Raw genomic sequence first — 57,671 nt, 5'->3', positions numbered from 1 at the left:
GATTATTTACACATTTTCCACCTGATTGGTGGAAAGCAAGCCAACTAGTACAGACTACGCACACTGTAACCGCCAGCTTTTGGGTAGCCCTATGGACTTTTTGCTGCAACAGACCCTCAACGCCTTGCAATGGGGCAGCTTTTACGCCCTGATTGCCCTGGGCTACACCCTGGTTTACGGGGTGCTGCGCCTCATCAACTTCGCCCACGGCGATATTTTTATGGTTGGGGCCTACATTTCGTTCTTTGTTGCCACATACCTGATTTCGTCCGACGGGCTTGGCCTTTCGCAGCCAATGACCCTGTGGCTGACCATTGTGCTCACCATGGGCCTTACAGCACTTGTGGGCGTTACGCTTGAACGCATCGCCTACCGCCCCCTGCGCCGCAAGGGCGCACACAGGCTGTATGTGGTTATTACAGCCCTTATGTGCGGCCTTATCCTTGAAAACGGCAACCTCGCACTGCTGGGCGCAACAAAGCGTAAGCTTCCTGAACTAATCGACAAAACGGTATATTCCATTGGCCCGCTGGTGATAACCAACCTCAAGGTATGGGTTATCATAGCGGCTGTGCTGGTCTTTCTGTTTTTGCAGACCATTGTCACACGCACCAAAGTGGGCATGGCCATGCGGGCCGTATCGTGGGACCGCTTTGCCCTGCCACTCATGGGCATTCCGCTCGACAGCGTCATTGTGGTCACGTTTGTGCTGGGCTCCGGCATCGCCGGGCTTGGTGGCATGCTGTTTGCCATGTGCTACCCCAACCTTGAGCCATACATGGGCGCCATGATCGGCTGGAAGGCCTTTATCGCCGCTGTTGTGGGCGGCATTGGCGACATACGCGGCGCATTTGTGGGCGGCTTTTTGCTGGCCTTTGTAGAGATTATGGTGGTGGCCTTTTTGCCATCCACCTATATGGACCTGTTCTCCTTTACAATTTTGCTGCTCATCCTGTGGGTGCGGCCCACGGGCATTTTCGGCATGCCGCAAACGACCAAAATCTAGCCGGAGTGTCAGATGCTGCCTCTTTTTGTTCAAACGGTTCTTGCCATACTGGGCGTGCTCTGCTTCGGCTATGCCATCAAACGTGTTATCCAGCAGAAAAAGCTCGACTGTCTCCTCTTTCTGCTGGGCGGTCTGGTGCTTGTTTTTGCCGAATACTTTTCGTGGATTGACGGCTACTGGCTCTCGGTCATCAAGTTCATGGGCCTCAACATCATATTCGCCACAAGCCTGAACCTTGTGAACGGCTACATGGGCGAATTTTCATGTGGTCATGCGGGCTTCATGTGCGTGGGCGCCTATGTGGGCGGGCTTATTTCCATCATTCTGTTTACCAAAAACAAGATGATGGGTGCCCCTCTGCTGCCGCCCGAGCTGGCCCCCCTGCTCTTTCCTTTTGTGCTTGCAGCAGCGGGTGGCGTGGCCTCGCTTTTTGGCTTGCTGGTGGCCCTGCCCTCGTTCAAAACGCGCGACGACTATCTGGCCATCATCACCATCGCGGCCAACTACATCATCATTTCGCTCATCATCAACATTGACTTTGTGGGTGGCCCGCGCGGCCTCACGGGCATGCGCAGCGTTGTGCGCGCCATGGAAAGCGTGGCCGAAATACCCTGGATGATGATCTGGATGCTGCTGGGTGTGATGATCACAACCATGATGCTGCACCGCCTGGTCAACAGCACTCTGGGCAAGGGTATTCCCGCCGTATGCCAGAATGAGGTTGCCGCAGAAATCATGAGCGTCAACACCAAGCGGGTTAAGCTTGTGGCCTTTATGGTTTCGGCGGGTATTGCCGGTGTGGCGGGCGCGCTGTACGCCCACATGTTCAGCTCCATCTACGCCAACAGCTTCGGCATCATGAAATCTACCGAGGCCATGGTCATGGTGTATCTGGGCGGCATGGGCTCGCTCTCTGGCTCTGTGCTGGCGGCCGTGCTCTTTACCCTGCTTATCGAACTTTTGCGTTTTGCCCTTCCGGCCATGAGCGATGTGGCGCACATGCTGCCCTTTGTGCCCGATTCGTTCAATATCAGCCAGGAATGGAAGTGGGTTATCATCCCGCTGATTCTTATCCTGCTCATGCAGTTCAGGCCTGAAGGCCTGCTGGGCAACCGGGAACTGACCGACGTGTTCCCCAAACTGAAACGGCTGGTCAGCTTCGGCAAGCAAGACTAGAGCAACAATCGCATGCTCTGTGGCAAGGGTTTGCAGGCAGACCTTGCCGGGCTTTTGAACCGATTGCTCCAGCGCGGCTGGCCCCAGGGCGACATGCCCTGAAAGCGCCAATGATACAGAGACAACCAGAACGAGTGGGGGCTGACCTTGGCACTGCTTGAAATGAAAGAAGTCACGCAACGCTTCGGCGGGCTGATTGCGCTAACGGATTTTTCCATCGCCGTTGAAGACCACACCCTTGTGGGCCTCATTGGCCCCAACGGCGCTGGCAAGACTACGGTATTCAATCTGGCTTCGGGCTTTTACCACGCCACCGAGGGGCAGATCATCTTTAACGGCCAGGCATATGATACGCGCCTTGAGCCGCATCAGGTTACGGCCATGGGCATGGCACGCACCTTTCAGAACATCCGCCTGTGGAACGACATGACGGTGCTCGACAACATCTGCGTGTCGCAATACCACCGGCTGGGCTACGGGCTGCTGGACGCATGGCTCAACAACGGGCGCTATAGCCGCGAAGAAAAGCGTGTGCGCCAGAAGGCCTTAAAGATTCTCGAAATCATGGAACTGGCAGATGTGGCCAACGAGTTTCCCAAAAACCTGCCCTACGGTCTGCAGCGCCGCGTGGAACTGGCCCGTGCCCTTTCCACCGACCCCAAGCTGCTGCTGCTCGACGAACCCGCCGCTGGTCTGAACTCTTCAGACGTGGACGGACTCATCAAGCACATCCGCTGGATCTTTGACGAATTCAAGATCGCCATCTGGATGATCGAGCACCAGATGAAGGTGGTCATGTCGCTGTGCCAGCACATTACCGTTGTTGAGTTCGGCAAGACCATTGCCAAGGGTACGCCGCAGGAAATTCAGTCCAACCCCGATGTCATCAAGGCCTACTTGGGCGACGAGAACGTGTGATGCTACTGGAAGTTGAAAATCTCTACGCCGGCTATGGCAAGATTGAAGCCCTTCACGGCATTTCGTTTCACGTGAACAAGGGCGAAATTGTTACCCTTATCGGGGCTAACGGCGCGGGCAAGTCTACCACGCTCAAGGCCGTCATGCGCCTGACCCCGCCGGAATCGCCCACTGTCATCAGTGGCGACATCCGCTTTAACGGCGAATCCATCCTGAAAACCGAGCCCCATCACGTGGTGGCCCGCCTCAAGATGGACCTTGTGCCCGAGGGCCGCCACATTTTCGGCAACCTTACGGTGAGCGAAAATCTCAAGCTGGCCACCTGGACGCGCAAGGACAACAATATCCAGAAAGACGTGGACAAGGTTTTTGAGCTTTTTCCGCGCCTCAAGGAACGCATGCACCAGCGCAGCGACACGCTCTCTGGCGGCGAACAGCAGATGCTGGCCGTGGGACGCGCGCTCATGACCAATTGCTCGGTGCTGCTATTGGACGAACCCTCCATGGGTCTTTCACCCCTGCTCATGTACGACATGTTCCGCACGCTCAAGCAGCTCAACAGCGAGGGCCTGACCGTGGTTGTGGTGGAACAGAATGCCCGTCTGGCCCTTCAGGTAGCCGACCGTGGCTACGTGCTCGATACCGGAGCCATCGTGGCTGAAGGCACCGCCGCAGAGCTGGCCGATACGCCAGAAATCAAGGCCGCCTATCTGGGCGCATAGCCCGCAAAGGGCTTGCTCCCCAAGACAAGATGCAGAAAAGCCCCCGTTGCAAAGCGGGGGCTTTTTACGTTGAAAAAACGCAGCCTGAGGAATTGCGCCCCTGCGTTATTTGCCCGCAGTAACCATGGCCGCACCAATCTTGCGGGCCTCTTCCAGATCCTTGGGGAACTGGACTGCCCGATGGGCGGCTTTTTCCGATTCCGAAAAACGCTCGCACTCATATTTGCTGTAGTCGTCAAACTGGTAGGTATTGCAGGCGTGCAGCACCTGCGGCTCCCCAAACAGGCGGCCCGCAAACATTTCCATGCCCTGCAGGTTCTGGCGGTAGCCGTACTGCTCCATCAGGGTGCTGTCCACATTCATGGTGTAAACAAAGGCCGTGGGCATGCGCTTGGGAGCCAGGGAGCTGTAATTCTCGTCGTACACAAAGTAGGCAAACATCAGGCGTTCAAAAAAGCTGCGCAGCTTGCCGGTAATATTGCCAAAGTAGATGGGGCTGCCAAAAATGACACCATCGGCCTGCGCAAGTTTTTCCAGCACAGGGGTCAGGTCATCCTTGACCGCGCAGTGGCCGTAGCTCTTGCCGCCTTTCCGCTTGCAGGAAAAACAGCTCACACAGCCGTTGTAGTTCAGGTCGTACAGGTGGATCATTTCGGTTTCGACAGGTTCGGCACAGGGCGCGGCTGCGGCTCCTTCCAGCGCAGCCTGCAACAGCTGGGCTGTATTGTGCTTTTTCCTCGGGCCACCATTTATTGCGTAAATTTTCATAATTTTCTCCTTGGTAAGACTGATGTGTTGTCAGGTACCGCTTGACCATGGTGTATACCTGCTCTAAGAATATTTTCGCAAGTACGCATATTTTTCTTCCCTACTTTTTGTGAGCAACCAATGTCAAAATCTTCCGCACCATCCACCGGCGGCCTGTACGACGACAAGACCCAATGCCCCATCCTGCATGTTTTCAGGCGCATCGGCGGCAAGTGGAAACTGCCTATCCTGTGGCATCTGGCTGATCAGGAAACAGTGCGCTACAACGAACTCAAACGCAGTGTGCGGGGTGTCACCAACATGATGCTGACCAAGTGCCTGCGCGAGCTGGAAGATTTCGGACTGGTTATCCGCAAACAGTACAACGAAGTCCCCCCACGGGTGGAATACTCCCTCACCGAGCGCGGCAAAAAGTTGCTCCCGGCCCTGGGAGAACTGTACGCCTGGGGTCGGGAGCAACTAGATTTTGAAAAAGATGCCGGCATACTTGATGCCGCAGGCTGCGCCTGTCAGTCTGGCGCTGCTCAGCCTTTTGACTGAACCGGTGGCTGCCTTTTCTGCTGGGCAGTTCCACCGCTTTGCCGGTTTTCAGCCACGATGCCGCTGATTATCAGCACCCCGCCCAACAGGGTGGCAAGGGTCATCTGCTCACCCAGCAGAGCCGCGCCAAAAAGCACTGCCGACAATGGATTGAGGGCAATAAACACACTGGCCCGGGCCACGCCGATCTGCTGTATGCCGTCGTAATACCAGATATAGGCTACGGCAGAGCCGATCACCCCAAGGTAGAACAGGCTTGCGATCTCGGTCAGGCTAAAGCGCCATACCGCGCCCATGTGCAGCTCACCTGTGGCAGCTGCGTAGAGCACCAGCATGACCGTACCGGCGTAAATGGAATAGGTAACAGTGTGCAGAGGCCCCAACTGACGCACCACATTTTTGCAAAATACACTGTAGGCGCTCCAGCTCAGCACGCAGCCGCCAATGAGCGCCTCGCCCGGCCAGCCGCGCCCTCCTGCCGCACCCTGCGGGTCGCCCCCGCCCACAACCAGAGCCACACCGCAAAAACACAGCACAATACCCAGCACCTTGAGCGTGGTTACACGCTCCCTGTAAAACAGATAGGCGATGAGGGTCATGACTGCGGGGTTAAGGGCCACAATCAGGGCCGCCCGCGAGGCGCTGATGTACTGTAACCCGCTGAAAAAGAAAAAGCTGTACGAAAAAATGCCGCAAAAACCCAGCAGGGTTACCACCAGCGTCTGACGGAGGTTTACCCGCCTGAACCCCTTGCCCGAAAGCAGCAAAAACAGGCTCAGGGCCGCCGAGGCCAGCACAAATCGCAGGCAGGCCGAGAACATGGGCGCTACCCCGGCAAGACTTCTGCCCGCGATAAATGTTCCACCCCAGGCCACTGCCACCAAAGCCAGCCGCACATAAACAGAAGCGTCTCTTGTAGCTGCAATCATTGCCATTATTCTGCTGCCTTGATTCGTGATGTATGCGGCGGCTCTTAAATGGTAAAAGCCACGCCATTGCCCCTGCGGGCGTACTGTCATACACTTACGCCCATGTTTATTCATAGTGAAATGAGTAAAAACTCATGGTAACACCACAATGACCCTCACCCAGCTTGAAATATTTTCTGCCGTAGCGGATTGCCGGGGTTTTACGGCGGCGGCCCTGCGACTGGGCATCTCGCAGTCTGGTGTATCACACGCCATTGAGGCTCTGGAGCAGGAATTTGGCGTCAGCCTGCTGCGCCGCGGCAAAAACCCGGAGCTTACCGATGTGGGCGCACGCCTGCTGCGTCAGGCACAGGCCATGCTGGGGCTGGCTGAATCCATGCGGCAAGAGGCCTCTGCCGCACGCGGCATGAAACGCGGCACGCTGCGCATCGGATCCTTTGGGCCTACGGCTTCGCTGCGCCTGCTGCCCCCGGTGCTTGAAAAATACCGCGCGGCCTTTCCCGGCATTGAAATTCATGTGGATGAAGGCCCCGACGGCGAGGTGACTCAATGGCTGGCGGATTACCGCGTGGATGTGGGCTTTGTGACCCTGCCCAACGAGCGCTTTGACACCTTTTCTCTCATGCAGGATCAGCTGGTAGCTCTGCTGCCCACGGCGCACCCGCTGTCAGGCAAGCGCTCTGTAACGCTTGCAGACCTTTGCGCCAGCCCCTTTGCCATGACAAGGGCCGGGTCAGAGGACATCATCGAACGCCTGTTCCATGCGGCGGGTTTACAGCCCGATATCCAATGCCGTTCGTTGCAGCTTGTGAGCACCATCGCCGCCGTGGCACGGGGTGACGCCGTAAGCATTGTGGCAGAATCGGCCCTGCCGCCGGAGACCACACACTCTTACGTCAAAAAGCCCCTGCGCCCCGCCGCGGTGCGCAAGGTTGCCCTGGCCGTGCCTGATACAGGCCGCATGTCGCCCGCCACCAGGGAATTCATACGCATTGCCCAGCAGGTCTTTGCCACACAAGCAGCACACGGGGTCAAAGCAAGAGAAAAATTGCCTACTGCACGGCAACAGGTGTAGGCTGAGACACACACAAATTTTACCATTGGGTACGCTCGGTTTCTCACTTCGGTTTCGCACAACAGAGGGGGCTTCGCATGCATGTTCTCATTCTGGGCGGCACTGGCTTTGTGGGGCGGTATGTTGCCGCTGCGCTGATGCGCGAGGGCCATGAGGTAAGCGTGGTTTCACGCAGTGCGGGCAAGGGGGGCAACGGCCCCAGACGCGTGGTGTGGAATGGTTGGGACGGCGCTGCGCTGGCAGGCATGCTGGACGGCATAGATGCCATCATAAACCTGCAGGGCGAAAATATCGGCGGGGGCCGCTGGACGGACGAACGCAAGCAGGCCATCGTCAACAGCCGCGTTGAAACCGGACGAGCGCTGTGTGTTGCCCTGCGCATGCGCAGGGAACAGTCACAAACCCTGCCAGCCACTCTTTTGCAGGCTTCTGCCAGCGGCTACTACGGCCTGTGGCAGGAAAACGCGCCCCCCTGCGACGAGGAGGCCCCCTCGGGCAAGGGCTTTCTGGCAGATACCTGCCGCCAGTGGGAACAAAGCACCGTACCTGCTGAAGCTCTGGGCGTGCGCCGCTGCGTGCTGCGATTTGCACCCGTGCTGGGCAAAAAGGCCGATGGCACGCCCGGCGGGTTTATCGAACGCATGTTGCCGCCTTTCCGCATGCGTGTGGGTGGGCCGCTGGGCTCGGGCCGCCAGCCATTTTGCTGGACCCACCTTGAGGACATTGCCAGGGTCGCATCCATGCTGCTGCAACGCATAGATCTTGCGGGCGCATTCAACATCTGCGCGCCGCGCACCCCCAGCATGAGCGAATTTACCCGCACCCTCGGCAAGGTGTGCGGCAGCCCCTCGTGGCTGCCAGTACCGGCCACTGTGCTGCGCCTTATGCTGGGGCAGATGGCTGAAGAACTGCTGCTGTCAGGGCAAAATCCCAAACCTCTGCGCCTGCAGGCCGCTGGCTACGCTTTTCGCCAGCCAGATCTGGAGGCTGCCCTGCGCAGCGTTTTGAGCTAGCCGCCCTTGCGCTAGAACGTCAGCTGCTTCTGGGTGTTCCACAGCGTTCTGTAGCCGAAATACAGCGAACAGAAGCAGCACAGGCACACGCAGGCGCAAATGGCCACCATGATGGTGATCTGGTACAGAATGGCCGTGGTGGGGGCCGTGCCGGAAAGTATCTGACCTGTCATCATGCCGGGCAGAACCACTATGCCCATACCCAGCATGGAGTTGAGGGTGGGCACAAGGGCTGTTTCCAGCGCCTGGCACACAAAGGGAAAGAGCACTTTCTCCGGCGTAGCGCCGATGTTCAGCAGTGCTTCTACGCGCGCCCGCTGGCCTTCAAGCCCGTTCCAGAACGACTTGAGCCCCAGCGAGACGCCGGTAAGCGCGTTGCCCATGAGCATGCCGCTGATAGGTATGAGGTATTGCGGGTCAAACAGGCTTTGCCCCACAATACAGGTAACGAAAAATACAATGATGCCCAGGCCGCAACAGGCAATGGCAACAGACACGATTACCCGAAACCGAGGGTTGAGCCTTTTGTTGCGCGAGAGCACCAGATAGATGGTAAAAAACACCAGTATGGTCAGATAGCCCATGGTGAGCAGCGGATGCGGATGCTCAAACAGAAAGGTCAGCGCATAGCCTGCGGCAATGAGCTGCAGGGTCATGCGTGCGCTGGCCAGCACCAGCAGTTTGGTCTGGTTGATGCGGCATTTTTTCATGATGCCGAGCACCACCAGCAGAAGCACATAGACGAGCAAAAACGAACCTAACTGAATCTGGGCTACTCCGTTCATGGCTATTCCACCTCTGCCTTCAGGCTGATGACATTTTCTGCGTGCCGCTCAGTGAGAGCCGGATCATGGCTTACGGCCACCACGGTCATGCCGCGCTGACGGCAAAAGGTCAGTACCTGCTGCATGAACCGCTCGGCGGTTTCCTGATCAAGGGCCGAGGTGGGCTCGTCGAGCATGAGCACCTTGGGCAAAAATGACAGACAGATGGCAAGAAACACCCTCTGGCGCTCGCCGCCAGAAAGGTGCACACAGGGCGCGTCGAGCGGAAAATTGGCGCAGCACAGGCGCAGAAAATTCTGTTTGTCTTCGGCCGAGAGGGGTGCGCTTTCACGGGCCTCGCAATAGGCGTCAAAATTTTCGCCCACAGTGCGATCAAAGAGAAATACAGACTGCCCGGCCAGCAAAACCTCTCGCCGCAGGGCGATGCTGTCGATCTCGTCCATATTCTGGCCGTGGTACAGCACCGAGCCCTGGGTGGGCGCGATGGTCTTGTTGAACAGCCGCAGCAGCGTGCTTTTGCCGCTACCGCTGGGGCCGCTGATAAAGGTGGCCTTGCCGCCTTCTATGCTCAGATCGTTATAGCGTATCTGGCCGTAGGCCAGGCCGCGTGTCTGTATACAGGACATGTTTACTCCTGATTGCTGACAAGTTCTGCCTTTGCTGGCTTGCGCCATCCTACAGAGGCTTGCGGTCAGGTCAACAGCCCATTGCCCCTGCACGCCGCCGTGTGTAAAATTTTTTGCGTTGTCGCGGCAAACATTAGGCATTGAACTTGGCGATCTTGAGGCAGATTTTTTCAATTACATTGCCACCAGCGGCTATCTGGGGCTGCTGAGGCATTGTGCATTGCCGTGTATAAGGCTATGGTACGCTACCAAGTAATTTTTTATGTACAGGAACAGCATGTCCCCATCGTTCGAAGATTTCAATTTGTCCCCGGAATTGTTGCAGGCCGTCAAGGATATGGGCTTTGAAGAGCCCTCTCCCATTCAGGTTCTTGCCGTACCCTTTCTGCTGACTGGCCGCGACGCGGTGGGTCAGGCCCAGACCGGCACCGGCAAAACAGCCGCCTTCGGCATGCCCATTCTGGAAAAGCTCACCCCCGCGAGGGAGGTGCAGGCGCTGGTGCTTTGCCCCACGCGCGAGCTGGCCATTCAGGTTGCCGAAGAACTCAGCAAGCTTGCAGCCCGCAAACGCGGCGTGGCCATTCTGCCCATTTACGGCGGTCAGGCCATTGAACGCCAGCTGCGCGCCCTTGAACGCGGCGTGCAGGTGGTGGTTGGCACCCCTGGCCGCGTGATGGATCACCTGCAACGTGGAACCCTGCGCCTCCACGGCGCGACCACTGTTGTGCTCGACGAAGCAGACGAAATGCTCGATATGGGCTTTCGCGAAGATATAGAAGCCATTCTGGAACAGATGCCCGCCGATTGCCAGCGCGTGCTCTTTTCTGCCACCATGCCCCCGGCCATTCTGCAGCTGAGCAAGCGCTTTTTGCGCGACCCGGAAATGCTGGCCATTGCGCAAAAAACCCTCACCGTGCCCGCCATCGAGCAGGTCTATTACGAAGTGCGCCCGCACCAGAAAATGGACGCACTGTGCCGTGTGCTGGACGCACAGGGTTTTCGCAAGGCTCTTGTGTTCTGCTCTACCAAGCGCAGCGTGGACGAAGTAACCGCCCACCTGCAACAGCGCGGCTACCAGAGCGACGGCCTGCACGGCGATCTTGCCCAGTCGCAGCGCGACAGGGTCATGCAGCGCTTTCGTGGTGAAGGGCTTGATATTCTCATCGCCACCGACGTGGCCGCGCGCGGCATTGACGTGGACGATGTGGACGCCGTGGTCAACTACGACATTCCTCACGACGCCGAGCGCTATGTGCACCGCATTGGCCGCACGGGCCGCGCTGGCCGTGTGGGCAAGGCCTTTACCTTTGTGACCCTGCGCGAACAGCACAAGTTGCGCGACATCATTCGCCACACCAAGGCCCGCATCCAGCAGGAGCGCCTGCCCTCGCTGCGTGATGTGGCCAACATCCGCACCTCGCGGCTGCTGGACGAAGTGCGCGCCACACTGGCCGCCGGTGCCCTTGAAAGCTGCATGCAGATGGTTGAAGACTTTTTGTCCGAGCAGTTTGCCGACGATGTGATCACCAGCCGCGACGTGGCCGCCGCCCTGCTCAAGCTGCTGATGCAGCGCGATTTTGGCGATGCCACCAACGTGCCCGAGGTTGATCCGCTGGCCGACGCGCCCCGCCGCCCCAGCCGTGATGGTTTCCGTCAGGGCGACCGCGACGGCTTCCGCCAAGGTGACCGCGATGGCCGCCCGCGCCGCAACGACGCCCCCATGACGCGCCTGCACATCAATGTGGGCCATGCGCACAAGGTTTCGCCCGGCGAAATGGTAGGCGCTATCACCGGCGAATGCGGTATTGCTGGCCGCAGCATCGGTGCCATCAGCATTCAGAAGCACTTCAGCCTGGTGGAAGTGCAGAGCGACCTTGCCGACGACGTGCTGGCCGTGCTCAACCGGGGTGTGTTTATCGCCGGGACCCGCATTGCCGCCAAGCAGGACACGGGCGGTGGCTCGTACCAGCGTAAAAGCTTTGGCCCTGGCGCACGCGCGCCCCGTGGCCCCCGCCCCGGCTACCCCGCACGCAATCAGCGTGATGGAGCTGGCAACGGCGGCAACGGTGGCGGCAAGCGCTATTCGCACCCAGACAAATGGGGCAGAAAACCGCGTGGCGCTGAAGACGACAGGGATTAATCTTTGTTGCTAGCAAAGACGGCCCGTTGGCTCATGGAGCTGACGGGCCGTTTCATTTACATACAATTGATTCCGCACGGGGCACTGAGCACAGGCCAAGAAAAAGGGCTTATGACAAACGTCATAAGCCCTTAAAATATATGGTGGGTCGTGCGGGGATCGAACCTGCGACTCTCTGCTTAAAAGGCAGATACTCTACCTACTGAGTTAACGACCCGTAGAGACGCGGAATATAGCGACAGCCTAGGCGGCTGTCAAGCGCGTCATGCGGCAAAATGCCGCTCAAACCTCAATTTTTTCAAAAAAGCGCTATGCGCCCTTCTTTTCCTGCTTGGCCCAGGTGTCACGCAGGGTCGTGGTACGGCTGAAAACCGCCAGCGTAGCGGTGCTGTCCTTGTCCTTGCAGAAGTAGCCAAGGCGTTCAAACTGCATCTTGTCGCCAACCTTGAAGCTCGCCAGGGCCGGTTCCAGCTTGGCCTCGACCTTTTTGAGCGATTCAGGGTTGAGGTTATCCAGAAACGTCTGGCCTTCGGCTGCGGCATTGGGGTTTTCCACCGCAAAAAGCTGTTCGTACAGCCGCACCTCGGCGGGGATGGCGTGCGCCGCCGAAACCCAGTGGATGGTACCCTTAACCTTGCGGCCATCGGGGCTTTGCCCGCCCTTGCTTTCGGGATCATACACGCAGCGCAGTTCAACAACATTGCCCGCGTCGTCCAGCACGGCCTCGCGGCAGGTGATGAAATAGGCGTAGCGCAGGCGTACTTCTGCGCCGGGGGCAAGCCTGTGATACTTTTTGGGCGGCTCAAGGCGGAAGTCGTCGCGCTCGATATACAGCTCGCGCGAGAAGGGAACCTTGCGGCTGCCGTAGGAGGCATCTTCCGGGTGGTAGGGCATGTCAAACTCTTCCACCTGCCCTTCGGGGTAGTTTTCAATAACCACCTTGATGGGATCAAGCACGGCCATCACACGCGGTGTGTGGTCGTTGAGATACTCGCGCACGCAGAATTCGAGCATGGAGTATTCAACGGTGGAATCGGCGCGGGCAAGACCGATGCGCGAGCAAAATTCGCGCAGGGCTTCGGGCGGGATACCACGACGGCGCATACCGCTGAGGGTGGGCATGCGGGGATCGTCCCAACCGGTCACGTGGCCTTCTTTAACAAGCTGGATGAGCTTGCGCTTGGAGAGCACAGTGTAGGTTACATTGAGACGCGCAAATTCGATCTGCTGCGGGCGGTACGCGCCCAGGGTTTCGAGCACCCAGTCGTACAGCTCACGGTTGTTGATGAATTCGAGCGTGCAGAGCGAATGGGTGATGCCCTCAATGGAATCGGACAGGCAGTGGGTGTAGTCGTACATGGGGTAGATGCACCACTTGTTGCCCGTGCGGTGGTGTTCCGCATGACGGATGCGGTACAGGGTGGGGTCGCGCATGACCACATTGGGAGAGGTCATGTCTATCTTGGCGCGCAGCACCTTTTCACCATCGCCAAATTCACCCGCGCGCATGCGGCGGAACAGGTCGAGATTTTCCTCCACACTGCGGTTGCGCCAGGGGCTTTCCTTACCGGGCTGAGTGAGCGTGCCGCGGTATTCGCGTATTTCTTCTGCCGAAAGGTCGTCCACATAGGCTTTGCCCATGGAGATGAGCTGCTCGGCATAGGCATAGAGCTTCTCGAAATAGTCAGAAGCGTAAAATTCGCGGTCGTCCCACACGCCGCCAAGCCAGTGAACGTCTTCGCGGATGGAATCAACGTATTCGGTTTCTTCCTTGGTGGGGTTGGTATCGTCAAAGCGCAGATTGCACAGCCCGCCAAATTCTTTGGCAACGCCAAAATTGAGGCAGATGGATTTGGCATGCCCCAGATGCAGGTAGCCGTTGGGCTCAGGTGGAAAACGCGTGTGCACGCGGTTGCCAAAGCGGCCCGTGGCATTGTCTTCGGTAATGCGGGTACGGATGAAGTCCATGCCAACTTTACCGGTTTCGCCGGTGGCTGCGGATTCTTCAGCCTGGGGGGCGGCGGGCATCTTGTCATTTTCGGGGGCCATAATGCGCTCCAATAGTTCCATTTAATGAGAAGTCCATAAAATTACGCCAAGCAGCGCCCACGGTCAATGAGTGGATGCGCATGCGGTCTGCATGACTTACAGCATCATTTTCCACTGAGTGGAAGAACATTCTTGACAGGTGCTTCTGTCTGGGCTAGCTTGCACTTCTGCATTCCGGTCCGTCATTTGACTGGCCTTATGCTGCGGAGAGGTGTCCGAGCCGGCCGAAGGAGCTCGCCTGCTAAGCGAGTATACGGGCTTAAACCTGTATCGAGAGTTCAAATCTCTCCCTCTCCGCCACATACGCAAGTAAAACGGCGAGTTACTGTAAAAAGTAACTCGCCGTTTTTGCGTCTAAATGGGGCAAAATTCGGGGTGGTGCGGGGTGGCGTACATACCGCCATACATACTTTTGGGTAGCTACCGGCTGAACAGTGCCCGCGTATCAACCGTGATAAAACGATCCCGGGTTGCGATGGGTCTCATTCCATGCTCTGGCCCAGTCCAGAAAATCCTGAGCACTCATAGGCCTTGCAATGCCATACCCTTGGGCCAGTGAACACCCCAGCTTCAGCAGGCTCTCACCGTGTTCGGCTGTTTCGACGCCTTCGGCGATTACCTGACGGTAAAATGCCTTTGCGAGCCCCACCACGCCAACCACAATCGCGAAATCGTTGGGGTCTTCAAGCATGCCGCGCACAAAACTTTGGTCAATCTTGATTACGGCGGCGGGCAGACGCTTGAGATAGGTGAGCGAGGAATAGCCCGTCCCGAAATCATCCAGCGAAAATCCCACGCCCAGATTTACACAATCATACATGAGTGTTGAGACCTGATCGAGGTCTTGCAAGGCACTGGTTTCGAGTATTTCAAGCTCCAGATGGCCGGGTGAAACGTCCGGGTGTTTTGCCAGCAGCTCTGTCAGCCGTATCTTGAAAGCACCACTCAAGAGCTGGTGGGCACCAATATTGACGCTCACTGGCAAATCGAGTCCATGACCGGCCCAATCACCTATCTGTTCCAGGGCGTGATCAATCACCCATTCGCCAAGGGCAACGCTGATCGGATGCTCGGCGATTGGCGGCAAAAATTCTGAAGGTGGCAAGAGGCCGAGCTCTGGATGCTGCCAGCGAACCAGCGCCTCTGCGCCAATGAGCTCTTTGGTGCGCAAATTGACCTTGGGCTGAAAATACAGAACTAGTTCGTCCTGAATGATGGCCTTTCGCAGGCTGGTTACCAGCTGCTGCAAACGTATGGTCGCTTCGCCTTGCACAATATCGAAAATTGCGAACTGATTCTTGCCCTGCTGCTTTGCCTGGTACATGGCCTGATCGGCGTGCCTCATCAGAAGATCGGCCTCTCCATTATCCCTTGGATAAAAAGTTACCCCGATACTGACGGTTATGGTGAGCTCAAGATCTGCAAGCAAAAATGGCTGGGAGGCCGTATGCAGCAGACGCTCAATGATGGGAAAACAGTCTATTTCATGCTCAAGACCATTCAGCACAGCAACGAATTCGTCCCCGCCGATACGCGACAGGGTATCACCATCACGCAAAACGTCTTTCATGCGCTGGGCAAGTATCAACAGCAGCTGGTCGCCAATTGTGTGGCCATGCAGGTCATTGATCTGCTTGAAACTATCAAGGTCGAGATACAGCACAGCCAGCGAAACGTTGCGCTCAAGGCATGCAATCATTCCCTTGCGCAATCTGTCAGCCAAAAGAACGCGGTTGGGCAAACCTGTCAGCGAGTCGTAATGCGCCGCCCGCTCCAACTGACGCTGGTATTCCTTCATCTGGGTTATGTCTGAAAAAATAGCCACATAGTTTTGTACTACCCCCTCGGAATCGTTGACTGCCGTAATATCAGTTAGCGCAGCATACAGCTGCCCTCCCCTGGTTCTGTTCCAGAGCTCTCCACACCAGTTGCCCCGCTGCGTAAGCGTTTGCCACATGTTGCGGTAAAATTCGTCATCCTGAAGATCAGAGCGCAAGACCAGATGGCTCTTGCCCCGAATTTCGTTGTCCCTGTATCCGGTAATACGGCTGAATGCGCTGTTTACTTCGACGATATTGCCATCAGGATCAAGAATCATGATCCCTTCGTGCGAGTGAGAAAACACATTGGCGGCACGCTGGCGGCGCGCTTCTTCCTGCCGCTTTTCCGTAATATCAACAAAGGTCAGCAGGGTGCTTCCATCTGGCAAACGCTCGGGCACAATCTCAAATATACGCAACACACCATCGGCCCGGCACAGCTGGTACGTACGCGTCGTTACTTTTGCCTCATTGGCGGCCGTGATCTGCTCTTGCCATTTCTGAATTTTTTTTATGCGCACAAGACCATCCGGACACGTGCGCTGCCACCACACCTCTACCGTGGGCACGTCTTGCAGCGTATAACCAAACATTCGGGTAAACGCAGGGTTGATGACTAAAAACTGCTCATCCTGGCTGATAAGGGCAATCCCCTGCGGCACGTTTTCAACCAGGGTACGGAATCTGGCTTCGTTCTCGCGCAAACGCGCTTCGCGCTCAAGCACCGCCTCAGCCATGCCCGTGATATCTCGCGACAGATTTTCAATTTCTTCGATTGATGAGGGAGGAATCCGCGTGTTGTAATAGCCGTTGGCAATGGCACCAATACGCCCGGAAACTCTTTCCACCCCTTGGGCGATACGCCTGCTGGCCCACAAGGCAGCCAAGATCGTAACCACCAACGCAATGGTGCTGCCAAGCGCCAGAGACCATAGCGTTGACCGAACGATGCCATACACCAGATCAGCCGGTTGGCCTGCCAGCGTTGTCCAGCCCGTTTCGGCAATGGGAGTCAGGCAACCGATGTAATCTACAGCATCAAGGCGGAAGTGCTGAATCTTTGCTTCATGATGCCCAGCAGTTAATGTCACCAGATTTTTCAGATTTTCCTGCCGCAAAGCCCGCTCGGCGTCGGGGTGGCCCACCACGTTGCCGCGCTGGTCAAGAATCACGGTCAGAAACTTGTCTTTTTCGCTCAAACTGCCAGCGAATCTGGAGACTTCGTTAAGGTCAAGCTCACCAACCAGAACGTATGGTCCCATGGAAGGGGCTACAGCAGGCGTCGAAAAGGCAAATGGCACGGCCAGGGCCACCACAATGTTGCCGCGAGCAGAAAGATACGTATTGGACCAGACTTTTTCGCCGCGCTCCCGCGCTTCCATTGCAAAAGTACGCCCTGAAAAATCAATCCCCATCAGGTTATCGCGGCGGCCACGGTTGGCTTTGGGCAAGCCCACGCCAACAACACGGTATGCAGGATCAACAACGTACAGAGCTTCGATACCAACCTGCACCTGAGCAACAGTATCGAGCATTTGCTGAAGCTGATTGGTCCGCAAGGGGGCTTTGGCAGCCATATCGCCGGCCAGCAAGGTCAGATGCGAGTCAAAGCTGCCCAGAAAGTTACCAACCTGCGATGCGGCTGCCTGACTCAACAAATGATGCTGGTTACTCGCTTCTGTTTTGAGCTTGGGAACAAGCGCCCAAAGCAACACAAAAGCCACGACCAATACAGACAAAACTACCTGAATTGACAGGCCCAGCGACAGCCAGAATCTGAGAGGGCGTGACATTGCCGCACCCCCGCCTAGTGCACCCGTAAAAAGTGGCCGTTGTGGATAGTAGTCATGTACGTATCCCTTTTTCCATCGCCCATTTTGTCAAACCGTATTTCGGACTGCACCCCGACAAAAAGTCCTTGCGACAAGATTGCCTGCTTTAATGTCTGCGAATTATCTTTGCCAGCGAGAGCCGTCAGTACCACATTCATGGCGTCAAAGGCAGTCACACCACCAAACCCCGGCTCCATTGAAAAACGGTCGACATAGGCCTGACGGAATGTGAGAAAATTGGGATTTTTGCTTTCGCGATCCAAAAATTGGGGGATAGTCAACCCTTCTACCGCACTGCCTCCGAGTTCGCTCAGCCGCTCGGTCGCAGCCCATTCAGAGGTTGTAATATGAACGTGCGAATCGCGCTTTCTGACCTGTTGCGCCAACATGGCTGCATCAAGAGAATTGGCAATCACAAGAACGGCATCCGGCTTCACGCTGAGCAGGCGGTCTGCAAGCGCTGAAAAATTCACATCGTCGCCCGAGTAGTACGGTTCGGCCAACAGAACTTCGCCGCCATGAGCCGCAAGGGCTTTTCGGTAATCTTTTAGCCAGCTCTCGCAATAGGACGCATTTCTCAGGTCATAGGCCGCCGCGACACGGCGAATGCCTTGCTGGCTTGCCTGATAATCTGCGCTTTTATGGGCAAATTCGGCCGTTGATGAAATAACCCGAAAAAAATAATCGTCGATGTTGGATAATTCCTGAGTCGAAACGGTTGGGCTCATCATGATGATTTGAGCCTGGTTGACGATGGGAACAGTCGCTATGGCAACCATGCTGGTCATAGGGCCAACAATGGCTTCAACCTTCTGGTCGATCAGGCGCTGTACCGCGGCTTTCGCCTGTTCGGCATCCTGTTGGTCGTCTTCAACCAGCAGTTCGATGGTGCGCCCATTCAGACCGCCAGCCTGATTACGCAATTCAACCGCCAGCAGCGCGCCATTACGCCCCGCAATTCCAAGATCGGCCACGCGCCCCGAAACACCGCCCAAAAAGCCAACTTTCACCGTTTCTTTTGGCGTACAGCCTGAAAGACAACTAGCCAGGATCATTATCAGTAGTAACGATTGCAGCTTGGTGGCTATCATAGCGGTAGTTCTCCACTTTCATTGAATGTCTGCTGACCTGTGAGAGCCGATATCCAGCTGGAATTGTCAACATTATTTGCAATCAGCCAGCGCGTGACATACGCAACTCACGCTTTCCACTGATGCAATAATTCCTTTATTGTTTATTGTTCCGCCACAATTGTGCATTTTATTCAAAATATTCAAACACAACACAGTACATTTATCGATGCCAATAGTTTTGCAGATCATCGCTGTTACTACCAACAATCGCTGATATTCAATATATAAACATCATCACACAGACTGTAACTAATTGCATCAATACGCCAAAAATCAATATTTCATTTTGTGAAATTTTGAATATGGTGACTACATATTAGCAATATTATAAATAAATATACAGCATGCTAATAATAATTAATATATAGTTCATACCCATAGAACGCAATACTAAAACAGTAGTACATTTTTGGCATAATTCTTATTTTTTTCCAGCATTAGTACAATTTATATCGATTTTTTCAGGATTATCAAGAGATAATTCCAGTCGAAATCACTGCGCAGCCATTCTTTACAGCTATTCTTGAAGCAAACTGTTACATCTATTATGTGTACATGACGCATATAAATACTGTTACAGCAGATTTTCGCCCAAGCAGGAGAAGCAACACACCAAGAGCGTCAAAAACTGCACATGGTGGCAAGAAATAGCTTATAACCAGAGCAATTCTCGCGGGCTTCAGCTCCATGCCGATTTTTAACCGCGCACAAGAGCACGTTGAAACGACAAAACAGTCCTTTTTTCAGATCACTCCACCACACGCATTGCACCGGCAGGCTGGCATACAGGGTAAAAAACCCAAAATTGCAGGTCACTGCCGGGCAAACATGCAGATGCAAATCAGTATAGAGGGAGCCCACACTGCCACTACACACAAATAAAACCGGCGAGTTACTGTTAAGGTAGCTCGCCGGTTTTGCGATTTTGTAGGGCAAGATCGGAGCGACATGGGGGATACCCGCAGTCGCACATACTTTTACCTAGTTGCCTGGCAAATCTCTGCCGCAGGCCATCCAAGAATTTTGCGGATCCTTGACTTACAGGCAGAAAGCCGCCCATTTCCGGGCGGCTTTCCACTTTTTTGAAGGCAGGGCTAGCCCTGGCTTTTCATGTCACGGATCAAGGCCTGCAGGTGTTGCGCCTGCTGCGCCAGGTCGGCAACAGCCTTTGACGCCTGTTCCATCGCCTGTGCTGTTTCAGCCGAAATGGAAGCCACCTGTTCGACTGAATGATTGATTTCTTCACTGGCAGCAGACTGTTGCTCGCTGGCCGTTGCGATGGACTGCACCTGATCGTTGACCATCTGAACGAATTCCAGAATATGCTTGAGAGATTCGCCCGACAGCACAGACAAACGCGTTGCCTCTTCAATCGACGCAGCTACCTGCTCGACATTATGAATGTTCTTTCTGGTACCGTTCTGAATACCAGTGATGGCCTGACCCACTTCCTGGGTGGCGGTCATGGTTTTTTCTGCCAGTTTGCGTACCTCATCGGCCACCACGGCAAAGCCGCGACCAGCATCGCCAGCACGTGCGGCCTCGATGGCGGCGTTAAGGGCCAGCAGGTTGGTCTGATCGGCGATATCGGCAATTACACCCATAATCTGCCCGATGCCTTCTGCCTGCTTGCCCAGGGCATCCATATCTTCCTTGATGGCAACAGACTGGGTGTGAACAGACTCGATACCCTTGACGGCCTCGTTAACAACCTGAGCACCTTCCTGCGCCTGCTGCTTTGCCTGATGTGACATATCTGCCGCCTGCTGGGCATTTCTGGCAACTTCAAGCACGGTGGCGTTCATTTCTTCCATGGCGGTGGCGGTTTCCCTTACGCGCCCTGACTGCTCGTCAGCACCACGGCTTGACTGCCTGATCTGCGTCGAAAGCTGTCCAGAAGCGGAAGAAACGATCTGCACTATGCCCTCTAACTGGTGCGCCGCCTGAAGCATGCCATCAGCTTTTGCACGTTCGGCCTTCATGGTGGCAGCTTCTGCCTCGTGCTTTGCCTGTTCGGCAGCCTGCGTCTTTAATTCTGCATCCTGGGTCTTCTGTTTGATCTCATTAATATTTTGCCCCAAGACCTCGGCCGTTCTATTAAGGGCATCCAGTATGGTACCAATTTCATCAGTCTGTGTATGGTGCACGCGGTGCTCGTAGTCTCCGCGCGAAATGTGCGCCAGAGATTCATCAACCTTGCGAAGAGGCTTGACAATAACGATGACCGAAAACACCCAGACAATACAGCTGAGAACAACCATGCTGCAGACCGCAACAATGATCAGCTCATAAACTGTCTGCTTGACTGGCGCCATGATTTCCTCACGCTCAACCAGCCCAACAAGCTTCCAGCCATTTCTGGGAGAGGTAACAACCAACCCGAGGTACTCCCGGCCCTCAATTTCAATAGTTTTTTCTCCGCTCTTGAGATTGAACAGTTCTTTCAGATACGCTTGAGGAATCTCAGATACGTTTTTAAAACTGTACTGTTCATGGCGAGAATCTGCCAGGATGACACCATCGTCCTGGATGAGGACCAGATACCCATCCTTGCCAATTTTGATAGACTTAACGAGGTCTGTGAGCTTTCTGAGTGATATATCGATGCCCACCACACCTATCACTTGAGAACCACGGGTAACCGTGCGCGTTACACTGGTTACAGCTTCCTTTGTCGTAGACATGTACGCCTTGGACTGTGTTGGCCTGTCCGTTACAGGAAGTGCCCCCATGTACCATGGCCGTTTACGCGGGTCGTAGCCAGCCGGCATATCAGAATCCTGCAAGTCGCTTATAAAACTGCCCTTTTGTGTTCCTGCAAACACTTCCAGATACGCCGGATGCGATGCACGCATGGCAGCAAACAGCTCTACCAGGGCCAGCCCCACATGATCCTCAGGCCCAACCTTGCCTTTTGTTGGTTGAAGTGTGTTAACATGACTCGAGGTGATTTCATCAAGCTTTTGAGCTGCAGGGAGTTTGGACAGCAACTCCGCATTAACCATACTTTCATCCAGAAAAAGGTTGATGGAGTATGCGACATGCGAAAGCTCACTCAAACCAGAGCGGATAAATTCTTGCTGGGACTGCCTGCTGAAATTAAGTGCAACCAGAGAAAAAATCCCCACCATAATTACTGCGATGGCAGAGAGTAATCCTAAAATCAGCTTCGTTTTGATGGAAAATTTCATGCAGCCCTCCCTACAAGTTCTTACAACACAGCAACTTCGCCATTAGTAGATAGCTAACGAACGATTTCGGACACTAAAAACCCGCCCCTCAAACGCATCACGCATATCCAAAAACTTGTTATCTGTACAAAAAAATGTAAGCCCCACCACGCAATCTGCGCATAAATTTAGCAATCATAGTTAGTTATGAATAAACCCCAATGAAAGGCTGGTACAAGTAATGCATCAAGTTACATATTAAATTTCGGCATTTTTATGGTAAACTTTAGACATACCCCTCTCAAATTTACAAATTTGTATCGACTATGAGAGCCTACACTAGAACTTTCATTTCCAAATTACATCAAACATGCTCCGTTAGACATGAAATAGCCAATCCATCATAGAAACATAACGGTGAATCCTGATATAACAACGCACAACAAACATTCAGACAACGTTCTTCAGGATCAAGACAGAGGAGTATTATTTAAGCACAACCAATAGTTCTGCCACACTTCAATCCCAGACCATTTTTTGCCATCCAATATCTGCAGATTCTCCTCACATAGACGGCATATATGTGCCACTTTCCACTTCATCAATAGACATTATCTCCGCAGCATAAACGCAAAAGGGAGTGCTGCCATAATCACGGCACGCTCAGCAGCACCACCACCCCAGCCAATCCCAGCGATTGCAGCGCTCCCCCCTGGGCCCATAAAATCCGCTCAATGCAGCTCAAGAAGGGACAAAGCCAGTAGGGCCTCCCTTGGCCACGACAAAAACGCCCACTCCCGCACTCCCCGCTGGCAGGCGAATCTTTGCCTCGCATGGGGACACAGACTGGCCTTGATGTTTTACCAAGGATATTTTCTTGCATTTTCAATGCAGCCCAAGCTCTGCCAAGCGGAGCATATTTTCAGCCGCTGAGCTCTGACAGCACACCATCATCTGCCTTTATAAGGCGCTAAATAATTATATTTACACTATAACTGCGATCACATCACAAAACTCAAGCAAGATAATGAAAAAAAGCACGATACAAATAACACAAATAAATACTGTTTAAACAACGCAACGTGACATCACATCTGAAAAAAAACGCCACAAAAATACTATTTATTTAAAATTAATTATTTACTGAAATTTTTAAATGAAATTCACCAATACTTTCTTTTTTTTATTGAGCACAGCACTAAACAATTTTATCATCGAATACGAAACTACATAGAGGAGTAATAATGTTACAACGAAAATAACTAGCACAACCATTTTTATCCATACAAACGGGGGTAGTGAGTATGGCTAAGATTACGACAATGCAAAAGTTGTTTGGACTGGCGCTCATGCTATCATTTCTTACCATTTGCATTGGTTCATATTCGTTGATGAAGATGCAGGTTCTTGCAGCAGACTTGCAGGAGCTATACGAAATACACCTTAAAGGATTAGATCTTACGCGCTTGGTGAACATTACTGTTCTTCAAATCGTTCGTGATGAAAAAAACCTGATTATCAGCACCTCAGACGAAGATAACCAAAAGTATCTGGAGGCACTCAAAGCGCGCTACAGCATACTGGATAAACAAATTAACAGTCTGCCTGACTTCTACATAACTAAAACCGGACAGGAAATGCTTGCAAGACTTGTCAAAAGCATCAATGAGTGGCGCGCTGTGCACAACCAGGTCATTAAACTCAGCAGCACCACAGATCCGGAAATGAACCGTCAAGGGCAACAGCTCTCTGACGGCAAAGCACGTGAGCTCGTGCGCAACTTTACCCAGGCGGTGCAGGATGTCGCTGATCTTAAGGCCAGCTTTGCCAAGGGCATGGCTGCCAATAGCTATCAGGCATTCGAAACAGCCAGAATCATCACCATTGCTGGCATTATGCTTTCTGTGTTTCTGGGCATTGGCCTGGGGTACTGGATGGCCCGCAACATGCGCCGCCAGCTGGGCGACGAGCCCGCATCGCTCTCTGAGCTGGCCCTGAGCATCGCCGGAGGCAATCTGGAAGCGCAGTTTAACCCTGCCCTGCCGGACATTGGCGTTTTTGGCGCCATGAAGCAGATGGTCACGACCCTCAAGAGCAAAATTCTCGAAGCAAACCAGAAAACAGAGGAAGCCGCGCAGGAATCTGAAAAAGCCAAGATTGCAATGGCGCAGGCCGAAGAAGCCCGCAGACAGGCAGAACGCGCCAAGGCAGAGGGCATGTTGCAGGCCGCGCGCCAACTGGAAGGAGTTGTAAAGGTTGTGTCGTCTGCTTCTGAGGAACTGTCTGCCCAGGTCGAGCAGTCGAGCCGCGGGGCGGACGAACAGTCCAACCGCGTACGCGAAACCGCCACCGCCATGGAAGAAATGAACGCCACCGTGCTTGAAGTGGCCAAGAACGCCCAGATGGCTGCCGATATTTCTACCCAGACCAAGAATCAGGCTCTCGAAGGCTCACGCATTGTGAACAATGCGGTTGCGAGCATCAAATCAGTGCACACCCAGTCTCTTGCCATCAAGGAAGACATGGACGCTCTGGGCCAGCAGGCCGAGGGCATCGGCCAAATCATGAGCGTTATTGCAGACATTGCCGACCAGACCAACCTGCTGGCCCTTAACGCCGCCATCGAAGCAGCGCGTGCTGGCGATGCTGGTCGCGGCTTTGCCGTGGTGGCCGATGAGGTACGCAAACTGGCAGAAAAAACCATGACGGCAACGCAGGAAGTAGGCCAGGCCGTTCAGGGTATTCAGGAAGGCACGAAAAAAAACATCCAGAATGTGGACAACGCTGGCAGCGCCATTGAGGAGGCCGCCAACATCTCAGTCACTTCTGGTGAATCTCTGAGCAAAATTCTTGAGCTTGTGAACCTTGTAAATGATCAGGTTCAATCCATCGCCACCGCCAGTGAGCAGCAGTCAGCCGCAAGCGAGGAAATCAACCGCTCTGTGGAGCAGGTTGCCAGCATCTCGGAAGAAACAGCACAGGCCATGGAGCATGCCTCACGGGCAGTGGCCGACCTAGCCCAACAATCGCAGGTGCTCCAGGGCCTCATTGTCGAAATGAAAAGCGCTACCTGACCCTCATGGCAGGGCGCGCGTCACCCACCCCGCGGGGTTGCCGCTGGCAAGATCAGTAAAAACTCCCCGCTGACCCCGCACCGCATAAAGCGGCCCGGGCGCGACAATACCGGCCTCTTCCTGAGCGGCTTGCTATTGTTGCGCCCGAAGGGTGCGGGACCAGCCGTTTAGCATACCCCCACAGAAAACACTTCCCGCCATACACTCTGCGCACGATATCATCCGCCAATCGGACGCCTTCCTCTGCCTATGCCAATTTTACACTAAAAAAGTGGGAAATGGCCTAGAGCAATGCCAAAGACATACCGATAAACATTTTGCCTTGGTTTTGCGCTTGAAAAGCAGGTATTCTAGGTATGCCAGACTGGTATGCATGCCAGATATCGACTACATATCTGGTTATGTATTAAAAATTTTACCATTAAAAAGACAACATGCCGGTTCTGTTGCAAAACACAATATCGGATATCACGCATTAACAATACCTTTGTGGACAAACAAGTTTGTCCTCCTCATCAATTTAACATGGCTATATGGTCACAAGCGCATCAAAAAAATACGCGATGACTCTTTTTCCATAACCCAACAGGTTCTGACAAAAATCTCCTATAATTTATTGCAGCAGCAAACATCCTGGAACATGCCGTTTTTACATATAAAACGCCCCCCCAAACATCCAATGGTTGTTTTTATGCAGGACGATCACAAAAAAAGTACACCCACTGTGGCACAGGCCCTGTTTAAGCGATTTCCTTCCACCGCGCACATGCGTGATCCGCAGGATGCCGAGTGGAAACGCGAGCTGGACAAACAATGCTCGGCCCACGAACTGCTGGAGCTGATCGATTTCAGCCCACTGACCCGCATCTTTCACAACTTTCTTGAAGTGGTCGGCCTGCCAGTATCAATCATCGATTTTAACGCGCGGGTGCTGGCATCATCAAAATGGCAACGCATCTGCTCTGAATTTCACCGGACCAACAGGCAGACTCTTGCCCGCTGCCTTGAGTGCGACGCTGTGTTCGCCCGCAAGATACTGGGCGACAAGCCATACGCCACATACCGCTGCCATAACGGCCTCACAGACTGTGCCGTTCCCATTATTATTGAAGGGCAGCACGTTGCTAACATATTTGTTGGGCAGTTTTTTTTCGAACAGCCCGACATGGATTTTTTTACCAGACAGCAGAAAGAATTCGGCTTTGACAAAAAGGCCTACTTCACGGCGCTTTCAGAAGTACCCATTGTTGCAGAGGAAAAAATTCCCGCCATTCTCAACCTGCTTTCCGGGTTGGCGCACCAGATAGGCCAGCTCAGCCTGGCAGAAAAACGCAGCCGCGCAGCATATGCAAGCGTAGAGCAGCAGGTCATTGACAGAACCCGGCAGCTGCAGTCCAGCCACAAACTGCTGAACAAGCTCTCGTCTCAGGTTCCTGGGGTCATATATCAGTTTCATCTGCGTACCGATGGCACAACCTGCATGCCCTACGCCAGCGAGGGGCTGCGCGACCTGTTTGGTGTCAGCCCGGCAGAGGTGCAGGAAAATGTCGACACCCTTCTGCCTGTCATCAATCAGCATGATCTGCCGCGCATCTGGTCGGCAATGCTTGAATCCGCTGAGGTACAAGAGGTCTGGAATGAAGAATTCAGGGTAAACATGCCCGGCAAGGGCATCCAGTGGCGCGAGGGCACGGCCAGCCCCGAACGGTTGCCCGACGGCAGCACCATCTGGCACGGCTTTATTCAGGATATTTCAGAGCGCAAGCACATAGAAGCCACTCTGGCCGAAGCCCGACACCGGCTGGAAGCCCTGAGCATTACCGATTCGCTCACCGGCATAGCCAACCGGCGGCAGTTTGATGAAGTTCTGGACAGGGAATACCAACATCATGAGCAAACGGCGGGCAATCTTGCCCTGATATTTATAGATATCGATTACTTCAAACGATACAACGACAACTATGGGCATATTGCGGGCGATGAATGCCTGCGAAAGGTTGCCCACTGCATTGCGCAGCACGTGCAGTTTCCGGCATGCGCGGCCCGTTTTGGCGGTGAGGAATTTGCCTGTATACTGCCAGATGCCGGTCTGGAGGCAGCAACTGTCTTGGCGGAGCAGATCAGACTCGCCATCATGGCCCTGAATATTCCCCATGCGAAATCATGCGTGGCAACGTGCGTTACGGTGAGTCTCGGCGTGGTTTCCGGTCAGTGTTTTCCCACAAATACCATTGCAAAGATGGTACGGGCAGCGGACGCCCAGCTTTACAACGCCAAGGACAATGGGCGTAACCGGGTTGAATACACTTTTCTTTCAGATACGGATGGGGAACAGACGGTCTGATAGATTGCAGATCAGGCAGGAAGGACACCGCAGGTCTGGCAGGCCGGGGCAGTCATCAGAACATTCCGCGCAGTTTTGGGGCCAGCCACGGCGCCACCCCAACCCATACCACAACAAGTAACCACAGGTTGCCCGATGTCATGTCGTAGGCAGACACTATGTCTGCCAGCTATCTGCCAAGAGCCAGCCCCACCAGTGCATATTGCCTGGGCTCAGCCACCCCAATCCGTGAAATAAAAAACCATGTCAGCCCCAGAACCAGAGCGCATAGGGTTATGCCGCTCGCGGGCAAAGCATATCTGCCCAACAGGGGCTGCATGGCGCAGTCTCTCACCACGCCATTGAGCACCGCCAGCGGAATGATCATCAGCCACACGGGCAGCGATTTTACAATAACCTTCACGTCATTCTCCAACTGGGCTTGCATATTTTGTGTACTGCCAGACAGGTGCATTTGCTTACCAGATATTGCGCACTACAGCCAATTGAACAGATAGAAATTCCATACCCGGCCAACATTGGCCATGCCGTTCCAACCCTGTATATAGTAGCCGAACATCACAACTGAAAATCATATTCCCTTGCTATTGAGTATGGGCACTGATAGCATATAGACTAATCAGCATATTGCTTCCATGTTTCCACAGACTTATCAGGCTTCAAGGATATATATGCTCAACAATTTCTTTGTCGCACGACAACCCATTTTTGACCACTACGGCAAGCTTTGGGCCTTTGAACTGCTTTTCCGCACAGGGCTTTCTGAAAACGCAGCCGTAATTGACGACCCTGACGCAGCCACGGTTCTGGTAGCCTCTGGCGGTTTTTTGCGCGCCACATCCGGCATACCCGAAAACGTCAGAATATTCATAAATTTCACGGAAGAACTGATCTTTCAGCGTTTCCCCCTGGCATTGCCCCCACAGAATACGGTTATTGAAATTCTGGAGAATATTCCCGTCACTCCGAAGCTTGTGGAGCGCCTCAGGGAACTCAAGGCAGAAGGCTACATCATCGCCCTCGACGATTTTGTGGGTGACCCCGGCTACAAGGATATCTTTCCCTACATTGACATTATCAAACTTGATTGCCTTGGTCGCACCACCGATGAAGTCATCGACATCAAAAACCGGTTTTCCGGCACCCGATGCAAGTTTTTGGCAGAAAAAGTGGATTCGGAGGCAGCTTTTACCGCTTTTCGGGAACAGGGCATCTCTTTTTTCCAGGGCTACTACTTTGCCAAGCCCCAGATATTAAGCGGCAAGGGGCTTACAAGTTCCTCAGCCATACGACTCAAGCTGGCCGCTGAAATCGAAAAAAACGTACTCGATACGGACGCCATACTTGCTGCGGTGCAGTCGGATGTATCTCTCAGCTACAGGCTGCTGCAGTACATCAACTCCTCTGCCTTTTCATTCAGGGAAAAAATAACTTCCATCCGTCAGGCCCTTACCCTGCTGGGCGTGATGAAAACAAAATACTGGCTGCGCCTCATGCTGTATTCCGACATGCTCAGCACCAATTCCAACCCGGAAGTGCTGCGCATGGCCCTGCAGCGTGCTCATTTTCTGGATGCACTGGGCGTAGCCTCAAAATTTGCAGCCCCCAAGAACGAAAGTATGTTTCTTGTGGGCATGCTGTCGCTGCTTGAGGCCATACTGGGCGTTCCCATGGCCACAATTCTCAAGGAACTGCCCCTGAGCGCCGACATCAAGGCCTCGTTGCGAGGCGAACGGGGTATCTACTCCGACTACATCGCCCTTGCCGTTGCCATGGAGCATCTTGATTTCGACCGGGCAAACAGACTGGCCAAGGTGCTACACATACCAGAAAACGTCGTTTCCGAATCTTTTGAACTTGCCATAGGAATATCAGATACCATGATGAACCAGATTTCCGGAGTGTAACGTCCCCAACAATTTTCATAACAGAGGGCGCCGCGTGTCTGACTGCACGCGGCGCCCTCTGTTATGAAAACCGGATTTTTCCGAGCTCGACACCTACGATTCAGAACAGTACGTGCTAAGCACATTCCTGTGCGACTGCTCCACTATGTCATTTATTTTCTGCCTGTGCTGGGCGATCACCTCAAACATTTCGGGTGATATTTTTGTGGCCAGTTTTTCTCTGATTATCTCAAAGGCCGTATCGATGGGTAAGCATTTTCTGTACGGCCTGTCTTCCATAAGTGCCGCTATAATATCTGAAAAAGCGAGTATCTTGCTGCCGGTATCAAGATTTTCCTCTTGCAGGGAATACGGGTAACCCGAACCGTCTGTCTTTTCATGGTGATTCTGGGCCCACACCACAATTTCGTTAAACCATTCAGAGATACTCAAACTGCTCAAAATCTGCCCGGTGTAATAGGTGTGCAGCTTCACCAGATCAAATTCGTCGTCGGTGAGGGGGCCATTTTTTTCTATCAAACCGGGATCAATGCCAATCTTGCCAATATCGTGCAGATAGCCGCTGATTTTGAGCTTGAGACATCGCTCCTGGGAAAAACCAAATATCTTGCCTAGTTCGCAGGCAAGGTTTGCGACCGTATATGAATGCGAAGCGGTAAAGTGACTTCTGAAGTCTATGATGCGCGATATCGTGAGGGCGAATTCAAGAATATTATCTATTGTGAGGCTAAAATTCAGCGAGGAATCAACCCTTCTGAAGAGCTGGTCGAGCTCAAGATTATTGATTTCTATCCAGAAAATATCGGGCACCGCAGCAGCCATAAAGGCTTCAAACACCTGCGGATGAAAGACTGTTCCCACATTTGCCCTGATTCTATCCACCACGGCAGATTTTTGCTTGAGCACAAAAATATCGGGATTGATGACAATATCCACGCGGTCTGCCAGATGCAGAATATGGCTCTCCAGCAGTACCTCGCCCTCGGGCATATCAAGCGATGCCGCATAACGAATGTGGTGATGTTTGATCACCCGCGCAACTTCCGCAAAAGGGGCGAATGAAGAAAGCATTTTGCTGCCCATGTCGCAATGCGGCCGGGGATTTTGCACATCCTCCCTGACCAGCAGATCGCGTTCCTGCACCGACAATGCCCCAACATCATGAACAGCAGCAGATATGACCAGCGTAAACAGCTGGTCACGTTCCAGGCCCATTTTTTTGCCAATATGGTAGGCAATAACGGCGGTTCGCCTGTGGTGAGACTTGAGCAAATAATTACAGCTATCAATAGCCTTAATAACAGGAACAGCTAATTCTTTTAACGACAGCTTTTCCATGGCAAAACCCTTCCGGCTAAAGGGAAAGATAGCTTCATCTACACATATGCAAGCATATCACTATAGCTCGCTCATGGAAAGAACATATTAACAAATAACCTTACTGCTGATTTTAAATAAATTTTCATCCTTGATCGGTATGTACACAGCGACAGATACCAGATTTCACGGCAACAGGCGCAAAAATGAGGAACTTCTGCCAGCAGCAGCCCCGCACACGCGATCGCCCGTAATGCTCGTTGATAAGTCCATGCTTCGGGCATAGATTTGCACGCATATTCTGGCAAAAAGCAAGCCAGCGGCAGGCGCATATGCCTCTTGCTTTGCCCACATGCTACCAGCCCGGCATCAGACCACCCATTGCAGGAGCCCACATGCTTCGCTACGTGCACACCAACATTATCGCCCGTGATACGGCAAGACTTACAGCTTTTTACAAAGAGACCCTTGGCTGCAAAAGCATAGGCCAAACCCGCGACCTGCGCGGCCCCTGGCTCGACAGGCTCACCGGTCTGCCCCACGCGCATATCACCGGCGAACATCTGCTGCTGCCGGGGTACGATGCCACACACCCGACGCTGGAAATTTTTTCGTACGACAGCCTGCGCAACACCCTGCCGCCAGAGGTAAACCTCCCTGGACTTGCCCACATTGCCTTTGAGGTGGATGACGTACAGGACACGCTGGCGGCCATACTGGCGGCGGGCGGCGGGCAGGTTGGCGAAGTTGTTACCGCGGCCTACCCCAACAACATGGAGGCCATGTTTGTGTACGCGCGCGACCCTGAGGGCAATATTATAGAACTGCAAAGCTGGCGGCAGGTCGCAACCACACAATCATAGCTGGCAAAACCCACCCGACCAACAAAAAAGGCCCTTGCCGCGCCCCAGACACGAGGAACGGCAAGGGCCTTGTCAAAGGCATCCTGCAACAACGCTAGTTGGAACGCAGGGCAGCTATGAGCTGCTCAAGCTTTCTGGCCTGCCCCACTAGGGCGTCCACAGCCTGGGTAGACTGGGCCATGGCCTCGTCTGTTTCAGAAGCGATTACGCTGATGGAGCTGACCGCCCTGTTGATTTCTTCCGAGGTGGCAGACTGCTGCTCGGCCGCAGTAGCGATGGAACGCACCTGATCACCGGCCGATTCGACCATGGACACGATTTCTGCCAGCGCCTCGCCAGACCGCTGGGCAAGCCCGGTGGCCTGAGCCACACGCTCGGCCGCCGCATCCATCTGGGCGGCAGCGGTATTTGTTCCGCTTTGAATACCGCCTATGGCCGTGCGCACTTCTGTTGTGGCATGAGCTGTTTTTTCGGCCAGCTTGCGCACCTCATCGGCCACCACGGCAAAGCCTCGCCCGGCGTCACCCGCACGGGCCGCCTCAATGGCTGCGTTGAGCGCCAGCAGATTGGTCTGATCGGCAATATCTGAGATAACGCCCATGATTGCACCGATGCCCTGAGCCTGTTCGCCCAGGCGGCGCATGCTGTCGGTCATCTGCCCGGCCTCTGCGCGTATGCTCTCAACCGCAGCGCCCACTTCTTCCACCAGCCGGGCTCCATCCTGAGCCTTGTGCTTGGCCTTGTCCGCATTTTCAGAGGTGGCCGATGCGCTTCGGGCCACTTCAAGAATGGTGGCGTTCATTTCTTCCACGGCATTGGCGGTATCGCTGACCCTGCCCCGCTGCTCGCGCGCGCCCTGGCTGGAGTGCGCGACCTGCTGCGAGAGCTGCTGCGAGGCCGTGGCTATGTTTTCGGCCACATGCGAAACCTCTACCGCGGTCTGCGCGATGGCGGCATTCTGCGCTTCGATACGCGTTTTCTGCCCGTAAAGTTCTGTCAGGTCTGTCCAGAAAGTGATGGATCCCAGCATGCCGCCATCCAGATCATAAAACGGCGTTGTCTGAACAGAAACGCGCAACTGCTTTCCTGCCGGCGTTGTAAAATCGAGCTCGCGGTTCAGGGCTTTGCGTTCCTTAATGGCCCGGTCAGAAAGCGTTTCGTGGCTGTCGTCGCCGCGTGAGAACTTTCCAGAGCGCATGCCCAGATACGAATCCTTGGGTTCCGGTTTACCCAGCAAACTGCGCACCTGATCATTGAGCCACATCAGCTTGAAGTCGCTGCCCACAATATAGCAAGGGGTGGGTATGCCGTTGAGCACGCCCTGTGCAAAGCCGAGGCGTTTTTTCAGCTCGTCCACCATAACGCACAAGTGCTCGGAAAAACGTAACATTTCTGCACGATATTTACCGGAAAGCGTCGCCTTGAAGTTTCCCTGCGCCACAGCTTCGGTAAAATCGGTAAGGCGTTGCAGGGGGTTGAAAACAAGCTGCTTGCTCAGAATGGCGAGTATCACATTCAGCAGAATAACAGCGCACACGCCAACTATGTACAGCACGGTGCGCTGCTCTGCCGCCGGGGCTGTCAGTTCTGTATCATAAGCGCTCATGCAGACAATCCAGCCTGTGGACGGAACCGTTGCCACCGACATGAACTTGTCTTCGCCCTTCCACACATATTTGAAGGTGCCGTTACCCTTGGCGAGGGCATCCCTGATGAAAGTTTCCTTGGAATAATCCTGAAGCAGCAGTTTCTTGTCCATGCTGTGGGAAACAAAGCGGCCGCTCTTGTCAAGGGTGAACCCATAGCCGCGCTGCCCAAGCCTGATGGGGTCAATGCTTTTTTCCGTAAAATCCGTCCAGCGGGGGCATACCGCCACGGCGCCAAGAAGCGCGCCGTCCTTGCCGTGCACAGCCTTGGCAACCACAAATATCAATGCATCGCCCGAGGAGGCCTTCATTACGCTTTCGCTCAGCGCCACATCCTTGCCGCTGAATATCTGCCGCGCATAGTCCCTGTCGCCCCGGTTGTCGCCGGTCAGGTCGGCCATATCGGCATTTACCCCGGCCACCACACGACCCTTGAGGTCAATAAGCAGAAGCGACCAGTACCCCGGCAAGGTTTTGATATAGTCGCGCAGCAGAGCCTGTGCTTCCTGCGGCTGCCCTGCAAAGGCATCGAGCACCGGTTTCTGCCGGGCCAGAATCTTGGCCACATCTATTGACTGGTTGATATATATTTCTGCCGAGCGGGCTACGATCTTGCTGGTCTCATTCAGAGCTTCTGTCTGCACGCCAGCTACCATGCGATAAGAAGAAGTAGACACGTAGAAAACAAGCACGGAGACCACGGCAATAACGGCTACCGTTATGGATATGGTGCAAATGCTTTTTATGCTGACCTGGCGCATGAGAAACTCCAAGGGGCAGACGTGAGCCGACATTTGCGGCAGCAGACATGGTCTTTACAAATTACTACACATTCAATGGTACCTGCAAAATCGCTTAACGACAACTTTTATCATAACATTAGACCAAGGCCGGGAACGGACAGGATTCCAGCCCGCCATAACAGCCGCAAATTCATTGACACCGTGTGATATTTGCTCGTAGATATCGGCCAAAGACGCGCTTTAGAACTCATACCGCCCATTTTTTTTAACTTTCAGGATTCTTACCGGATGCAGCACCCAAATTCCAGTTCGGCAGCACACTCTAGTTCCAGTTCTCACAGTTTCAGGCGTAACAGGATAGTGCTTGTCAGCCTTGTCATCATGGCTGTCATGTCGTGGTTCTGCGCAATGACCCCGTGGATAAGCGACGATTATGCTTTTTCAAAAAACGGGGCTGGCCTGTGGACGACACAGGTCAAGGAATACATGGAATGGAGCGGCAAGTTTATTGGGCATTATATGGCCCGAGTGCTGCTTTCCGGCCCTGAGTGGGTACACCCGGTGCTGACTCCCATCATGTTCATGCTGCTTGTTGCGAGTGGCACACTGCTGGCCCTTGGAGCGCAGTGGCGTGAGCGGCTGAGAGCATGGCACCTTGTGGTGGTGGCCGGTCTTATATGGATTGCCCTACCCGCATTCGGCACGGTTTTTTTCTGGCGCACGGGCACGGGCGATTACGGGTACAGCCTCACATGGGCCACACTCTTTCTTGTTCCCTATCGCATGCTGGCCGACAGGGCGGATTTTCGTCTGCCGGGCGGTGTTCTCTTCGTATTTGCGGGCATTCTGGCGGGCTGGAGCAATGAAAATGTGGGTATGCTGGCCCTGCTGACTGCGCTGGGGGTAACCGCATTCCGCTGGCGCGCATCGGGCCGCGCACACCTGTGGGCCGTGGCGGGCATAGCTGGCGCTGCCCTGGGTTGGGGCATGATGATGGCGGCCCCCGGCAATGCCATTCGTCTGGCCGCAGTGGGCGGCATGGAAAAAATTCCTCTGGCTTCCATGAAGGCTCTGCTGCGTTTTATGGAGTTCTGGAGCACTGAACAGCTAGAAATGCTGCCCTATTTTCTCGCGGCACTGCTGTTTGCGTGGATGCTGCGCCGCAGGGGGCTTCTGAAGCCTGCCGTGTGGATACCGGCAATGGTCTTTTTTCTTATGGCTCAGGCCAGTCTTGCGGCCTTTGTCGCCAGCCCCTCCACCCCATTTCGGGCCATGAGCGCCACCTTCTTTTTTACCGCGCTCTGTCCCTTTTCGCTGCTGGTGGCTCTCAACCCCACAAGCCTCAAGGCCCGGGCGCTTTTTGTCATTTTTTGCGCCCTGCTGTTTTCGAGCGTGCTGCTCGAAGCCCGCGTTTTTCTCACGGCGCGTTCAGTAACGGGCGCACATCCCCAACAATCCCTCGGCAATATCAATTACCCTGAAACCGACAAATATTTCTTTCCGGGCTATGACATCCGCCAGATCAACCTTTATTCGGAGAACTGGCGCGAACTCGTTCCCTGGGATGAAGCCAGCACCCTGCAGATTTACGAATCGCCCGACGCCAGAGCGCTGGTTCTGTGCAACATTGTCTTTTTTGAAAACCTTCCCCAAGGCGAGGTGCATGTTGGGGCAAGAGTGCACACGTCCACAACCAGCAGTCTGCTTCAGGGGTTGGCGCGCGCATTGTCTGAAGGCCGTAACGAAGGCGTCATTTCTGCCGGGGCCGTAGCCCTGCGGTATTTTCCCGCCAGCGCCGACGTTACGGACGATGGCAAGGCCGCTGTGCACATTCCCGGAATCAAATCTGTAGACGACATTGCCTGTATCGCTGTAAAACAACCCGGCAAGCCTCTTGTCTGGCGCCGTGTTACGATTGCCCGGCAACAGAACTGACCACTTCGCGCATACGCTCCCTACGGAGGAAGAATATTGTCCCGTTCGGCCCCCCTGCTGGCACTGGTTGTTCCCTGCTATAATGAAGAGGAAACCCTGCCGCGTACTCTTGATGCCCTGGCAAGCCTTCTGCATGACCTTAAAAGCAAGGGTAGCGTTCATCCCGACAGTTACACCCTGTACGTCAACGACGGCAGTCGTGACCGGACCTGGGAACTGCTGGAAGAACGCCACGCCGCTGATCCCTCATGCAGGGCCGTGAGCTTTGCCGCCAACGCAGGCCACCAGAACGCCGTTTGGGCGGGCATGATAACGGCCCGCGACTGGGGCGTGGACTGCATCATCAGCCTTGATGCCGACCTGCAGGACGACATCGCCGCCATACCCGAAATGATCGCCAGCTACACGGCTGGCAACGACATTGTTTACGGCGTGCGCAATGACCGCACCACCGACACGGCCTTTAAACGCCGTACGGCGCACATGTTTTACGGCTTTATGCGCTGGCTCAAGGTTCCGCTTATCCCTGACCATGCCGACTACCGGCTGGTGGCCCGCCCGGTGCTGGAAGCTCTGGACGAAGTGCACGAGCAGAGCCTGTTTCTGCGTGGGCTTTTTCCCGCTCTGGGCTTTAAGAGCGCTCAGGTGTTCTACATGCGCCAAAGCCGCACGGCTGGCGAAAGCAAGTATCCTTTCTGGAAAATGGTTTCTTTCGCATGGAAGGGCATTACAGCGTGCAGCGCGGCCCCCCTGCGCTTTGCGGGCCTCATGAGCATGATCTGCATGATGGCGGCCATTGCCTTCAGCGGAGTTTCGCTGCTCAAGTACGCCATGGGCGAAACCATTCAGGGCTGGACATCGCTGATTATCGTGGTGTTGCTGCTGGGCTCGGTGCAGCTTTTCTGCCTTGCGCTGGTGGGTGAATACCTTGCCAAGGTCTTTACCGAAGTGCGCCGCAGGCCCCGCTATATCATCGCCAAAAAGCTCTAGGCGCCAACGCGTAAAGCGGACGCCCTCTCGCGCGGCAGCTGTCTTTTCATCTGCCAACGCAAAAGCCCGGCTGTAGCCGGGCTTTTGCGTTTTCATCTTTTCGTCAGCAAATCAGGCGTAGTATTTGCCGGTGATTTCACCAATCGTGATTTCAACCACCGCCGTCATTTTAAGCATATTGGGGGGATGCGCCGCCCCGGCGTGCTGGGGCGTATACTTGGCCACAACAGCATCAAGTGCGGCGGTCTTGACAGCGGGGTCTTCCACCACTGCCGCATGACCGGTAATAATCACGCTCTGGTAGGCGGTATTGGTGTCGCAGGGAGTGTCGGCCTGAATAAACCGGTGCGGACCTTCCACCTCAAAACAGACCCTGGAGTCCGCACGCAGGTTTTTCAGCTTCTGCCCGGCCGCCAGACCGTGAAAATAGACGCGCCCGTTCATACGCACAAAGTGCACCGGGGTCACATAGGGAAAACCGTTGTCGCCCAACGTGGCCAGGTGCCCCACTTCTACGGAATCCAGCAGGGAATCAATCTGCCCGGCGGTCAACGGATGCTCTTTCATACGAATCTGCATTATTCCTCCAATATAGTTGTAAGGAGCATTGCGCGAAAACCTGTTCCTGCATGCGTGCCCTGACCAGACAGAACGTTACGGCACGACGGTTAGCAGAACAGGATATCGGAAACGCACCCGAAAAAACTTCAGGACAAGGCGCAGGCGTCTGCTGCAGATGCAACCTGCAACCGCCGCGTCTATACACCGTATTCCCGCAGCTTGCGCCACAGCGATGACCGGCTGATACCCAGCATGTCTGCCGCCAGCGTGCGGTTGTCGCCCGCCAGCTCAAGGGCATGCAGAATGTGCTGCTTTTCCATCTCGGCCAGAGGAACCAGCGATGCCGACGAATCTGCTTGCGATGGAGCACCTGTTGCTGCTGTCTGCGACACGGGAACAACCACAGTCTGCCCTCGTGTTGGCACAGACACGTCTACCACTGGCAAAACTCCACGGTCCCACACCTCGCGCACCTCGGGGGGCAGGTGCGCAAGACCTATGCTGCCGCCCGGTGGGCAGAACACCGACGCCCGCTCAAGAATATTGGCCAGCTCGCGCACATTGCCGGGAAAGGGATACTGCCGCAGGGCATCCAGTGCGCTGTCGTCAATATCCAGCGGCACGGCCCCACCCTGCTCCGCCAGCCGCGCCAGAAAAAAGCGCGCCAGCAGGGGCACGTCTTCGGCGCGACTGCGCAGGGGCGGCAATTCCTGTGTGACCACGGCCACGCGGTAGTACAGATCTCGGCGAAAACGTCCCGCCTCTACCTCTTCCTTGAGGTTGCGATTGGTAGCGGCGATGATGCGCACGTCCACGGGTATGTCCACCGTACCGCCCACGCGGCGCAGATTCTGCTCCTGCAGTACGCGCAACAGTTTGACCTGCATGCCTGAGGGCATTTCGCCAATTTCATCCAGAAACAGCGTGCCGCCGCTGGCGGCTTCAAACAGACCTTCCTTGCGCCGAACTGCGCCAGAAAAAGCCCCCTGCTCGTGACCAAAAAGCTCGCTTTCAAGCAGCTCTGGCGAAAGCGCGCCGCAGTTCACGGCCAGAAAACGCCTTCGCGCCCGCTGGCTCTGGGCATGCATGGTGCGGGCGGCCAGCTCTTTGCCGGTACCTGTTTCACCTTGCAACAACACGGCCACATCGGTGGGGGCAAGACGCATGAGCGCCTGCCGCAGGCCGCACATGGCGGGTGACACGCCCACCATCTCCGGCACCGAGCCGCTGGCCTCAAGCTGGGCGCGCATCTGGGCAACCTGCTGTCGCAGGCGGCGCTTTTCCAGCGCGCGGGCCACCAGCATGCGGGCTTCTTCCAGCGAATAGGGCTTGGCAAGATAGTGAAAAGCCCCCAGACGCATGGCCTCCACGGCATTTTCGATCATGGGGTAGCCGGTGACCATGATCACTTCCACATCGGGCTTGCTCGATCGCACCGCCTTGAGCACTTCCATGCCGTTCATGCCCGCCATGGCGATATCGGTAATGACCACGTCAAATTCCTGCTCGGCCAGCAGGGCAAGGCCTTCTTCTCCACTACCCGCCTGGGCCGATTCGTGCCCGCCGCGCTCAAGGGCGCGCGCAAGGTTGGCGCGGGCCATGCGCTCGTCGTCAATGATCAGCAGCCTGCCACCCGTGCGTGGCGTCGCCTCGCGGGCATTGCCGTTGTAGGAGGGCTGTTGCTCCTCAAGGCGAAAACGTTCCGTAGTCATGCGTCTGCTCCTGAAACCTCGGCACCCAGCCGCGCCGCCAGCGGCAGGCGCACAGTAAAGCACGCTCCCTGGCCCGGCTGGCTCTGCACTTCAAGAGTACCGTTGTGCTTGCCCACAATGCCAAAGGCTATGGACAGGCCAAGCCCTGTTCCTTCGCCCACGGGTTTGAGACTGAAAAACGGGTCAAATACCCTGCCCAGATACTGCGGTTCAATGCCCTTGCCCGTGTCGCTCACGCGCAGCTCGGCCATACCCTCAGCTTCGTCCACCTGCGCGCTTATGCGCACTTCACCCTTGCCGTCCATAGCCTGCGCGGCGTTGAGCAGCAGGTTGATAAGCACCTCTTGCAGGCGCTGGGCGTCCACGGGCAGCTCAAGCCCTTGTGGCACATCCACCTCAATACGCACGCCCGCGCCCATGTCGTGGCGCACCAGGGCCACAGCCCTGCCCACTACGCCTGCCAGCTCATGCCGGGCCACGGTAAATGGCCGGTCACGCGCAAAATCAAGCAGGCCGCGCACAATGTCACGAGCGCGCACAACCTCGGCCTGAATTTCGTTCAGCTGCGCCGCCACATCCGTCGCTGCGGGCATGGGCCGTACGCCCAGGCGGGCGTCGTTGACGTCTTCGCCCAGCAGCTGGCAGCCCATGGAAATATTGTTCAGGGGATTGTTGAGCTGGTGGGCCACGCCAGAGGTCAGCACCCCCAGAGAGGCCAGCTTTTTTTCCTGCAACAGCAGGGCATGACGTTTTTCAAGCTCTGTGGCCATGCTGTCCAGCGTCTGGAGCACGTGCCGGGCCTCCTGCTCCAGCTGGGGCGGGGGCGGCGGCAGAGGCATGCCCGCGCCCACACTGCGGGCAGCACTTTCAATGGCTGCCAGCGCGCGCACAATGTGCCTGCCTATCAGCCAGGCAAAGCCGATGCCGCAAGCCAGCAAAGCCCCCACGGCAGCCAGCAGCTGGGAGCGCAGGTTGCCCACGGCGGTAAAGATGCCCTGACGCATGCGGCGCACTGCCGAATCGGCCAGTTCGCTCAGGCGCTGCCCCTGATCGGTAAGGGCCGCGCCGTCTGACGGCTGGTCGTCCAGCAGGGCCTCGTAGGTTCCGATACCCTCAAGCAGCAGGTCGAGGTTCCGGTGCGCGCCGTCGCCCACCCGGCGCCCCATGGCGGCATTATAATCCTGCCCCACGGCGGTGGCCCGCTCACGCGTCAGTTCCACAAAACTACGCAGGGCGGCCAGATCGCCTTTTCTGCCGGGGAACAGCTGCAAATTCTTTTCGTACCTGCGCATTTCAAGCACGTCGCTGCGCAGGTCGTCCACCATGTCTATGAGGCGCGCCGCGCGGTCGATACGCCCGAGATCATAGCTGGCAATGCCGCCCAAAAGCAGCAGCATGACCAGAAACAGCCCCGTGCCGACAGCGATCTTGCCGCGAATGGTATGCCAGACTGAAAAATGCGGAAGCATGCGCACACCCCCGCAGGCGCATTGTTTCATATCTGCGCCTGACGTTGTTTCAATATGCAACAGCGTACAAAAATAAAACAGTCCTGACAAGCCTAGAGCGGCAACAGTTTGCAGCGCCTGGCCTGTCGGGGCATGCCATAATGCAACAGTTGAGGGGGACGCCAAGGTGCGCGTTTACAAAAAAATATCCTTTTAAAACGGCATGTTACATTTTGAGCTTTTTGGCACAATAGTTGTAATTGCCCATGCAGGAGGCCGACATGAATACCCTGCAAAAAACGATGGAAAACTGGTTTACCGCCGTGGCTTATGCCGACGCGGGCCAACCCGGCTGGACAGACGATTTGTGGAACATCAACGGCAAGGCGCAGCCCGCAGCGCTCAAGCAGCTGCTGCTTTTCGGCGCGGGCAGCATACTCATGTATGTGCTTGCCTTTACCAATGCCGACACCTTTGCCGCCCTGTGCGCAAAGGGTGGACTGTGGACAGCCCTGCCCATAGCCTCGGTGCTGCTGCTCTCGTACGTGCACGGTCATTTTGCCGGCGCATTGTGGGAACTGTGCGGCATTACCGGCGTGCAGAAGCAGGCCGCAAAGGCTGCCCCCAAGGTTGCCGTGCGCCAGACTGCCACGCCCGCTCCCCGTATTGACACCACCGCTGTGGTGCACGGCTAGCAAAACGTTTTTTACAGGGCCGGGCTGCGCCGCCGCCCGGCTCGTACCATTGGTTGAGCGGCGACATGCCTGGCTCTGGGCCAGCGCAAACACAGTACGCCCCGGCAAGCATGCCCGTGGAGGTTAACATGGATCTGCTCAGTCTTGACCCGTCGCAATTCATAACGCTCACGCCTGTTTCCATAGCCTTTTTGCTGGCTGTGGGTTTTGTGGGCGGGCTGGTGAGCGGTTTTATCGGCTCTGGGGGCGCATTCATTCTCACCCCCGGCATGATGGGGCTTGGCGTTCCCGGGGCCGTGGCCGTGGCCAGCAACATGTGCCACAAGTTTCCCAAGGCCATGGTGGGCGCTATCAAGCGCTACCGCTTCGGCCAGGTGGACGTCAAGCTGGGCATGGTCATTGCCGCCACTGCGGGCATTGGCGTGCAGATCGGCATCCGTATCCAGCGATTTATTCTGGACAACTGGGGACAGGCCGGTTCCGACCTGTACGTGAGCGTTTCGTTTGTGGTGGTGCTGGTTGTTGTGGGCAGCTATGTTCTGAAAGATGCCCTGCGCTCAAGCCAGGCCGGGCTTGACGACGACGAGGGCACCCCGCCCCTGGCCAAAAAGCTTCAGGCCATTAACCTGCCACCCATGATTTCCTTTCCCAAATCCGGTCTGCGTATTTCGCTGTGGTTCACCCTGCCCGTGGGCATCGCCACTGGCATGCTGGCAGCAACCATCGCCGTGGGCGGTTTTGTGGGCGTACCGGGGCTGATCTATGTCATCGGCGTGCCGGGGCTGATCGCTTCAGGCACAGAGCTGGTCACCGCCTTTGTCATGGGCCTGTGCGGCTCGGTAAACTGGGCCATGCACGGCATGATCGACATCCGGCTGGTCTTCATCATTCTGGCTGGTTCGCTGTTTGGCGTGCAGCTTGGGGCCATCGGCACCACCTACGTCAAACCCATCATGATCAAGTACGTCATGGCCGCCATCATGCTTATCGTGGCCGCCAGCCGCATTGTGGCCCTGCCGGGCTACCTCAACGCGCTGGGCCTCATCCATATGGGGCCGGGCATGCTGTACATCTTCAAGGTGGTCAGCTTTGTGACCATGTGTGCCGGCCTGCTCGTGGGTGCGGGCATGATTCTTGGCGGCATGTGGCGCGGCCAGCAGCGCAATCGCAGAGAGGCCGCTCTCGGCAGCGCCGCATAAAAAGCAAATCTCTTCTCCTCAAACCTATAGCCAAAAGGGGAGGTGCATTGCGTCTGCACCTCTCTTTTTTGTATTTTTTACGGCGGACAAGTATCCAAGAGTTTTCCTGCCCATTGCGTATTTCGCCCATTTCGATATTATTCAAAAAATAACGTAAAAGAATATTTGTCCCCCGTCATGCCCCCCCGCAGGAGGAGCTATGCGCATGTTCACGCGCAGCCTCAAGGCGCAATTTATTGAGGCCTTCACCCTGCTTATTCTCCTTTCCTCATGCTTTCTTGCGGCCATCACGGGGCGAGAGGCCAGCAGCGAGGCACGCTATGAACGCGGGCTGTTGCTGACCAACCGCGTTCAGTCACTTGCCAAAGCCCTTGACCAGTCCATGTGGTTCTGGATCAAGGAAGTGGACACCTTGCGCCACACCATAGGCCTGATCGGCGGCGATATGGACAAGGTTGCCACCGCCGTCAACCGCCTGCAGGACACCATGCCCGCCTTTGCCTGGATTGGGCTCATGAACCCCAAGGGGAAGGTGCTCGCCTCCACAGACGGAGTGCTGCAAGGCACTGACCTTTCCATCTGCGCCATCTTTCGCCAGGGCAAAAACGGCCTGTTTGTGGGCGATGTGCGCAAGGCCACCCTGCTTGCCCAGCTGCTGCCCCACCCGGAAAATACGCCGCTCAAGTTTGTGGACATAAGCATGCCCATTGGCGAAGGCGAGCTGAAAGACTGGGTTCTGGTGGCCCACCTGAGCTGGACATGGGCCAGAGAGGTTGAGGAATTCATTCTGTCTGGCGAGGGATCAGACACAGGCACAAAAATCATGGTTCTTGGCGCGGACGGCAGCGTCATACTTGGCGGCGGCAACGACGCGCAGCCACTTTCCCTGCCCCTGCTGCAACGGCTCGAAGATGCGGATTCCGCTTGGGCCGTGGAACCATGGCCCGACGGAATCTCCTACCTCACCGCCGCCGTCAGGTGTACAGGATTCAAGGATTATGACGGCTTGCAGTGGAGTGTGGTGGCACGGCAATCTCTGGATACGGCCTACGCGCCGGTGCGCAAGCTGGTATCACGCATTCTTGTGGCCGGTCTGGTGCTGGCCGCGCTGTTTGCCCTGGTAGCTGGCTATACAGCCAGAAAGGTCATTGCCCCTCTCAAAGCCCTCACCCTTGCGGCCGACAAGCTCAGCAAGGGCGAGCGAGTTACTATTCCGCGCAATGAGGGCATACTGGAAATCGAGGTGCTTTCGTCCTCGCTTTCAACCCTGGTTGAAAACCTCACCCGAGCTGAAAAAGACCGGAACCGCATCCAGTACGCCGCCGAGCGTGATTCACTGACGGGCCTGCTCAACAGGCACGGGCTGGCCGCCCGCCTGGACGAATCCATGCCCGAACTGCAGCTCAATCATGGCGTAGTTGAACTTTTATACATGGATCTGGACGGCTTCAAACCAGTCAACGATACCTACGGGCACCACGTGGGCGATGCGGTGCTGACCATCCTTGGCCAACGGCTTTCGGGCTGTCTGCGCAAGGAGGACGTGCTTGTGCGCCTTGGCGGCGACGAGTTTCTGGCCCTGCTGAGCCACCGCGACAGCACACCCGACATCATGCGCACAGTGCGGCGCATACGTGAAACCGTGGGGTCGCCCATTGCCACCGACGGCCTGTTGCTGCACATTGGCATCAGCATTGGGCATGCCACCTGGCACTGTACGGAAGAACCGGTAGAAGAAGCCCTGAAACGGGCCGACAATGCCCTGTACATCGCCAAACGCTCGACAAAGGTCTAGCGGTTAGGCAGTCGTCAGGCTTTCCACCAGCGTTGAAGACAGGCGCATGCCCCAAGGCCGCAGCAGGCCGCACCGATAGCTTCGCTCGCGGCAAGGATCAACTTTCTCAAAATCTGTATCAAGGGGAACCAAGGGTGAAGATGCTACTCAAGTCTGTCTGTCTCGCTATGTGCGGCACGGCTTTGCTGACCTGCTCAAACGTTGCGGGCGCTGCCGAGATAAATGTTGCCGCCACCGCAGGTTTTGCCTCTGCCTACAGGATACTCGGACCGGAGTTTGAAAAAACCACGGGCAATACCCTCAAGACAGTGTGGGGCCCCTCCATGGGTGATACCCCCAACACTATTCCCCACCGCCTTGAACGGGGCGAAGATATCGATATCGTCATCATGGTGGGCAACGCGCTGGACAAACTGGTCAAGGAAGGCAAAATCGAACCCACCAGCACCGTAGTGCTGGCGAGCTCTAAGGTTGCGCTGGCTGTGCGCGCCGGTGCGCCCCTGCCCGATATATCCACCGTGGAAGCCCTGAAGCAGACCCTGCTCAACGCCAGCAGCATTGCCTATTCCGACAGTGCCAGCGGCACCTACGTTTCCAACGTCATGATCCCCAAGCTGGGCCTTGCTGAGGCGCTCAAGGACAAGATCCACATGATTCCTGCCGAGCCGGTGGGCAATGTGGTGGCCCGTGGCGAGGAAGAGATTGGCTTTCAGCAGCTCAGCGAACTCAAGCCCATTCAGGGCATTCAGGTTGTCGGCCTGATTCCTGAAGAAGTGCAGCTAGTGACGCTGTTTTCTGCCGGTATCGTCAAGGGAGCCAAAAATCCTGAGGGCGCGCAGACCCTGCTGAAGTTTCTTTCTTCACCGCAGCATGCTGGCACCATTGACGCCACAGGGCTGGAAGCGGCCAGCCGCTAGCTCTTGACGGCCCAAATTCAAGGCCCCTGTCCGTTGGCGGGCAGGGGCCTTATGTTTGATCAGGGGGCAGCTCAGGCCTCGTTATGTTCCTGCAGGTACCGCAGGCACTTGCCCGCTGTAGCAAAATTCTTGCGCAGATCCGCATAGTCCGTGACCGTGCGTGCTCCGCCCCTGTCGTACAGTACAAGCCCACCAGCAAAGGTATCCACATCATCCGGATCATGGCTGATAATCACGGCCGGAATGGTCAGATTGCCGATGAGTTCAAGCAGTTCTTCGCGCAGACGTTCTCGCAGCAGGGGGTCGAGAGCAGAAAAAGGCTCGTCCAGCAGGAGCAGCAGCGGATCGGCATTGAGCGCCCTGGCCAGCGCGGCACGCTGGCGCTGCCCCCCAGAAATCTGCGAGGGCAGGTGTGCTGCCAGATGCCCTATGCCCAAACGCTCAAGCATGGCCAGCGCCTTGTCGCGCTCTTCGGCGCGCACCTTCCAGGGCCAGCAGCCCGTGTTGGGGTAGGCCACATTTTGCAGCAGGCTCAAGTGCGGAAACAGCGCGTAATCCTGAAACATGTAGCCGATGCGCCTTTTTTGCACAGAAACAAAAATATTCTGCGCGCTGTCGTACAGCGTACAATCGCCAATGCGTATGTGCCCGGCATCGGGCCGTGTGAGCCCGGCCAGACACTGCATGGTCAGCGACTTGCCAGAGCCGGAGGGGCCAAAAAGCACAGCGCACTTGTGCTCGTCGCCAATGTCGTAACGCACATTGAGGCTAAAGGGCGTTACCCCGTTCCTGAAGCATTTTTCCAGATGCAGGGATAACATCAGCGCCACCTCCTGAATCTTACCAGCAGCTCTGCGGCCATAAGCAGGCTCACACACACGACCGAGGTGATGACCACAAGCCACGATGCCTGCAGGTCATTGCCCGCCTGAAAGGCATCGTAAATGGCGAGGGCCAGGGTTTGGGTCTTGCCGGGAATGTTGCCAGCGATCATCAGGGTTGCGCCAAATTCGCCCATGCCGCGCGCAAAGGCCAGCATGATACCCGCAAAAATACCCTTCCAGGCCAGCGGCAGCGACACGCTCACAAACACTCGCCACTCGGACGCGCCAAGGGTTCGCGCCGCGTCTTCAAGGTGTTTGTCCACCTGTTCAAGCGCCGCGCGCGCCGACTTGTAAATGAGCGGAAAAACCACCACCGTGGCGGCCACCACCGCGCCCTGCCATGAAAATATCAGGTTGATGCCAAGCTCTGCCAGTCCGGGGCCAAGCACCCCCCGCCGCCCCACCAGCAAAATCAGGTAATAGCCCAGCACCGTAGGCGGCATTACCAGAGGCAGAGAGCACAGTGCGTCCAGCATGGCGGGCAGCGGACCACGCTTGCGGGCCAGCCGCCAGGCTGCCAGCGTTGCCACAACAAAGGAGACCGCCGTGGCCGCTCCGGCCACGCGCAACGAAAGCTCAAGGGGGCTCCAGACAAATGCAAAATCAAAATCCATGTCTATCCCCCTGCCTCATCACCGCAACACAATAAAAAATTCAGGCGGCTGCCGCTTCTGCCAAAACGGCAACCGCCACCAGTGAGCTCAACCAGAATCAGGTTTTACCCCACAGGATCAAACGCAGCTGCCGTTACGGCTTGGAAAAACCATACTTGGCAAGCACGGCCTGCCCTTCGGGCGAAAGCACAAAGTTCAGAAATTCCTGACCCATTTTGGCTTCCTTGCCGGTGGTGACCACAGCAATGGGGTAGCTTACAGGATCATGCCCTTCCACAATCATAACCACGTCTACCTTGTCGGCAAGCTGCTTGGCATCGGTGCGGTAAACAAAGCCCGCGTCCACTTCGCCTCGCGCAACGTAGTCCAGCACCTGACGCACACTGTTGCCCATGATCAGCTGGGGTTGCAAGGCCTCCCACAATTTGGCGCTGGTCAGTGCATCCTTGGTGTAGCGGCCAACCGGCACAGATTCGGGGTTGCCAATGGCAACGCGCTTGAGGGCCTTGAGGTCTTCAAGCTTGGCGGGCTTTTTGGAACCGGCGGGCACGATAAGCACCAGATCGTTGAGTGCAAAATTCTTGCGGGTGGCGGGGTCCACAACCTTGGCCGTCACGGCCTTGTCCATGGTGGCCTGATCGGCAGAGGCGAATACGTCAACAGGCGCGCCTTCCTGAATCTGCTTGAGCAGAGGGTTGGAGGCGGCGTAGTTGGTGTTTACCTGCAGGCCCGCATGCTGCTTTTCAAACAGACCCTTGATCTCGGTAAAGGCATTGGTAAGGCTGGCCGCAGCAGAAACGGTCATTTCCGCCGCCTGAGCGGGAAGACTGAGCAGGGCCACGCAGGCCAGTGCGAGTACGATGCGGCCAAATGCCCCACGAACCTGAGCTGTCTTTTTCATGAAGTTCCTCCGTGCGCCAGATGCGCTGTTTGTACGCTCACAGTACAGAAGCCATGCGCGCGGGCAATGTAGTCGCGTTTATTCACAAAAGCGTGAACACTGTACAACAAGGGGGTTTTATTTGTATAAGACCTGAAAACTGACGGGATGCTGCATGGAAAAAAACAAAAACCGTGAGGAAATGGCCGCGCTTTTGCGCTCGCTCTCTTCCGCAGACAGAGCCTGGCTGCGCCAGAGGCTCATGCGCCGCGATTCTGCCGCGCTGCTGCAAGACACCGGTCGCATCAGCCCACGAGAACTGCTTGCCGTGGAAACGTGGCTGTGGGAGCGCGCAAGCGCCGCCCGCGGCCCCCGTGAAAAAAGGCCCCGCCTGCGCATGTGGCTTATCTTTATGCTGCTGCGCTATGCGGCCCTGCGGCTTGTGGAAATTTTTGAAATCATGCCCTCGCATCTCGATTTTCAGGAGGGTGTCATCCGGGTTCCCGGCACACAGGACACCCCCGGGCGCGAGGTGCCGCTGCCGCTGACCATCAGCCGCCGCCTCAAACGCGTGCTTGAAGACCCCGCGCTGTTTCCTGAAACCCGCGAACTCATGCGCTGCGACGCAAGCTATGTACGCCGCTGTCTGCAACAGTGCGGTGCCGCCTGCGGGCTGCCCAAGGGCCTTCTGAGCGCGCGTTCACTGCGCCACACCCGTGCCCTTGAACTGGGGCGGCAGGGCCTGCCCCTGCCCGTGGTGGATATTTTTCTGGGCCGGCGATCCGCGCCCGGCCAGAGCGGCATTGTCCGCTGCGACCCGCAGGAGGCCAAGCGCCTGCTGCGCGAACAACTGCAAAGGGAGCGACCCATGAAAACAAGTGCACGTAACGTTTTTCAGGGGCGCATTACCTCATTGCGGCAAAGCGGCCTGCTGGTCGAAGTGGTGCTGCGCACCGCAGGCGGGCTGCGCGTTTCGTCCCTTATTACAGACGAAAGCTGCAAGACTCTGGCACTCAATGAGGGCAAGTTGGTCAATGCCAGCATCAAGGCACCGTGGGTACTGGTGCAGGGGGGCGAGTTGTCGCCCAACAGCTCTCGTCCGGCAGAAAACTGCTTCACCGGCGTGGTGGAACGCGTGAGAGAGGACGATATGGTGGCCGAAATTCTGGTGGCCCTGAGCGAAGGGAGCCAGGTGTGCGCCCTGCGCAACCGTGGGCCTGAAAATCCCATCAATCTTGTGGCTGGTCAGACTGTTACCGTGTTTTTCAAGGCTTTTTCCGTCATTCTGACTGTGGACTAGCCTGCCAGCACAGCAAACAAAAACAGCGCCGGTTGCCATAACGACAACCGGCGCTGTTTTTGTTTGCTGTGTCAGACCCGGCAGCGTCAGGCCCACTGGGCGCGATTTTCTTCCATAAACCGCTGAAAAGCCGCAATGGCCTGGTCAATATGCTGCCCCTCGATACCTCGATAGGTAGTGAGCCGCAGATGCTCCTTGCCCATGCCCTTGGCCAGCAGGCCCAATGCCGCAAGCTTTTGCTCGAACCACTCCGAAGTTTTGCCCGAAGCGCTGATATCCAGCATCACAATATTGCTCTGCACGGGAGTGAGCACAAACTCACCGTAGGCAGCCAGCGCTGCGCCAAGACGGCAGGCGTTTTCGTGATCTTCAATGAGCCGGTCAATGCCCGTTTCCAGGGCCACAAGCCCAGCCGCCGCCATTATGCCTGCCTGACGCATGCCGCCGCCCAGAAGCTTGCGCGTCTGACGGGCCCTGGCAATAAAATCGCGCGAACCGCACAGCACCGAGCCAACGGGCGCGCCCAGCCCCTTTGAGAGGCAGAACATCACGCTGTCGGCACAGGCTGCCAGACTGGCCGCCTCCACCCCCAGAGACACAGAAGCGTTGAACAGCCGCGCCCCATCCATATGTACTGGCACTGCCGCCTTGCGGGCCGCCTTAGCCAGCGCCTGCTGCCGCTCGAGCGCCACGCAGATGCCGCCCCCGAAGTTGTGGCTGTTTTCCACACAGGCAACCTTGATGCCAGGAGCCGCGCAGGCTGCTGCAAAGGATGCCACTTCCGGCATACCCTGCGCATCCCGCCCGTACATCACCGGCCGGAGGCCCAGGAATTTTTCCATAAAGGGCGACTTTTCGGTGCGGTACACGTGCAGGTCTGGTTCCAGAGCTGCGGCATCTCCCCTTTCACACCATGTGGCAAGGGCCACCAGATTGGCCATGGTCCCCGAGGGGCAGAACAGCGCGGCTTCCTTACCCAGCAGATCGGCTGCGCAGTCTTCCAGCCGGTTTACCGTGGGGTCGGCACCGCGACCTTCCGCATCCACACGGCCATCGTCGCCCACTTCGGCCATGCGCATAACCGCGCGCATGACCTCTGTGGGGACTGTGAGGGTGTCACTGCGTAAATCGACAAAGGGCATTTCTGTATTCATTGCTGTCAAGCCTATACGGATTCTTCCACCGGTTCGTAGGCAATGCCGGCCCAGCGCATGACCAGCTTGACCGCTACGGTATTGCTTACCACGTTGACGGCGGTGCGCCCCATGTCGAGAAAGGCATCCACGCCCGCGATAATGGCCAGAGCCTCCACGGGAACGCCGATGGTGGTCAACACCATGGCTATGGCCACAAGACCGCCCGAAGGCACGTTGGCGCTGCCCTTGCTGGCAAGGGTCGTCACCACGATGATGGAAAGCAGAGTGCCGGGATCAAGCGGAATGTTATAGGCATCGGCCAGAAAGCCCACGGCCAGAGCAAAATACATGATGGAACCGTCGCGGTTGAAGGCGTAGCCCAGAGGCAGCACCACCGAGGCAACGGCCTTGGGAACGCCCATTTCCACCAGCTTTTCCATGTGCAGGGGCAGGGTCGCCTCGGACGAGCGCGTGGCAAATGCCAGGATGACGGGTTCGCTGACAGCCTTTGCGGTCTGGAGGGGGTGCTCGCCAATAGCGAACATCAGAAGCGCAAAGAGTACCAGCAGCACACCAAGCCCCAGATACATGACCAGCACCAGCTTGAGCAGAGCCAGAATGGTGTGCATGCCCTGCGTGGAAAACAGCCAGGCAATGATGGCAAAAATGGCGATGGGCGACAGGGCGATGATCCAGCCGGTGAGCTTGAACACAGCGCCCATGAGAGCGTCAAGCACGTCCACCAGCGGCTTTGCCCGGCTGCCGATAGAGGCGAGGGCCAGCCCCAGCAACACCGCAAAAACAAGCACCGGCAACAGGTTGGTTCCAGCCATGGCTGCCACCACGTTGGAGGGAATCATATCAAGAAAGAATTTTGTCCAGTTGACCGTGGTGTTGAGGTTTTTGGGCAGTTCGGCGGTGTGCGAAAGGTTGACCCCAACGCCGGGATGAAACATGCCGTTGAGCGCTAGGCCGATGACAATGGCCACCACCGTGGCAATGAAAAAATAGAGCAGGCTGATGACAGAAACCTTGCCCAGCTGCTTGGCGCTATTGCCCATCTGGTAAATGCCAAGCGTGATGGCCGTGAAAACCAGCGGCACAACGATCATCTTGATGGCCTGCACAAAAGCCGTGCCCACGGGCGCCAGCGCCTGGGAGAAATGGGGGGCCAGAAAGCCGCACACCACGCCCAGAACAAGGCCGAGAACCATCTGAATTGGCAGCGGTATGGGTCGCTTTTTGCCGGTTGTTGTCATTTCCATCGCCTCTCTTCCCCCTCTGTTCCTTGCACGTAACACGTCGAATGATGCTCAGCGGCCAGGGTTAGCCAAGCACTGCGACCAGTGACCGCAGCTTTGCTTCCATGGCCTTTTGCAGATGATCCCAGACAAGCTGGTGAGCCAGGGTTTGATTGCGATCCAGAATGGCCGTGCCGATGGCGATGTGTTCCTTGATCACCACGCGCGTACGTTCCGCATCGTAATTTTTGACGCGCTGCATGGCCAACGAGTTTTGCACGCGCACGTCTGCATACAGTTTTGCCAGCCGCGCATTGCCCGCAGCCTGAAAAATGGCCTTGTGAAAGTCCCAGCCGATACGCTGCGCTTCAAAGGTATCGAGCTCCGGCCCGTCGGGCAGAGACTCCAGATCGGCCATACAGGCGCGCAGCTCGGGACTGCCGCCTTTCTCCGCCGCCAGCTTTGCGGCCATGCCTTCAAGCGCCAGGCGCACCTCGTGGATTTCCTTGAGGTCTTCGACAGAAAGGCGCTGCACAAAGGTTCCCCGCAGGGGCACGCTCATGAGCACGCCCTCGCGGCACAGTTCCTTGATGGCTTCGCGCACGGGAGTGCGGCCAAGTTGCAGGCTTTCGGCCAGGCTGCGTTCCGAAAGTTCCTCGCCTGGGCAGAGCTGCCCCTGCGAGATCATGGAACGGATAGCTTCATACGCTGTGGATGATGCCTTGGTGTTTATCTGCTTCATGGCTGGTATACCAGCACAAAGCCAAGTGAATGTCCATACGCGCGCGGGCCTCACGCGCTTTGATCAGCATAATTTTCAGTGGTACGGATTTTTTGACCAAAAAAAAATTCGTTCAGGAACAAGCAATTATTATGAAACTAGTGTACTCTCACTCTGGCCGTAAGCGAGCCTTCGAACTCCGGGGCAGGAAGAGCACGCTCTGACACTTGACCCGATCAAAAATTGGCTCTGACGCAGCCAGAGCCGAAAAAGACCGCCGGACACACATCAGGGGAGTCACAGGCCTTGCCTTGCCATAAATCCCGTGCCCCCAGCGCCCGCCGCAGATCGCCCAGCAGACCGCGCTTGTCCGTGGCCCATATGGGGGCCACCAGCTCGCGAGGGGCCGGGTCGCTCTGAAGGCGGTGAATGACAATGGTGGAGGGGATGCGCGGCAGAGCGGCGCAGAGCATGTCCACGTATTCATCGCGCCAGAGGGGATGGTAGAGGCCTGCAGCGTACTGGCGGGCCAGTTCTGTACCCTTGGGAACAAACACGTTGTGCAGCTTGAGCCCCTTGATGGGCAGCGAGAGCGCCCAGTCGAGGCTTTGCAAAAAGTGGCGCTCGTTCTCGCCGGGCAGACCGGCCATCAGGTGAACGCACACGGCTATGCCCCGTTCTGCGGCCATGCGCACGGCTTTTTCGCCGTCAGCGGCAGAATGCCCCCGGTTTATGCGGGTCAACGTATGGTCGTGAACCGTTTGCAGGCCCAACTCCAGCCACAGGTCGCAATCGAGGGCCGCGAGGGTGTCGAGCTTGGGGTCGTCAAGGCAGTCGGGGCGGGTTCCCACGGCCACGCCAAAGCAGTCGGGCAGGCTGCGAACGTTATGGAGCAGTTGTTGCAGGCGTTCTTGTGGCCCATAGGTATTAGAGAAGGATTGCAGATACGCAACAAAGCGCGTATTGGGGTCGTCCCGCAGGTACACGGCACGCAGGGCATTCCACTGCTGCAACAGGGTATCGCCCCGTTTTGCACGCCCCGAGCCAGAGCCGTTGGCATTGCAAAACGTGCAGCCAGAACGCGAAAGAATACCGTCGCGGTTGGGGCAGGAAGCCCCGGCATCAAGTGGAATTTTTTGCACCCGGCAACCGCACCTGTGATTGTAGTGGGCGGCCAGAGTATGCCAACGCTGCATGTTTACATGCCTTGGGGGCTTATATCCGCAGCTGCGGACGGGACAAATATTTTAACCCTGCGTCCACCGTCTTGACTTCATGCCGGTTTTAGCAGAACAGTTTTCAGCCTGACGTTACCAATTCCAACAGCGCCCCCCACTCCAGGCCTATTCGCCTCGCCGGGTGTGGGTGCTGTTTCAACATGACGGTAAGGTAGCACACCAGCACAGCGAGGCAAGTTAGACTAATGTCCAAAATTCTGGATTTCGCACTAGGACTGTTTTCCAATGACCTGGCCATCGACCTGGGCACGGCCAATACCTGCGTCTACGTTAAGGGGCAGGGAATTGTGCTGCGCGAGCCCTCAGTGGTAGCGGTCAAAAAAGATCCGCGCGGCAATAACGTGGTTCTGGCCGTTGGGCATGACGCCAAGCGCATGCTGGGCAGAACCCCGGGCAATATCTGGGCCATCCGGCCCATGAAAGACGGCGTTATCGCCGACTTTGAAGTTACCGAGGCCATGCTGCGCCACTTTATCGCCAAGGTTCACAATTCGCGGCGTCTTGTACGCCCGCGCATCATGATCTGCGTTCCCACGGGCATCACCCAGGTGGAAAAGCGCGCAGTGAAAGAATCGGCCCAGTCTGCCGGCGCACGCGAAGTGTACCTCATCGAAGAACCCATGGCCGCTGCCATCGGCGCCGACCTGCCCATTCAGGAGCCTACCTCCAACATGGTGGTGGACATCGGCGGCGGTACCACGGAAGTGGCTGTCATATCCCTTTCGGGCATTGTGTACTCGCGCTCGGTGCGCGTGGGCGGCGACAAGATGGATGAAGCCATCATGACCCACGTCAAGCGCAAGTATAACATGCTCATCGGTGAATCTTCGGCTGAAGAAATCAAGATCAAGATCGCCTCTGCCTATCCGCTTGATCCGGAACAGCAGATTGAGGTCAAGGGCCGCGACCTTGTGACGGGTATTCCGCAGAACATCATCATCACCTCCGAGGAAGTGCGCAAAGCCATTTCCGAACAGGTGGACAGCATTGTTCAGGCTGTGCGCATCGCCCTGGAACAGACCCCGCCGGAACTGGCGGCGGATATTGTTGACAGGGGCATTGTGCTGACGGGCGGCGGTGCGCTGCTCAAGGGCCTTGACCAGCTGCTGCGTGAAGAAACCTCGCTGCCCATCACCGTTGTGGACGATCCCTTGTCCACCGTGGTTATGGGCACCGGCAAGGCGCTGGACAACCTGCACATTCTCAAAGAAGTGTGCATCGACTAGAACCGACTGTCCTCGCGCCCCTGTGCGGCTGACGCAATGCCGGAACATCGGTTCCGGTTCTGCGTCGCTGGCACAGGGGCGCGGTTTATTCTGCACTGTTTTTCAGGGCATCGCACACCAGAAATGCCCGGCAAGGCTGCCCACAGCCTTGCGCCACGTAACCCCGGCGCACCCTGTACGCACTGGTGACGGTGATGTGAGCGTGACCTGCACCCGTGAAGCGTACGAGCGTTCAGGGGTAATCTGCTCTAGGAGCTTCGGCCAGTGACATTGCGGCGTCTTCTCCTCCTCGCGGGCGTTTTGCTCATCCTGTTTCTGGGCATGTATTCCTGGAACCAGCGCACGCGCTTTCTGGATGACATGGCCGCCAAACTGGGGCTGGAAATAACCGGCGCGGTGCTCTCGCCCATCCGCTCTGCGCAGGACACAGCAGAGAACATGTGGGACCGCTATTTTGACCTGGTGGGCGTTCGCGAAGAAAACGAGGTTCTCAAGCAGAAGGTGGCCGAGCTTGAAGCCCGCCTGCTCGCCAATGGTGAAGACCTGGCCGAGCTCAAACGCCTGCGCGCCCTCGTGCAGTTGCCTGTTGACCAGACGTGGCGCCCCCTTGGTGCGCGCGTGCTTTCTGGCCGCATGGGCCCCAACGCAGTGCTTGACAGCATCACCATCAGCCGTGGTTACAGCACGGGCGGCCGACCCGGCACCCCGCTGGTGACGCATCTGGGCCTTGTGGGCCGTGTGCTCAAGGCCAGCGCCCACAGCTCCATCGTGCTGCTGCTCACCGATCCCAGCAGCCGCATAGCCGTTTTTTCGCAGGAGAGCCGCGCTCCCGGCATTCTCATGGGCATGGGCACGGGCCAGAAGCTTGAGGTCAACTTTGTGCAGCGCGATGCCAAGGTAAAGCCCGGCGAAATCATCATCACCTCTGGTCTGGATGGCAAGTATCCCAAGGGTATTCCCGTTGCGCGGGTACTGCGCGTGGCCCCCTCGGACTACACCCAGTTCATGGCCATCAAGGCCGAGCCTCTGGTTGACCTGCAGCACCTGGAAGAAGTGCTGCTGCTCGAACCCACCGGCGCACCGCGCCCGCTCGACCTTGGCGACGCACCCAAAGAATTTGTGGGGCCGCCCGCGCCCAAAAGCGCAACACCATGAGCAAGTTGCGCAGCCTCGCATGGTGGCTCTGTTTTATGGCCGCGGCCATTGTTTTGCAGGCAGCCGTACCGGGGCTTGACGTGCTTACGGTTGGTCTGATCATCCTGCTGCAGGAGCGTGACTACAAAAACATGCTCTGGCTGCTGCCCCTGTTTATTCTGCTGCAGGAAGGCATGGGCACGCGCCCCTTTGGCGCTGTCATTGTCTGGTACGCGGCTGTGGTTCTGCTGTTCAAGATGGGCCGCTGGCTTTTTGAGGTGGAAAACTTCATTTTTGTCTTTCTGCTTTCTGCCTGTCTGGGCGCTGCCTACTATGGCGTGGCCTGGCTCATGTCACCCTTGCAGAACCTGCCCTTCGACGTGCAGGGAACCCTCGACAGAAGTCTGATACAGGCCATCTTTGTGCCTTTCGCCTGGCGGCTGTTGGTGGCCACCCGCCACTGGAACCCCAATGATCAGGAAAACTGACAATACCTCTCTGCTCGCGCATAATGACAAGGGCGCGCACAAGGGCATTCGCTCCTGGCTCAAGATTCAGGTCGAGAGCGAGGGCTATCAGCCGCCGCGCGCTGGCGCCATCCTGCTTCAGGTCATGGTGGGCCTGCTGTTTTTTGTGCTGGTGGTGCGGTTCTGGTATCTTCAGGTTCACCGGGGCGAGGAATTCGCCCGTCAGGCGCAGGACAACCGCCTGCGCATCGAACGCATCTTCGCCCCGCGCGGGCGCATACTCGACGATAAAAGCAAGGTACTGGCAGACAACCGCACGGCCTACGGTCTTTCCATCGTGCGCGAAGACTGCCACGACATCCCCGCCACGCTTGCGCAGATCAGCGAATGGTCGGGCATTCCCCTCCAGCAGGTCTGGGACAAGTTTCGCCAGGATCGCTTCAAGGTCAAACCCTTTGAACCACTTCTGCTCATCACCGATATCGACTTTGATCTGGTGGCGCGCATAGAATCCGAAATCCATGAATGGCCCGGCCTTGAGATTGTGGTGCGCACCAAGCGCAGCTACCCCGAGCGCGAGCTTTTCGCCCACGTGCTGGGCTATGTGGCTGAAGCCAACGAACAGGAAATGGCCAGCGACAGCGCCCTTGCCATGGGCGACCTTGTGGGCAAGCAGGGGCTGGAACTGGAGCTGGAAAAACAGCTGCGCGGCCGCAAGGGCCTGTACGACGTGGAAGTGGACGCCCACGCCCGCGTGCTTGGCAAAACCCTGCGCGAAGAACCGCGCGGTGGCCACGAAATACACCTGTCGCTCGACGACGGCCTGCAAAAGGCCGCGTGGGACGCCCTTGGCGGCGAAGCAGGCTGCATTGTGGTCATGGAGCCCGACAGCGGCAAGCTGCGCGCCCTTGTTACCTCGCCCGCCTACGACAACAACCTGTTTGCCGCAGGTATCTCGCAGCGGGACTGGGACGCCCTGCGCACCAACAACCGTTTTCCGCTTCAGAACCGCGTTATCCAGAGCGTGTACCCGCCCGGCTCGGTATGGAAGCTCGTAATGGCCACCATGCTGCTGGAAAAAGGGGTCAACCCGCGCGAGAGCGTTTCCTGTGCAGGTCAGGTCAAACTGGGCAACCAGATATTCCGCTGCTGGAAAAAGGGCGGCCACGGATCTGAAGACATGGTGCATTCGCTCATCGACTCGTGCGACGTCTACTTCTACCTGATGGGCGACCGCATGGGCATTGACAAGATCGAGGAATTCGCCAAGGCTTGCGGATTCGGACGGCCCACAGGCATTGACCTGCCCCATGAAAAATCGGGCCTTGTACCCTCGCGTGACTGGAAGCGGCGGCGCTTTGGCCGCCCCTGGACACGCGGTGAAACGTACAATGTGTCCATTGGTCAGGGCTATACCCTGGTTACCCCTGTTCAGGTTGCCGTGTTTGTTTCGGCCCTGCTCAACGGCGGCGACCTGCTCAAGCCGCAGCTGGTGGACGACGCCACCCGCGAGGTACGCGGGCGCGTACCCGCCAAGCCTGAAACGCTCAAATTTGTGGTCGAAGCTATGCGGCGTACTGCCAACGGCGGCACAGCCAAGGTTGTGGGCCGCAAGGACGCCGACATGGGCGGCAAAACCGGCACGGCCCAGGTTGTCAAACTCAAGATGGCCGCCGGTGACCGCCGCCTGAAGACCTCGGAAATGGAATACGCGCAGCGTGACCATGCGTGGATTGCCACCTGGGGAGTCAAGGACGGCAAGTCCTATGTGGTTATTGTCATGGTAGAGCACGGCGGCGGCGGTTCAAGCGTGGCCGGTCCTGTGGCGCGCAAGGTGTACGATTATCTTTTCGGCCCCGACCCCAACGCGCCCATGCTCGCCCTGCCAGCCCCCACCCCCGTGGTGGACCAGGCAGCCGACTAGCCAGCCCGGCGCGGCGCCGCCCGCGGGCTGGCGCGCATCGGCGCCTTCCGGGCGTTTC

General features: G+C 56.5%; 44 protein-coding genes and 2 tRNA genes. 24 read left to right on the top strand and 22 right to left on the bottom strand.

Annotated features, from left to right (window positions below; all coding sequences use genetic code 11):
* Positions 1 to 91 precede the first annotated feature (91 nt).
* The 4 genes from F8N36_RS03840 to F8N36_RS03825 all read left to right on the top strand — a co-directional run bounded on the left by F8N36_RS03840 (position 92) and on the right by F8N36_RS03825 (position 3,822).
* Positions 92 to 1,006 (top strand): branched-chain amino acid ABC transporter permease, encoded by a 915-nt coding sequence (locus F8N36_RS03840; RefSeq protein ID WP_291331475.1) that lies wholly within the window; start codon positions 92 to 94, stop codon positions 1,004 to 1,006.
* Between the two features lie 87 nt (positions 1,007 to 1,093).
* Positions 1,094 to 2,182 carry a branched-chain amino acid ABC transporter permease gene (locus F8N36_RS03835; protein ID WP_291331486.1) on the top strand — a complete coding sequence of 363 codons (1,089 nt, stop codon included), beginning with the start codon at positions 1,094 to 1,096 and terminating at the stop codon, positions 2,180 to 2,182.
* Between the two features lie 147 nt (positions 2,183 to 2,329).
* The gene (locus tag F8N36_RS03830; RefSeq protein ID WP_291331474.1) at positions 2,330 to 3,100 is read left to right on the top strand and encodes an ABC transporter ATP-binding protein; all 771 of its coding nucleotides are present in this window, start codon (positions 2,330 to 2,332) and stop codon (positions 3,098 to 3,100) included.
* Positions 3,100 to 3,822: an ABC transporter ATP-binding protein gene (locus F8N36_RS03825; protein WP_291331473.1), complete on the top strand. Its 723-nt coding sequence runs from the start codon at positions 3,100 to 3,102 to the stop codon at positions 3,820 to 3,822. Before F8N36_RS03830 ends, F8N36_RS03825 begins: the two co-directional genes overlap by 1 nt.
* A 105-nt stretch (positions 3,823 to 3,927) precedes the next feature.
* Here F8N36_RS03825 and F8N36_RS03820 read toward each other — a convergent pair whose 3' ends face one another.
* On the bottom strand, positions 3,928 to 4,590 hold the full coding sequence (locus F8N36_RS03820) for an NAD(P)H-dependent oxidoreductase (protein ID WP_291331472.1): 663 nt from the start codon (positions 4,588 to 4,590) through the stop codon (positions 3,928 to 3,930).
* Between the two features lie 120 nt (positions 4,591 to 4,710).
* Between F8N36_RS03820 and F8N36_RS03815 the strand changes: the two genes are divergently transcribed.
* Complete coding sequence (locus F8N36_RS03815) at positions 4,711 to 5,130, top strand: helix-turn-helix domain-containing protein (protein WP_291331471.1); 420 nt, start codon at positions 4,711 to 4,713, stop codon at positions 5,128 to 5,130.
* On the opposite strand, the gene F8N36_RS03810 is transcribed toward F8N36_RS03815, so the two are convergent.
* The gene (locus F8N36_RS03810; RefSeq protein ID WP_291331470.1) at positions 5,115 to 6,059 is read right to left on the bottom strand and encodes a DMT family transporter; all 945 of its coding nucleotides are present in this window, start codon (positions 6,057 to 6,059) and stop codon (positions 5,115 to 5,117) included. The genes F8N36_RS03815 and F8N36_RS03810 overlap by 16 nt on opposite strands.
* Positions 6,060 to 6,207: 148 nt before the next feature.
* Between F8N36_RS03810 and F8N36_RS03805 the strand changes: the two genes are divergently transcribed.
* Positions 6,208 to 7,134: a LysR family transcriptional regulator gene (locus F8N36_RS03805; RefSeq protein WP_291331469.1), complete on the top strand. Its 927-nt coding sequence runs from the start codon at positions 6,208 to 6,210 to the stop codon at positions 7,132 to 7,134.
* Between the two features lie 77 nt (positions 7,135 to 7,211).
* Positions 7,212 to 8,147, top strand: coding sequence for a TIGR01777 family oxidoreductase (locus F8N36_RS03800; RefSeq protein ID WP_291331468.1), 936 nt, complete (start codon positions 7,212 to 7,214; stop codon positions 8,145 to 8,147).
* A gap of 11 nt (positions 8,148 to 8,158) precedes the next feature.
* Here the strand turns inward: F8N36_RS03800 and F8N36_RS03795 are convergent, their stop codons facing one another.
* A complete protein-coding gene (locus F8N36_RS03795; protein ID WP_291331467.1) occupies positions 8,159 to 8,932 on the bottom strand; it encodes an ABC transporter permease in 774 nt (257 codons plus the stop codon).
* Positions 8,933 to 8,934: 2 nt separating this feature from the next.
* On the bottom strand, positions 8,935 to 9,558 hold the full coding sequence (locus tag F8N36_RS03790) for an ABC transporter ATP-binding protein (protein ID WP_291331466.1): 624 nt from the start codon (positions 9,556 to 9,558) through the stop codon (positions 8,935 to 8,937).
* 277 nt (positions 9,559 to 9,835) lie between these two features.
* Here F8N36_RS03790 and F8N36_RS03785 point away from each other — a divergent pair, with 277 nt between their 5' ends.
* Positions 9,836 to 11,698, top strand: coding sequence for a DEAD/DEAH box helicase (locus tag F8N36_RS03785; protein ID WP_291331465.1), 1,863 nt, complete (start codon positions 9,836 to 9,838; stop codon positions 11,696 to 11,698).
* A 141-nt stretch (positions 11,699 to 11,839) separates the two neighbouring features.
* Here the strand turns inward: F8N36_RS03785 and F8N36_RS03780 are convergent.
* Together F8N36_RS03780 and F8N36_RS03775 are read right to left on the bottom strand one after the other, a co-directional pair.
* A tRNA-Lys gene (locus F8N36_RS03780) sits at positions 11,840 to 11,915 on the bottom strand.
* A 92-nt stretch (positions 11,916 to 12,007) separates the two neighbouring features.
* Positions 12,008 to 13,726: a glutamine--tRNA ligase/YqeY domain fusion protein gene (locus F8N36_RS03775; RefSeq protein WP_291331485.1), complete on the bottom strand. Its 1,719-nt coding sequence runs from the start codon at positions 13,724 to 13,726 to the stop codon at positions 12,008 to 12,010.
* A 226-nt stretch (positions 13,727 to 13,952) separates the two neighbouring features.
* Between F8N36_RS03775 and F8N36_RS03770 the strand changes: the two genes are divergently transcribed.
* Positions 13,953 to 14,047, top strand: a tRNA-Ser gene (locus F8N36_RS03770).
* 145 nt (positions 14,048 to 14,192) lie between these two features.
* On the opposite strand, the gene F8N36_RS03765 is transcribed toward F8N36_RS03770, so the two are convergent.
* From F8N36_RS03765 to F8N36_RS03755, 3 genes are all read right to left on the bottom strand, one after another.
* Positions 14,193 to 17,360: an EAL domain-containing protein gene (locus F8N36_RS03765; protein WP_291331464.1), complete on the bottom strand. Its 3,168-nt coding sequence runs from the start codon at positions 17,358 to 17,360 to the stop codon at positions 14,193 to 14,195.
* A 14-nt stretch (positions 17,361 to 17,374) separates the two neighbouring features.
* Positions 17,375 to 18,490 carry an ABC transporter substrate-binding protein gene (locus tag F8N36_RS03760; RefSeq protein WP_291331463.1) on the bottom strand — a complete coding sequence of 372 codons (1,116 nt, stop codon included), beginning with the start codon at positions 18,488 to 18,490 and terminating at the stop codon, positions 17,375 to 17,377.
* 1,136 nt (positions 18,491 to 19,626) lie between these two features.
* The gene (locus tag F8N36_RS03755; protein WP_291331462.1) at positions 19,627 to 21,723 is read right to left on the bottom strand and encodes a methyl-accepting chemotaxis protein; all 2,097 of its coding nucleotides are present in this window, start codon (positions 21,721 to 21,723) and stop codon (positions 19,627 to 19,629) included.
* A gap of 1,283 nt (positions 21,724 to 23,006) precedes the next feature.
* Between F8N36_RS03755 and F8N36_RS03750 the strand changes: the two genes are divergently transcribed.
* Together F8N36_RS03750 and F8N36_RS03745 are read left to right on the top strand one after the other, a co-directional pair.
* Positions 23,007 to 24,776: a methyl-accepting chemotaxis protein gene (locus F8N36_RS03750; RefSeq protein ID WP_366247029.1), complete on the top strand. Its 1,770-nt coding sequence runs from the start codon at positions 23,007 to 23,009 to the stop codon at positions 24,774 to 24,776.
* A gap of 679 nt (positions 24,777 to 25,455) precedes the next feature.
* The gene (locus F8N36_RS03745; protein WP_291331460.1) at positions 25,456 to 27,120 is read left to right on the top strand and encodes a PocR ligand-binding domain-containing protein; all 1,665 of its coding nucleotides are present in this window, start codon (positions 25,456 to 25,458) and stop codon (positions 27,118 to 27,120) included.
* 169 nt (positions 27,121 to 27,289) lie between these two features.
* Here F8N36_RS03745 and F8N36_RS03740 read toward each other — a convergent pair whose 3' ends face one another.
* Positions 27,290 to 27,547 carry a hypothetical protein gene (locus tag F8N36_RS03740; RefSeq protein ID WP_291331459.1) on the bottom strand — a complete coding sequence of 86 codons (258 nt, stop codon included), beginning with the start codon at positions 27,545 to 27,547 and terminating at the stop codon, positions 27,290 to 27,292.
* 244 nt (positions 27,548 to 27,791) lie between these two features.
* Here F8N36_RS03740 and F8N36_RS03735 point away from each other — a divergent pair, with 244 nt between their 5' ends.
* Complete coding sequence (locus F8N36_RS03735; protein ID WP_291331458.1) at positions 27,792 to 29,027, top strand: HDOD domain-containing protein; 1,236 nt, start codon at positions 27,792 to 27,794, stop codon at positions 29,025 to 29,027.
* Between the two features lie 93 nt (positions 29,028 to 29,120).
* On the opposite strand, the gene F8N36_RS03730 is transcribed toward F8N36_RS03735, so the two are convergent.
* On the bottom strand, positions 29,121 to 30,365 hold the full coding sequence (locus F8N36_RS03730; RefSeq protein ID WP_291331457.1) for an HD domain-containing phosphohydrolase: 1,245 nt from the start codon (positions 30,363 to 30,365) through the stop codon (positions 29,121 to 29,123).
* A gap of 374 nt (positions 30,366 to 30,739) precedes the next feature.
* On the opposite strand from F8N36_RS03730, the gene F8N36_RS03725 reads away from it, so the two are divergent.
* A complete protein-coding gene (locus F8N36_RS03725; protein ID WP_291331456.1) occupies positions 30,740 to 31,207 on the top strand; it encodes a VOC family protein in 468 nt (155 codons plus the stop codon).
* A gap of 94 nt (positions 31,208 to 31,301) precedes the next feature.
* Here F8N36_RS03725 and F8N36_RS03720 read toward each other — a convergent pair whose 3' ends face one another.
* Complete coding sequence (locus F8N36_RS03720; protein WP_291331455.1) at positions 31,302 to 33,614, bottom strand: methyl-accepting chemotaxis protein; 2,313 nt, start codon at positions 33,612 to 33,614, stop codon at positions 31,302 to 31,304.
* 270 nt (positions 33,615 to 33,884) lie between these two features.
* On the opposite strand from F8N36_RS03720, the gene F8N36_RS03715 reads away from it, so the two are divergent.
* Both F8N36_RS03715 and F8N36_RS03710 read left to right on the top strand, forming a co-directional pair.
* Positions 33,885 to 35,531 carry a DUF6056 family protein gene (locus tag F8N36_RS03715; RefSeq protein WP_291331454.1) on the top strand — a complete coding sequence of 549 codons (1,647 nt, stop codon included), beginning with the start codon at positions 33,885 to 33,887 and terminating at the stop codon, positions 35,529 to 35,531.
* A gap of 36 nt (positions 35,532 to 35,567) precedes the next feature.
* Positions 35,568 to 36,521: a glycosyltransferase family 2 protein gene (locus F8N36_RS03710; protein ID WP_291331453.1), complete on the top strand. Its 954-nt coding sequence runs from the start codon at positions 35,568 to 35,570 to the stop codon at positions 36,519 to 36,521.
* A gap of 111 nt (positions 36,522 to 36,632) precedes the next feature.
* Here the strand turns inward: F8N36_RS03710 and F8N36_RS03705 are convergent, their stop codons facing one another.
* From F8N36_RS03705 to F8N36_RS03695, 3 genes are all read right to left on the bottom strand, one after another.
* Positions 36,633 to 37,100, bottom strand: a complete 468-nt coding sequence (locus F8N36_RS03705; RefSeq protein WP_291331452.1) for a pyridoxamine 5'-phosphate oxidase family protein — start codon at positions 37,098 to 37,100, stop codon at positions 36,633 to 36,635.
* A 179-nt stretch (positions 37,101 to 37,279) separates the two neighbouring features.
* Entirely contained in the window at positions 37,280 to 38,794 is a 1,515-nt protein-coding gene (locus F8N36_RS03700) for a sigma-54 dependent transcriptional regulator (protein ID WP_291331451.1), read from the bottom strand.
* A complete protein-coding gene (locus tag F8N36_RS03695) occupies positions 38,791 to 40,293 on the bottom strand; it encodes an ATP-binding protein (protein ID WP_291331450.1) in 1,503 nt (500 codons plus the stop codon). Before F8N36_RS03695 ends, F8N36_RS03700 begins: the two co-directional genes overlap by 4 nt.
* A 230-nt stretch (positions 40,294 to 40,523) precedes the next feature.
* Here F8N36_RS03695 and F8N36_RS03690 point away from each other — a divergent pair, with 230 nt between their 5' ends.
* The 4 genes from F8N36_RS03690 to F8N36_RS03675 all read left to right on the top strand — a co-directional run bounded on the left by F8N36_RS03690 (position 40,524) and on the right by F8N36_RS03675 (position 44,848).
* On the top strand, positions 40,524 to 40,937 hold the full coding sequence (locus F8N36_RS03690) for a hypothetical protein (protein ID WP_291331449.1): 414 nt from the start codon (positions 40,524 to 40,526) through the stop codon (positions 40,935 to 40,937).
* Positions 40,938 to 41,065: 128 nt separating this feature from the next.
* Positions 41,066 to 42,136: a sulfite exporter TauE/SafE family protein gene (locus F8N36_RS03685; RefSeq protein WP_291331448.1), complete on the top strand. Its 1,071-nt coding sequence runs from the start codon at positions 41,066 to 41,068 to the stop codon at positions 42,134 to 42,136.
* A gap of 199 nt (positions 42,137 to 42,335) precedes the next feature.
* Positions 42,336 to 43,931: a diguanylate cyclase gene (locus tag F8N36_RS03680; protein ID WP_291331447.1), complete on the top strand. Its 1,596-nt coding sequence runs from the start codon at positions 42,336 to 42,338 to the stop codon at positions 43,929 to 43,931.
* A 140-nt stretch (positions 43,932 to 44,071) separates the two neighbouring features.
* Entirely contained in the window at positions 44,072 to 44,848 is a 777-nt protein-coding gene (locus tag F8N36_RS03675) for a substrate-binding domain-containing protein (RefSeq protein ID WP_291331484.1), read from the top strand.
* A gap of 71 nt (positions 44,849 to 44,919) precedes the next feature.
* On the opposite strand, the gene F8N36_RS03670 is transcribed toward F8N36_RS03675, so the two are convergent.
* From F8N36_RS03670 to modA, 3 genes are all read right to left on the bottom strand, one after another.
* Positions 44,920 to 45,669, bottom strand: a complete 750-nt coding sequence (locus F8N36_RS03670) for an ATP-binding cassette domain-containing protein (RefSeq protein WP_291331446.1) — start codon at positions 45,667 to 45,669, stop codon at positions 44,920 to 44,922.
* Complete coding sequence (gene modB / locus F8N36_RS03665) at positions 45,669 to 46,346, bottom strand: molybdate ABC transporter permease subunit (RefSeq protein WP_291331445.1); 678 nt, start codon at positions 46,344 to 46,346, stop codon at positions 45,669 to 45,671. Before modB ends, F8N36_RS03670 begins: the two co-directional genes overlap by 1 nt.
* A 133-nt stretch (positions 46,347 to 46,479) precedes the next feature.
* Positions 46,480 to 47,247, bottom strand: a complete 768-nt coding sequence (gene modA / locus F8N36_RS03660) for a molybdate ABC transporter substrate-binding protein (protein ID WP_291331444.1) — start codon at positions 47,245 to 47,247, stop codon at positions 46,480 to 46,482.
* A 154-nt stretch (positions 47,248 to 47,401) separates the two neighbouring features.
* On the opposite strand from modA, the gene F8N36_RS03655 reads away from it, so the two are divergent.
* Positions 47,402 to 48,526: a TOBE domain-containing protein gene (locus F8N36_RS03655; protein ID WP_291331443.1), complete on the top strand. Its 1,125-nt coding sequence runs from the start codon at positions 47,402 to 47,404 to the stop codon at positions 48,524 to 48,526.
* A gap of 86 nt (positions 48,527 to 48,612) precedes the next feature.
* Here F8N36_RS03655 and F8N36_RS03650 read toward each other — a convergent pair whose 3' ends face one another.
* The 4 genes from F8N36_RS03650 to F8N36_RS03635 all read right to left on the bottom strand — a co-directional run bounded on the left by F8N36_RS03650 (position 48,613) and on the right by F8N36_RS03635 (position 52,820).
* Positions 48,613 to 49,680 carry a GntG family PLP-dependent aldolase gene (locus tag F8N36_RS03650; RefSeq protein WP_291331442.1) on the bottom strand — a complete coding sequence of 356 codons (1,068 nt, stop codon included), beginning with the start codon at positions 49,678 to 49,680 and terminating at the stop codon, positions 48,613 to 48,615.
* Between the two features lie 11 nt (positions 49,681 to 49,691).
* Positions 49,692 to 50,927, bottom strand: a complete 1,236-nt coding sequence (locus F8N36_RS03645) for a dicarboxylate/amino acid:cation symporter (protein WP_291331441.1) — start codon at positions 50,925 to 50,927, stop codon at positions 49,692 to 49,694.
* Positions 50,928 to 50,988: 61 nt separating this feature from the next.
* Entirely contained in the window at positions 50,989 to 51,645 is a 657-nt protein-coding gene (locus F8N36_RS03640) for a GntR family transcriptional regulator (RefSeq protein WP_291331440.1), read from the bottom strand.
* Positions 51,646 to 51,860: 215 nt separating this feature from the next.
* Positions 51,861 to 52,820, bottom strand: a complete 960-nt coding sequence (locus F8N36_RS03635) for a TIGR01212 family radical SAM protein (RefSeq protein ID WP_291331439.1) — start codon at positions 52,818 to 52,820, stop codon at positions 51,861 to 51,863.
* A gap of 227 nt (positions 52,821 to 53,047) precedes the next feature.
* Between F8N36_RS03635 and F8N36_RS03630 the strand changes: the two genes are divergently transcribed.
* From F8N36_RS03630 to mrdA, 4 genes are all read left to right on the top strand, one after another.
* Positions 53,048 to 54,088 (top strand): rod shape-determining protein, encoded by a 1,041-nt coding sequence (locus F8N36_RS03630; protein WP_136400742.1) that lies wholly within the window; start codon positions 53,048 to 53,050, stop codon positions 54,086 to 54,088.
* A gap of 264 nt (positions 54,089 to 54,352) precedes the next feature.
* Positions 54,353 to 55,243: a rod shape-determining protein MreC gene (gene mreC / locus F8N36_RS03625; RefSeq protein ID WP_291331438.1), complete on the top strand. Its 891-nt coding sequence runs from the start codon at positions 54,353 to 54,355 to the stop codon at positions 55,241 to 55,243.
* Entirely contained in the window at positions 55,240 to 55,710 is a 471-nt protein-coding gene (locus F8N36_RS03620) for a hypothetical protein (RefSeq protein ID WP_291331437.1), read from the top strand. The genes mreC and F8N36_RS03620 overlap by 4 nt, the downstream gene beginning before the upstream one ends.
* Positions 55,694 to 57,613 (top strand): penicillin-binding protein 2, encoded by a 1,920-nt coding sequence (mrdA, locus tag F8N36_RS03615; RefSeq protein WP_291331436.1) that lies wholly within the window; start codon positions 55,694 to 55,696, stop codon positions 57,611 to 57,613. The genes F8N36_RS03620 and mrdA overlap by 17 nt, the downstream gene beginning before the upstream one ends.
* Positions 57,614 to 57,671 lie beyond the last annotated feature (58 nt).

Origin of the sequence: Desulfovibrio sp., assembly GCF_009712225.1 — a bacterium.
GTDB lineage: Bacteria > Desulfobacterota > Desulfovibrionia > Desulfovibrionales > Desulfovibrionaceae > Desulfovibrio.
This window is presented reverse-complemented; position numbering and strand designations above follow the sequence as displayed.

Excerpts from the sequence above, each read along its gene's own strand:
- F8N36_RS03840 (WP_291331475.1), top strand. The coding sequence starts at position 92 with ATGGACTTTTTGCTGCAACAGACCCTCAACGCCTTGCAATGGGGCAGC.
- F8N36_RS03825 (WP_291331473.1), top strand. The coding sequence starts at position 3,100 with ATGCTACTGGAAGTTGAAAATCTCTACGCCGGCTATGGCAAGATTGAA.
- F8N36_RS03820 (WP_291331472.1), bottom strand. The coding sequence starts at position 4,590 with ATGAAAATTTACGCAATAAATGGTGGCCCGAGGAAAAAGCACAATACA.
- F8N36_RS03815 (WP_291331471.1), top strand. The coding sequence starts at position 4,711 with ATGTCAAAATCTTCCGCACCATCCACCGGCGGCCTGTACGACGACAAG.
- F8N36_RS03810 (WP_291331470.1), bottom strand. The coding sequence starts at position 6,059 with ATGATTGCAGCTACAAGAGACGCTTCTGTTTATGTGCGGCTGGCTTTG.
- F8N36_RS03805 (WP_291331469.1), top strand. The coding sequence starts at position 6,208 with ATGACCCTCACCCAGCTTGAAATATTTTCTGCCGTAGCGGATTGCCGG.
- F8N36_RS03800 (WP_291331468.1), top strand. The coding sequence starts at position 7,212 with ATGCATGTTCTCATTCTGGGCGGCACTGGCTTTGTGGGGCGGTATGTT.
- F8N36_RS03795 (WP_291331467.1), bottom strand. The coding sequence starts at position 8,932 with ATGAACGGAGTAGCCCAGATTCAGTTAGGTTCGTTTTTGCTCGTCTAT.
- F8N36_RS03790 (WP_291331466.1), bottom strand. The coding sequence starts at position 9,558 with ATGTCCTGTATACAGACACGCGGCCTGGCCTACGGCCAGATACGCTAT.
- F8N36_RS03785 (WP_291331465.1), top strand. The coding sequence starts at position 9,836 with ATGTCCCCATCGTTCGAAGATTTCAATTTGTCCCCGGAATTGTTGCAG.
- F8N36_RS03775 (WP_291331485.1), bottom strand. The coding sequence starts at position 13,726 with ATGCCCGCCGCCCCCCAGGCTGAAGAATCCGCAGCCACCGGCGAAACC.
- F8N36_RS03765 (WP_291331464.1), bottom strand. The coding sequence starts at position 17,360 with ATGTCACGCCCTCTCAGATTCTGGCTGTCGCTGGGCCTGTCAATTCAG.
- F8N36_RS03760 (WP_291331463.1), bottom strand. The coding sequence starts at position 18,490 with ATGATAGCCACCAAGCTGCAATCGTTACTACTGATAATGATCCTGGCT.
- F8N36_RS03755 (WP_291331462.1), bottom strand. The coding sequence starts at position 21,723 with ATGAAATTTTCCATCAAAACGAAGCTGATTTTAGGATTACTCTCTGCC.
- F8N36_RS03750 (WP_366247029.1), top strand. The coding sequence starts at position 23,007 with ATGGCTAAGATTACGACAATGCAAAAGTTGTTTGGACTGGCGCTCATG.
- F8N36_RS03745 (WP_291331460.1), top strand. The coding sequence starts at position 25,456 with ATGGTTGTTTTTATGCAGGACGATCACAAAAAAAGTACACCCACTGTG.
- F8N36_RS03740 (WP_291331459.1), bottom strand. The coding sequence starts at position 27,547 with ATGCAAGCCCAGTTGGAGAATGACGTGAAGGTTATTGTAAAATCGCTG.
- F8N36_RS03735 (WP_291331458.1), top strand. The coding sequence starts at position 27,792 with ATGCTCAACAATTTCTTTGTCGCACGACAACCCATTTTTGACCACTAC.
- F8N36_RS03730 (WP_291331457.1), bottom strand. The coding sequence starts at position 30,365 with ATGGAAAAGCTGTCGTTAAAAGAATTAGCTGTTCCTGTTATTAAGGCT.
- F8N36_RS03725 (WP_291331456.1), top strand. The coding sequence starts at position 30,740 with ATGCTTCGCTACGTGCACACCAACATTATCGCCCGTGATACGGCAAGA.
- F8N36_RS03720 (WP_291331455.1), bottom strand. The coding sequence starts at position 33,614 with ATGCGCCAGGTCAGCATAAAAAGCATTTGCACCATATCCATAACGGTA.
- F8N36_RS03715 (WP_291331454.1), top strand. The coding sequence starts at position 33,885 with ATGCAGCACCCAAATTCCAGTTCGGCAGCACACTCTAGTTCCAGTTCT.
- F8N36_RS03705 (WP_291331452.1), bottom strand. The coding sequence starts at position 37,100 with ATGCAGATTCGTATGAAAGAGCATCCGTTGACCGCCGGGCAGATTGAT.
- F8N36_RS03700 (WP_291331451.1), bottom strand. The coding sequence starts at position 38,794 with ATGACTACGGAACGTTTTCGCCTTGAGGAGCAACAGCCCTCCTACAAC.
- F8N36_RS03695 (WP_291331450.1), bottom strand. The coding sequence starts at position 40,293 with ATGAAACAATGCGCCTGCGGGGGTGTGCGCATGCTTCCGCATTTTTCA.
- F8N36_RS03690 (WP_291331449.1), top strand. The coding sequence starts at position 40,524 with ATGAATACCCTGCAAAAAACGATGGAAAACTGGTTTACCGCCGTGGCT.
- F8N36_RS03685 (WP_291331448.1), top strand. The coding sequence starts at position 41,066 with ATGGATCTGCTCAGTCTTGACCCGTCGCAATTCATAACGCTCACGCCT.
- F8N36_RS03680 (WP_291331447.1), top strand. The coding sequence starts at position 42,336 with ATGCGCATGTTCACGCGCAGCCTCAAGGCGCAATTTATTGAGGCCTTC.
- F8N36_RS03675 (WP_291331484.1), top strand. The coding sequence starts at position 44,072 with ATGCTACTCAAGTCTGTCTGTCTCGCTATGTGCGGCACGGCTTTGCTG.
- F8N36_RS03670 (WP_291331446.1), bottom strand. The coding sequence starts at position 45,669 with ATGTTATCCCTGCATCTGGAAAAATGCTTCAGGAACGGGGTAACGCCC.
- modB (WP_291331445.1), bottom strand. The coding sequence starts at position 46,346 with ATGGATTTTGATTTTGCATTTGTCTGGAGCCCCCTTGAGCTTTCGTTG.
- modA (WP_291331444.1), bottom strand. The coding sequence starts at position 47,247 with ATGAAAAAGACAGCTCAGGTTCGTGGGGCATTTGGCCGCATCGTACTC.
- F8N36_RS03655 (WP_291331443.1), top strand. The coding sequence starts at position 47,402 with ATGGAAAAAAACAAAAACCGTGAGGAAATGGCCGCGCTTTTGCGCTCG.
- F8N36_RS03650 (WP_291331442.1), bottom strand. The coding sequence starts at position 49,680 with ATGAATACAGAAATGCCCTTTGTCGATTTACGCAGTGACACCCTCACA.
- F8N36_RS03645 (WP_291331441.1), bottom strand. The coding sequence starts at position 50,927 with ATGGAAATGACAACAACCGGCAAAAAGCGACCCATACCGCTGCCAATT.
- F8N36_RS03640 (WP_291331440.1), bottom strand. The coding sequence starts at position 51,645 with ATGAAGCAGATAAACACCAAGGCATCATCCACAGCGTATGAAGCTATC.
- F8N36_RS03635 (WP_291331439.1), bottom strand. The coding sequence starts at position 52,820 with ATGCAGCGTTGGCATACTCTGGCCGCCCACTACAATCACAGGTGCGGT.
- F8N36_RS03630 (WP_136400742.1), top strand. The coding sequence starts at position 53,048 with ATGTCCAAAATTCTGGATTTCGCACTAGGACTGTTTTCCAATGACCTG.
- F8N36_RS03620 (WP_291331437.1), top strand. The coding sequence starts at position 55,240 with ATGAGCAAGTTGCGCAGCCTCGCATGGTGGCTCTGTTTTATGGCCGCG.
- mrdA (WP_291331436.1), top strand. The coding sequence starts at position 55,694 with ATGATCAGGAAAACTGACAATACCTCTCTGCTCGCGCATAATGACAAG.